General features: G+C 59.4%; 46 protein-coding genes (1 of these 46 running past the window's edge). 31 read left to right on the plus strand and 15 right to left on the minus strand.

Annotation, left to right across the window (positions count from 1 at the left end):
• The 3 genes from BM131_RS12700 to BM131_RS12710 all read right to left on the minus strand — a co-directional run.
• On the minus strand, window positions 1-147 hold the 5' portion of the coding sequence (locus BM131_RS12700; protein WP_090190027.1) for a carbohydrate ABC transporter permease. It extends 693 nt beyond the left edge of the window; only the first 147 of its 840 coding nucleotides appear in the window; its start codon is at window positions 145-147; the stop codon falls past the left edge of the window.
• Window positions 144-989 carry a carbohydrate ABC transporter permease gene (locus BM131_RS12705; protein ID WP_090190028.1) on the minus strand — a complete coding sequence of 282 codons (846 nt, stop codon included), beginning with the start codon at window positions 987-989 and terminating at the stop codon, window positions 144-146. Before BM131_RS12705 ends, BM131_RS12700 begins: the two co-directional genes overlap by 4 nt.
• Window positions 990-1,081: 92 nt before the next feature.
• Window positions 1,082-2,350, minus strand: a complete 1,269-nt coding sequence (locus BM131_RS12710; RefSeq protein ID WP_090190029.1) for an ABC transporter substrate-binding protein — start codon at window positions 2,348-2,350, stop codon at window positions 1,082-1,084.
• Window positions 2,351-2,600: 250 nt separating this feature from the next.
• Between BM131_RS12710 and BM131_RS12715 the strand changes: the two genes are divergently transcribed.
• Window positions 2,601-3,632, plus strand: coding sequence for a LacI family DNA-binding transcriptional regulator (locus BM131_RS12715; protein ID WP_090190030.1), 1,032 nt, complete (start codon window positions 2,601-2,603; stop codon window positions 3,630-3,632).
• A 58-nt stretch (window positions 3,633-3,690) separates the two neighbouring features.
• Here the strand turns inward: BM131_RS12715 and BM131_RS12720 are convergent, their stop codons facing one another.
• A complete protein-coding gene (locus BM131_RS12720; RefSeq protein WP_090190031.1) occupies window positions 3,691-4,020 on the minus strand; it encodes an arsenate reductase family protein in 330 nt (109 codons plus the stop codon).
• Window positions 4,021-4,188: 168 nt separating this feature from the next.
• On the opposite strand from BM131_RS12720, the gene BM131_RS20275 reads away from it, so the two are divergent.
• On the plus strand, window positions 4,189-4,365 hold the full coding sequence (locus BM131_RS20275; protein WP_175499327.1) for a hypothetical protein: 177 nt from the start codon (window positions 4,189-4,191) through the stop codon (window positions 4,363-4,365).
• A 108-nt stretch (window positions 4,366-4,473) separates the two neighbouring features.
• Here the strand turns inward: BM131_RS20275 and BM131_RS12725 are convergent, their stop codons facing one another.
• Complete coding sequence (locus tag BM131_RS12725; RefSeq protein WP_090190032.1) at window positions 4,474-5,325, minus strand: amidohydrolase family protein; 852 nt, start codon at window positions 5,323-5,325, stop codon at window positions 4,474-4,476.
• A gap of 317 nt (window positions 5,326-5,642) precedes the next feature.
• On the minus strand, window positions 5,643-6,548 hold the full coding sequence (locus BM131_RS12730) for a GntR family transcriptional regulator (RefSeq protein WP_090190033.1): 906 nt from the start codon (window positions 6,546-6,548) through the stop codon (window positions 5,643-5,645).
• A gap of 145 nt (window positions 6,549-6,693) precedes the next feature.
• Here BM131_RS12730 and BM131_RS12735 point away from each other — a divergent pair, with 145 nt between their 5' ends.
• Genes BM131_RS12735 through BM131_RS12750 form a run of 4 tightly spaced genes read left to right on the plus strand, consistent with a single transcriptional unit; the run spans window position 6,694 to window position 10,536 of the window.
• Entirely contained in the window at window positions 6,694-7,707 is a 1,014-nt protein-coding gene (locus tag BM131_RS12735; RefSeq protein ID WP_090190034.1) for an ABC transporter permease, read from the plus strand.
• 33 nt (window positions 7,708-7,740) lie between these two features.
• A complete protein-coding gene (locus BM131_RS12740) occupies window positions 7,741-8,682 on the plus strand; it encodes an ABC transporter substrate-binding protein (RefSeq protein WP_090190035.1) in 942 nt (313 codons plus the stop codon).
• A gap of 58 nt (window positions 8,683-8,740) precedes the next feature.
• Window positions 8,741-9,523, plus strand: a complete 783-nt coding sequence (locus BM131_RS12745) for an ATP-binding cassette domain-containing protein (protein WP_217646861.1) — start codon at window positions 8,741-8,743, stop codon at window positions 9,521-9,523.
• The gene (locus BM131_RS12750; RefSeq protein ID WP_090190037.1) at window positions 9,520-10,536 is read left to right on the plus strand and encodes a zinc-binding alcohol dehydrogenase family protein; all 1,017 of its coding nucleotides are present in this window, start codon (window positions 9,520-9,522) and stop codon (window positions 10,534-10,536) included. Before BM131_RS12745 ends, BM131_RS12750 begins: the two co-directional genes overlap by 4 nt.
• 6 nt (window positions 10,537-10,542) lie before the next feature.
• On the opposite strand, the gene BM131_RS12755 is transcribed toward BM131_RS12750, so the two are convergent.
• On the minus strand, window positions 10,543-10,995 hold the full coding sequence (locus BM131_RS12755; protein WP_217646862.1) for an Lrp/AsnC family transcriptional regulator: 453 nt from the start codon (window positions 10,993-10,995) through the stop codon (window positions 10,543-10,545).
• Between the two features lie 142 nt (window positions 10,996-11,137).
• Between BM131_RS12755 and BM131_RS12760 the strand changes: the two genes are divergently transcribed.
• The 3 genes from BM131_RS12760 (at window position 11,138) to BM131_RS12770 (ending at window position 16,804) form a co-directional block, all read left to right on the plus strand.
• Window positions 11,138-13,492 (plus strand): transketolase, encoded by a 2,355-nt coding sequence (locus BM131_RS12760; protein WP_090190040.1) that lies wholly within the window; start codon window positions 11,138-11,140, stop codon window positions 13,490-13,492.
• Window positions 13,493-13,689: 197 nt separating this feature from the next.
• Entirely contained in the window at window positions 13,690-14,691 is a 1,002-nt protein-coding gene (locus BM131_RS12765; protein ID WP_090190042.1) for a TAXI family TRAP transporter solute-binding subunit, read from the plus strand.
• Between the two features lie 82 nt (window positions 14,692-14,773).
• Window positions 14,774-16,804 carry a TRAP transporter permease gene (locus tag BM131_RS12770; protein ID WP_090190043.1) on the plus strand — a complete coding sequence of 677 codons (2,031 nt, stop codon included), beginning with the start codon at window positions 14,774-14,776 and terminating at the stop codon, window positions 16,802-16,804.
• Here BM131_RS12770 and maiA read toward each other — a convergent pair.
• Both maiA and BM131_RS12780 read right to left on the minus strand, forming a co-directional pair.
• Window positions 16,801-17,430 carry a maleylacetoacetate isomerase gene (gene maiA / locus BM131_RS12775; RefSeq protein WP_090190046.1) on the minus strand — a complete coding sequence of 210 codons (630 nt, stop codon included), beginning with the start codon at window positions 17,428-17,430 and terminating at the stop codon, window positions 16,801-16,803. The genes BM131_RS12770 and maiA overlap by 4 nt on opposite strands.
• The gene (locus BM131_RS12780) at window positions 17,430-17,867 is read right to left on the minus strand and encodes a MarR family winged helix-turn-helix transcriptional regulator (protein WP_090190048.1); all 438 of its coding nucleotides are present in this window, start codon (window positions 17,865-17,867) and stop codon (window positions 17,430-17,432) included. The genes maiA and BM131_RS12780 overlap by 1 nt, the downstream gene beginning before the upstream one ends.
• 217 nt (window positions 17,868-18,084) lie before the next feature.
• Here BM131_RS12780 and hmgA point away from each other — a divergent pair, with 217 nt between their 5' ends.
• The 12 genes from hmgA (at window position 18,085) to BM131_RS12835 (ending at window position 29,929) form a co-directional block, all read left to right on the plus strand.
• A complete protein-coding gene (gene hmgA, locus BM131_RS12785) occupies window positions 18,085-19,386 on the plus strand; it encodes a homogentisate 1,2-dioxygenase (protein ID WP_090190105.1) in 1,302 nt (433 codons plus the stop codon).
• A 57-nt stretch (window positions 19,387-19,443) separates the two neighbouring features.
• Window positions 19,444-20,706, plus strand: a complete 1,263-nt coding sequence (fahA, locus tag BM131_RS12790) for a fumarylacetoacetase (protein WP_090190050.1) — start codon at window positions 19,444-19,446, stop codon at window positions 20,704-20,706.
• A 39-nt stretch (window positions 20,707-20,745) separates the two neighbouring features.
• Entirely contained in the window at window positions 20,746-21,696 is a 951-nt protein-coding gene (locus BM131_RS12795; RefSeq protein WP_090190052.1) for an MBL fold metallo-hydrolase, read from the plus strand.
• A gap of 74 nt (window positions 21,697-21,770) precedes the next feature.
• The gene (locus tag BM131_RS12800) at window positions 21,771-23,408 is read left to right on the plus strand and encodes an FAD-dependent oxidoreductase (RefSeq protein ID WP_090190054.1); all 1,638 of its coding nucleotides are present in this window, start codon (window positions 21,771-21,773) and stop codon (window positions 23,406-23,408) included.
• On the plus strand, window positions 23,401-23,625 hold the full coding sequence (locus tag BM131_RS12805; RefSeq protein ID WP_090190056.1) for a DUF2783 domain-containing protein: 225 nt from the start codon (window positions 23,401-23,403) through the stop codon (window positions 23,623-23,625). Before BM131_RS12800 ends, BM131_RS12805 begins: the two co-directional genes overlap by 8 nt.
• On the plus strand, window positions 23,622-24,656 hold the full coding sequence (locus tag BM131_RS12810) for a TRAP transporter substrate-binding protein (protein ID WP_090190058.1): 1,035 nt from the start codon (window positions 23,622-23,624) through the stop codon (window positions 24,654-24,656). The genes BM131_RS12805 and BM131_RS12810 overlap by 4 nt, the downstream gene beginning before the upstream one ends.
• A gap of 3 nt (window positions 24,657-24,659) precedes the next feature.
• The gene (locus BM131_RS12815; protein WP_090190060.1) at window positions 24,660-25,199 is read left to right on the plus strand and encodes a TRAP transporter small permease; all 540 of its coding nucleotides are present in this window, start codon (window positions 24,660-24,662) and stop codon (window positions 25,197-25,199) included.
• 3 nt (window positions 25,200-25,202) lie between these two features.
• Window positions 25,203-25,346, plus strand: coding sequence for a hypothetical protein (locus BM131_RS20735; protein ID WP_342713974.1), 144 nt, complete (start codon window positions 25,203-25,205; stop codon window positions 25,344-25,346).
• Window positions 25,347-25,364: 18 nt separating this feature from the next.
• The gene (locus BM131_RS12820) at window positions 25,365-26,519 is read left to right on the plus strand and encodes a TRAP transporter large permease (RefSeq protein ID WP_342713975.1); all 1,155 of its coding nucleotides are present in this window, start codon (window positions 25,365-25,367) and stop codon (window positions 26,517-26,519) included.
• 55 nt (window positions 26,520-26,574) lie between these two features.
• On the plus strand, window positions 26,575-28,212 hold the full coding sequence (locus BM131_RS12825; RefSeq protein ID WP_090190062.1) for a thiamine pyrophosphate-binding protein: 1,638 nt from the start codon (window positions 26,575-26,577) through the stop codon (window positions 28,210-28,212).
• 112 nt (window positions 28,213-28,324) lie between these two features.
• Entirely contained in the window at window positions 28,325-28,774 is a 450-nt protein-coding gene (locus tag BM131_RS12830) for a MarR family winged helix-turn-helix transcriptional regulator (RefSeq protein ID WP_175499329.1), read from the plus strand.
• Between the two features lie 102 nt (window positions 28,775-28,876).
• Window positions 28,877-29,929, plus strand: coding sequence for a DUF475 domain-containing protein (locus BM131_RS12835; RefSeq protein ID WP_090190066.1), 1,053 nt, complete (start codon window positions 28,877-28,879; stop codon window positions 29,927-29,929).
• Here BM131_RS12835 and BM131_RS12840 read toward each other — a convergent pair.
• From BM131_RS12840 to BM131_RS12850, 3 genes are all read right to left on the minus strand, one after another.
• Window positions 29,926-30,309, minus strand: coding sequence for a response regulator (locus BM131_RS12840; RefSeq protein ID WP_245754239.1), 384 nt, complete (start codon window positions 30,307-30,309; stop codon window positions 29,926-29,928). The two genes, BM131_RS12835 and BM131_RS12840, sit on opposite strands and share 4 nt — an antisense overlap.
• Window positions 30,310-31,920: a sensor histidine kinase gene (locus tag BM131_RS12845; RefSeq protein WP_090190068.1), complete on the minus strand. Its 1,611-nt coding sequence runs from the start codon at window positions 31,918-31,920 to the stop codon at window positions 30,310-30,312. It abuts the gene before it with no gap.
• A gap of 209 nt (window positions 31,921-32,129) precedes the next feature.
• Window positions 32,130-34,997, minus strand: a complete 2,868-nt coding sequence (locus BM131_RS12850) for a CHASE domain-containing protein (protein WP_090190070.1) — start codon at window positions 34,995-34,997, stop codon at window positions 32,130-32,132.
• Window positions 34,998-35,286: 289 nt separating this feature from the next.
• Here BM131_RS12850 and BM131_RS12855 point away from each other — a divergent pair, with 289 nt between their 5' ends.
• Window positions 35,287-36,261 carry a response regulator gene (locus BM131_RS12855; protein WP_090190072.1) on the plus strand — a complete coding sequence of 325 codons (975 nt, stop codon included), beginning with the start codon at window positions 35,287-35,289 and terminating at the stop codon, window positions 36,259-36,261.
• Entirely contained in the window at window positions 36,261-36,644 is a 384-nt protein-coding gene (locus BM131_RS12860) for an Hpt domain-containing protein (protein ID WP_090190074.1), read from the plus strand. The genes BM131_RS12855 and BM131_RS12860 overlap by 1 nt, the downstream gene beginning before the upstream one ends.
• A 42-nt stretch (window positions 36,645-36,686) precedes the next feature.
• Here BM131_RS12860 and BM131_RS12865 read toward each other — a convergent pair whose 3' ends face one another.
• A complete protein-coding gene (locus tag BM131_RS12865; RefSeq protein WP_175499331.1) occupies window positions 36,687-37,382 on the minus strand; it encodes a DnaA N-terminal domain-containing protein in 696 nt (231 codons plus the stop codon).
• A 473-nt stretch (window positions 37,383-37,855) separates the two neighbouring features.
• Here BM131_RS12865 and BM131_RS12870 point away from each other — a divergent pair, with 473 nt between their 5' ends.
• The 6 genes from BM131_RS12870 to BM131_RS12895 all read left to right on the plus strand — a co-directional run bounded on the left by BM131_RS12870 (window position 37,856) and on the right by BM131_RS12895 (window position 44,184).
• Window positions 37,856-39,154 (plus strand): AAA family ATPase, encoded by a 1,299-nt coding sequence (locus BM131_RS12870; protein ID WP_090190078.1) that lies wholly within the window; start codon window positions 37,856-37,858, stop codon window positions 39,152-39,154.
• 50 nt (window positions 39,155-39,204) lie between these two features.
• The gene (locus BM131_RS12875; protein ID WP_090190080.1) at window positions 39,205-40,317 is read left to right on the plus strand and encodes a ParB/RepB/Spo0J family partition protein; all 1,113 of its coding nucleotides are present in this window, start codon (window positions 39,205-39,207) and stop codon (window positions 40,315-40,317) included.
• A 433-nt stretch (window positions 40,318-40,750) separates the two neighbouring features.
• The gene (locus tag BM131_RS12880; RefSeq protein WP_175499333.1) at window positions 40,751-42,181 is read left to right on the plus strand and encodes a sensor histidine kinase; all 1,431 of its coding nucleotides are present in this window, start codon (window positions 40,751-40,753) and stop codon (window positions 42,179-42,181) included.
• Between the two features lie 277 nt (window positions 42,182-42,458).
• The gene (locus BM131_RS12885; RefSeq protein ID WP_090190084.1) at window positions 42,459-43,010 is read left to right on the plus strand and encodes a methyltransferase family protein; all 552 of its coding nucleotides are present in this window, start codon (window positions 42,459-42,461) and stop codon (window positions 43,008-43,010) included.
• A complete protein-coding gene (locus tag BM131_RS12890) occupies window positions 43,007-43,546 on the plus strand; it encodes an N-acyl amino acid synthase FeeM domain-containing protein (protein WP_090190086.1) in 540 nt (179 codons plus the stop codon). The genes BM131_RS12885 and BM131_RS12890 overlap by 4 nt, the downstream gene beginning before the upstream one ends.
• 38 nt (window positions 43,547-43,584) lie before the next feature.
• Window positions 43,585-44,184, plus strand: a complete 600-nt coding sequence (locus BM131_RS12895; RefSeq protein WP_090190088.1) for a class I SAM-dependent methyltransferase — start codon at window positions 43,585-43,587, stop codon at window positions 44,182-44,184.
• On the opposite strand, the gene BM131_RS12900 is transcribed toward BM131_RS12895, so the two are convergent.
• Complete coding sequence (locus BM131_RS12900) at window positions 44,171-44,836, minus strand: TetR/AcrR family transcriptional regulator (RefSeq protein WP_090190108.1); 666 nt, start codon at window positions 44,834-44,836, stop codon at window positions 44,171-44,173. The genes BM131_RS12895 and BM131_RS12900 overlap by 14 nt on opposite strands.
• Before the next feature lie 145 nt (window positions 44,837-44,981).
• Here BM131_RS12900 and BM131_RS12905 point away from each other — a divergent pair, with 145 nt between their 5' ends.
• Window positions 44,982-46,136, plus strand: coding sequence for an HlyD family secretion protein (locus tag BM131_RS12905; RefSeq protein ID WP_090190091.1), 1,155 nt, complete (start codon window positions 44,982-44,984; stop codon window positions 46,134-46,136).
• Window positions 46,137-46,141: 5 nt separating this feature from the next.
• A complete protein-coding gene (locus tag BM131_RS12910) occupies window positions 46,142-47,734 on the plus strand; it encodes a DHA2 family efflux MFS transporter permease subunit (protein ID WP_217646863.1) in 1,593 nt (530 codons plus the stop codon).
• Between the two features lie 59 nt (window positions 47,735-47,793).
• On the opposite strand, the gene BM131_RS12915 is transcribed toward BM131_RS12910, so the two are convergent.
• Window positions 47,794-48,900: an NADH:flavin oxidoreductase gene (locus BM131_RS12915; RefSeq protein ID WP_090190093.1), complete on the minus strand. Its 1,107-nt coding sequence runs from the start codon at window positions 48,898-48,900 to the stop codon at window positions 47,794-47,796.
• Window positions 48,901-49,435: the final 535 nt, after the last annotated feature.

A 49,435-nucleotide genomic window follows, 5' to 3' on the forward strand; every position in this document is an offset into this window, starting at 1 on the left:
GGTTTCCGGCGACGACAGGGTGTTGATCAGCAAAAAGTAGATCGGCACCAGCACCCAGGCGCACAGGAACACAATGGCGGCGCGGAACAAAAAGCGGCCAGATTTACGGACGTCCGCATGGGCGACGTCAGGGGTGACAGCGGTCATATCGTTGCTCCTTTCGGGACGCGCAGCAGACGCAGGATGATCAAGGTGAACCCGATGGAAATCGCGAGGATGATCAGGGCGATCGCCGCGGCCGCACCGCTGTTCAGCAGGTCAAACTGATAGGCATAGGTTTCGGCCATCAGCACGGGGAACAGTGATCCGCCAAGGGCGATGACGACGGCGAAAACCTCGAAGGCAAGGATGACGCGCAGAACAAGGGCGGTTTGCAGTGACGGGCGCAGCATCGGCAGCGTGATCTTCAGGAACCGCTTCCATGGGGATGCGCCGAACACCTCTGCCGCCTCGTAATACTCCTTTGGGATCAGGCCCATACCCGCAACAAGGATCACCAACATGATCGCTGTCGCACGCCAGATTTCGGCCAGCGCGATGGCGATAAAGATGACCCAAGGATGCTCGTAGGTCAGCAGACTGATCGGTTTGTCGATCAGGCCCATGCCTGACATCATGGAATTCAGGAAACCGGACTGCTCAAAGATCGCAAGCCAGATGATACCGGCGGCTAGGTCGGAAATCCCCAGCGGGATTGTCCAGACATACAGAACCAGATCGCGGCCCTTTTCCATCTTGCTGACCATCGTGGCCATGGCCAGCGACAGGGCAAGCTGGATCGGCACGACGATGGCGGCCAGCAGCAGCGTGTTTTTGAGCGAGATCGGGAATTTCCAATATCCCACCACCTCGCGGAAGTTCGCCAGCGTGAAACCATCGCCCTGCGTGAACGCAAGCTGCGCGACCAGCACAAAGGGATAGATAAAGAACACGCACAAAAACAGCGTGACGGGCAGGATTAGCAAATAAGGAAGGGTGCGGGCGTTCATGGGATCGCTCCTTGCCGGATGGGTCATCCGTCATTCCGGGGGTGTCCGGGCCATTGCTGGCCCGGACGGTGGATCGTCAGGGAGGAGGACGATTATTCGACGGGGCACGCGCCTTCGGACGGCGCATCAGGGGCCCAGCAGACAGCGCCAGTTTCCTGCATGATCGCGTCCAGCACTTTGGCCTGGTCGTCCAGCACAGCGCGGATGTCTTGGCCGCCCAGAATGATCCGCTCGAAGCTGTCGACATAGACGCGGTTAAAATCGCCGCCCTTGTCGCCCAGACCTGCGGGCAGCAGACCGGGGTTTGCGTCGGCAGCGCCGCTCATCTTGGCAATCGCGTCGCCAGCCGCGCGCACGGATGGTGGTAGATCGTCAGGCAAAGCCACGTCGACCACCGGGAAGAAGTTCGTCGCCCGCAGCGTTGCGATTTGGGTTTCCGGCTTCATCATATAGGCAACCAGCGCTTCGGCTTCGGCCATGTCAGGTGCGGTCACGGGGATCGCCAGACCTGCGACAACAGGCATGAAACCACGCCCGGTTGGGCCTGCAGGTGCCGGGAAGGCGACGAAGTCATCAGGGCGCTCGTTAAACGCACCGGCTAGACGCGATGTGTGGTCGAAAGCGATCCAGACGTCCTCGGACAGCAATTGTTCCTGCATGAACGAAAAGTTCGTCGAACCGGTGTTCGTGTGGGACCAAAGGGCGCGGAACGCTTCCCATGCGCCGACGGCGGCGTCGGATTTAAACGTGCGCACCACGCCGTCGGTGTAGGACGGATAAAGGTAGCCTTGGAAGAAACGGTGCTTTAGACCATCTGGGCCAGCAGGAAAGCCGAACTTCTTGTCGCCTGTCGCCTCTTCCACAGCGGCCGACCATGCGATCAGTTGATCATAGGTCAGCGCGTCGATGTCAGCGCCTTCGGGCAGAAATTCCAGTGCCTTTTTGTTAGCGGCCATGATGTAGGACGCCTGCATCCACGGCAGATAATGCTGCTGATCCGTGCCCAGCTTGCCCAGTTCCAGGAACGTCGGGTTCACAGTCACGCCGCCCAGATCAAGGCCGGACAGATCCGCCAGATTGGCCGCATCCATCGCAGCAAAGCCGCCGTGCAGATCGCCCAGCACACCAATCGTGCCGTCGCCGGCCTGCAATTCAGCGTTCAGACGCGTTAGGAACGGACCGCTATCGTTGGCCTGATAGTCGGCACCTGCGTCAAAGCCGGACAGGACCTGATCGCGCATCGCCTGCGTTTCCTCGATCGGTTTGGCCTGCGTGGACCAGAACAGCACTTCGGCCTGCGCGGCACCGGTGGTCAGCGCGACGGCAGCAGTTGCACCCAATAATACGTTTTGCAGATTCATTTTTCTCTCTCCCTGTTGGTCTTTGGCACCTGCCCAACGGACATGACGCCACCTTTTGATCCCGAAGGGTCTTTGCCGCAGCTGGTTTCCCGATGGATCCATGGCCCCCTCCTGCCAGAATCACGCCGCTGGAGGCATTAATGGTATAACGATATACCAGTCGTCAAGTATCATTTCACCGAACTGGACTGTGCAAACTGCCCTCTTTGGCGTATCCCTATGCTTGGAATTGCCAAAATCAGGTTTAACGATGCACCCCAGCGACGCCGCATCCACACGGAAAAAGCCGAACCTTCAAACGGTTGCAGAAGCGGCAGGCGTCTCTCTGGCGACGGTCAGTCAGGTGATGCGCAACGCCGGGCGCATTTCGGAAAAGACCCGCGAAAAGGTGTTGAAAGCAGCCGAGGCGCTGAACTACGTCCCAGACGGGCGTGCCGCCGCCATGCGATCGGGCCAAAATCACGAGATCGGATTGGTCATCCACCAGATCGCCAACCCCTTTAACGCAGAGGTCATCAGCGGCGTCAGCGACCTGCTGGAAACCGAAGGCTATCTTGTCTCCGTCCTCGATTCCCGCGATGACCCGGCGAAAGAGGCGCGCAATCTTGAAGCCTTCATTCGCAGTGGCCGCGGCGGTCTGCTGTGGGTCCCTGCCGTGGGCGCGCGCAATCGGTCGTTTGAATTGCTCAAAACCCACCAGATGCCCACAGTCACCTTTCTGCGCCGCGCGCAGCAGATCACCTGCGATCATGTGGGCATTGAAAACGCCGCCGCGACGGCGACGGCGACCCGCTATCTGGCCGACCTTGGCCACCGTCATATCGCGTTTTTCGGCGGCACCGGCGCGGGACAGGTCCACCTGCAACGGATTGAAGGCTACGAAGCCGTCATGGCCGAACGCGGCCTTGGCACCCCGCTTATCTGGCCCTGCGCCGATAACAAATTAGCCGGGCTCGAGGCGAACTTGGCCCTGCGCAAGGCCCATCCAGAGGTTACAGCGCTGGTCTGCAACGGCGATATGGTCGCCATCGGGGCCTGCCTTGCGCTGCACCGCCTTGGCCTGACGCCGGGGCGCGACATGTCGATCATAGGCTTCGATGACATTGCCGACGCAGCCGTCGCTACGCCGCCGCTGTCCACGATGGCGGTGTCGCCGCATCAACTGGGGCGGCGGTTGGCGCAGGTGCTACTGGACCGGATCAAAACACCCGACATGCCCCACGTTACCGTCACCGTGCCCGCCACGCTGATCACGCGCGGCACGACGGGGGCACCGATTTAGCAGGTCTGTTTCAACGGCCGCGCACATCATTCACAGACCCGGCGCTTGGTTGAAAATATCACCCCGGCAGCAAAGCACTTTGAACTGCCGCATCCCAGCCAAGATAATACGTATCCTGATCGCGGATCACCGGCCGCGCCATCACCTTGGGCTGGGCCTCGATCTGCGCCTCTGCCTCTGAATTCTTGAGCCAATCATTCAATCCGCGATAGTCGTTCGATTTGCGATCCACCAGCCGATCGCCGAACTCTGAAATCAGTTCAGCCAGCTCAGCTTCGCTTAGGGGGTCGGACCGGACATCCCGGAAATCAACGTTCTTGCCCGCGGCCTCTAAATCTTTTCGCGCCCTTTGGCACACAGCGCAGGTGCTTAACCCATAGATAATCATATTATTTCCTTTGTCGGCAGTCCTGCGCCCCAGCATTTGCGCCTTTGGCGCGACACATGTGATGGCGACTGGTGTGTGATCGCTACTTTGGCCAAATCATAAGCAACTTGGGATTTTTTACCAGTTGGGGCGTGACTCGCCTGCGACCCATCGGCTAGTCGTGTGATTATGAAACACATCCCCAAAGAATCCACCGATGACGCGCTTATTCAGGAATTTCTGAAAAACGGCGGCAAAGTCAGCGTCGGGAAAACCAAACCTTTGCCAAGCGAGTTGGGCCTGAGCAACAATGCCTGGAACAACAAGCTGACCAAAGAAGAAAAGGCCGCGCGCGATAAGAAGTAATGCGTCTCAAGCGTTACCAATTTTCGCAGCAAAGCGTGATGCCTTTAGGACCGCCGCCGGGCGGTTTTTAAAGCGTCCCTAAGGGTGCCAACGTTAACAACACATAGCTCACCCCGCATCCAACCCATAAAACCGCTGCGCCGTGCCCCCATAAATCGCAGCGCGGTCAGCATCGCTCAAGGGCGCAAAAAGCTCTTCGGACACCGACCGCCAGCGGTCGTAATTCCCGGCAAGGTTCAGAACCGGCCAATCACTGCCCCACATCACCCGCTCTGCGCCAAAACGCGCCAGAACGTGATCAACGACGGGGCGCAATACGTCCGCCGTCCAGCCGGGACCAGCCTCGTTTGCAAGGCCGGACACCTTGCACATAATCTGCGGCAACTTCGCCAGCTGCGCCATGCCCCGCCGCCAATCGTCACCCGCATCAGCGCCCCCGGCGATGACGGGCTTGGCGCAATGATTAATCACGATCTTCAAGGACGGCACCTGCGCCGCGACCTCTGCCAGCACATCCAGATGGCGCGGCGTGACAAGCGCATCCAGCCGCAGGCCCCGCTCTGCCAGCTTGTGCAGATTGGCGATCACCGCAGGCTGGGCGATCCATCGGGTGTCGCTGATGTCTTGCAACATAGGCCGAACCCCCTTGAACGCAGGGTGCGCAGCAAGGCGATCAAAGGTCTGCGCGGCCGCGGGATCCGCCAGATCGACCCACCCCACAACGCCCTTAATCCAGCCATGATCCTGCGCCAGCGACAGCAAATAATCCGTCTCTGCCACCGTAGCTGCGGCCTGCACGACGACAGTTCCGGCGATGCCATGGCGCTGCAATACGGGTGCCAAATCGGCAGGCAGTATATCGCGGCGGATCGCGGCAACGTCGTCCGTCATCCAGTCATAATCGCCTCGCGCAATCTGCCAAAAATGCTGATGTGCGTCGATCGGGTCGGGCTGTGCCATGACGTATCCTTTCGCATGGTCGCTTGATTAAATATGTTTTGTATAATTAAAAACAGCACAATAAAACAGTCGTCTCGCCAATATTTCGCGACAGGACTATGATGCAGCTTACCCCATTTCCTTATATTTGGCACCATTCGGTTTCTGCAGGCCCACGTTGACCTGTTCGTGTCCGATGCCATCGCGCAGGCGCAATTCACGGCAAAAGACGGGACCGCAATCACGCGCCTTTCGCGGCAGATGCGCAGTTCATCCTGTCGCATACGGGCGACGCAGGCTATGCCCCTCTCCGCTGCAGCGCAGGATTTCGTGACCAGTTAAAGCGTGTGACTATTGGCCTGCAACGCGTTCAGCAACGTCTGCTTAGATGTCGCCAAATGCCGCAATGCCGCCGCCTGCGCCCGCCCGACATCCCGGCTACGCAGGGCGTCGATATAGGCCAGATGTTCTTGGATCGCATCCGCATTGCGGGTGCGTTCATCCGCCTTATTCCACTGAAAATGATAGTGAAACACCAGAGAGATGACCTTTTGGAACTCTTTGACAAAGCGGTTCGTCACCACACTGTTGATCGCCTCGTGAAAGGTTTCGTCCAAGACGGAAAAGTCGTGATAGTCCCGATCGATCCGCTCTAGCAGGGCCAGATGCGCCTGTTCCAACACGTCAAGCCGGGCCCAAATCGGATGATCTGGCGCAAGGGCCACTAGATGCTGGACCGAGTTTAGTTCCAGCACGGTGCGAAAGTCCGACAGCTCTAGCGCGTATTCCTTGGTAAAGCCGTGCAGCACCCAGCCACCACGCGGCCGCCGCACGACGATCCCGAACCGCGACAAGGACGACAGGAATTCCTGCAAGGTATGCGGCGCAACGCCAAACTCCTTGGCCAGTTGCGCCACGTTCAGCGCCGTGCCCGGCGGCACGTCCATGCGCAGCACCCAATCAAGGAATCGCCCCTCCAGCTCTTCTATCGTCAGCAAGGTCGCTGGTTTTTCCAGACGATCCCCCGCACGCGTGCGCCGCTGGATCGCCTTTTCGCGGCCATCAAGCGCGATCAGCCCGATGTCGTCAAAGCGCGCAAGCACGCTGCGGATCACAGTGCGACTAACGCCAAGATCGGCCGCAAGCACGTTTTCAGACTGCAGCGTGCCGCCAATTTCCGTTTTATCGCATATCGTTAGCAGCTTGTTATGCGCTTCGATGAAACGTGTGTTGTTGCGTGCCATAGGTCAGTGGCCTTTCCGATCTGCGCCATCACCACTTGTTCTATAGCCTGTTCAAAAATAATTAAAAACATTTGACGCGTCACTTCGTGCCTGCATATGTTTATTATTATAAAAAGCAATTATCGCCGCGGGAGGAGACGACAAAATGTCAGATGTGCAGGCCTCGCGGTCACGCCGCCTTCGCCTTGGCGGCGCGTCGCTGCACAAGCTGTCAGCCGTGGCGACGCTGGTTTTGTTGATCGTGGCGTTTTCGTTCACCAGCCCCGCATTCTTTTCAGTCAACAACGGCCTGACCGTCTTGCTGCAAACCGCCGTGATCGGATTGCTGGCAATTGGCATGACGATGGTCATCATCACGGGCGGCATCGACCTTAGCGTGGGGTCCGTGCTGGCCCTGTCTGGGGTTGTGACCGGGCTGGCGATCAAGGCGGGGATGCCCGTGATACCCGGCATGGGGCTGGGCATTGTGACGGGTGCGGCCTGCGGCGCGATCAATGGGCTGATCATCACTAAGATGCGGATCACGCCCTTTGTGGCGACCCTTGGCATGATGATGATCGCCCGCGGCCTTGCGCTGCAACTGACAGGCGCCGCCCCGATCAGCCGTCTGGGCGACAGCTTTGGGCAGTTGGGGAACGGCTCGTTCTTTCGCGTTGTTGAAATGCAGGCCAACGGCTTTCCCAAGGTGATCTTTCCCGGCATCCCCTACCCTGCCGTGCTGCTGTTGGTCGTCGCACTCTTGGGGGCCTACATCCTGTCGCGCCGCCAAATCGGGCGGCATATTCTGTCGGTCGGATCGCACGAAGAGGCCGCCCGCCTGTCCGGCGTCAACGTCACCCGCACAAAGGTCTGGGCCTACACCGCATCAGGTGCGCTGGCCGGTCTGGCAGGCATGGTTTTGATGTCCCGCCTTGTCACCGTCCAGCCGAACGAGGGCGTCATGTACGAACTTGACGCCATCGCAGCCGCCGTCATTGGCGGCGCGTCATTGATGGGCGGCGTCGGCAGCATTTCTGGCAGCATGATTGGCGCATTCATCATCGGTGTGCTGCGCAACGGGCTGAACATGGCCGGCACCAGCGCCTTCATCCAACAAATTATCATCGGGATCGTGGTGATCGGGGCGGTCTATATCGACCAGATCCGCAACCGCAACTGAACGCCCGACATCAGCTTCATCAGGGAGGAAACCATGAAGAACATCGTCACCGCAGCACTCACCACCGGGATCATCGGGCTTACCGCATCAGCCGCGACCGCAGGTGAAATCGCCGTTATCGTAAAGACGACAAATTCCAACTTTTGGCAAAATGTCAGCAAAGGTGCCGACGCGGCCATCGCAGGGCAAAGCGCGCATACCGTCAGCTTTAACGGCCCGGCGTCTGAATCCGCCGTCGCCGATCAAGTCTCGCTGGTGGAAAACGCCATCAATCGCGGCGTGTCCGCCATCGTCTTGGCCCCCTCCGACCCAGAGGCATTGGCCCCCGTCGTCAAACGCGCCTTCGAGGCTGGCATCCCCGTCGCAATCATCGACAGCATGTTGGCTGCGGGCAACGAGGCCTATTACCAAACCTTCCTGTCCACGGATAACTGCGCCGCAGGCGAGCTGGCCGCGCAAACCATGATCGACGCCGCAGGCAGCACCGGCAAGGTCGCCGTGATGTCCTATGTCGCGGGTGTCGGGTCCGAAATCGGCCGCGTCGGCTGTTTCAGCGACTACCTCGCCAAAAACTCTGACCTTGAAATCGTCGGACCGTTCTATTCGCAGTCGCAAATGGCGACGGCGCTGAACCAGACCACGGACATTCTGGCCGCAAACACCGATCTGGTCGGCATCTTTGGCGCGAACGAGCCCACAGCGATCGGCATGGGCCGCGCCATCGAACAGGCTGGCAAAGCGGGCCAGCTGACGGCGATTGGTTTTGACGGCAATGCCGACCTGCAAGACATGGTCAAAAGCGGCACCTTGCTGGCGACCGCTGTGCAAGGCTCATTCCAGATGGGCGAACTTGGCGTGCAGGCCGTCATGGGCGTTCTGGCCGGCGAGACGATCGAGACGTTCATCGACACCGGCGTCGTGATGGTCACCAAGGACAACATCGACAGCCCAGTGGCGCAAAACGTCCTTTACTAAACCCCTCCCGGCCAGCGCGCCCCTCGCGCTGGCCACTCTTTGCGCCAGTAGGTCCCCCATGTTCGACACCCCCGCACCGCCGACCCCATTGGTTGAAATGTCCCGCATTTCCAAACGCTTCGGCGGGCTGCACGCCGTGACCGACGTCAGCCTTGACCTGTACCCGGGCGAGGTGGTCGGCGTTCTGGGCCATAACGGCGCGGGCAAATCCTGCCTGATGCGCATTCTGTCGGGCGCCATGACGGCCAGCGATGGGCAAATCACCGTCGGCGGCAAACCTGTGACGTTGAACTCTCCGCAGGATGCCCGCAACTGCGGGATCGAAACGATCTATCAAACGCTCGCCTTGGCCAATCACCTCGATGCCGCCGCAAATCTGTTTCTGGGCCGAGAGCTGAAAACGCGCTTTGGCAATCTGGACGACGCCCGCATGTTCGCCCATGCGCAAGAGGCTTTGCGCCAATTGAACCCGCATTTCACGAACCTGAAGGACCCCGTATCGCGCCTGTCCGGCGGCCAACGGCAGGTCATCGCGATTGCACGGGCGATCTATTTTCAGGCGAAGGTGCTGATCATGGACGAGCCGACTGCAGCGCTTGGCCCATCCGAAACCGCTATGGTCGCTGATCTGACCCTGCGGCTTAAGGCCGAAGGGATCGGGATATTTCTGATCAGCCACGACATGCATGATGTCTTTGACCTGTGTGACCGCGTGATGGTGATGAACAAAGGCCGCAACGTCGGATCCTTTCGGATCGAGGACGTGAACAAAGACGACATCCTAAGCTTAATCATCAAAGGCACATTGCCCGATGACTGGACCCCGCGAGGCGGCAAATGACGGGACCCACTATGAAAGTCGGCGTCATCAACGCCCCCGGCACGTTCGACGTGCAAACGCGCCCATTGCCCCAGACCGCGCCGGACGGTTGGGTTCTGATCGACATTTGCGCCGCCGGGATCTGCGGCACGGACTATCACATCTTTGAAGGCAAACACCCTTTCCTGAATTACCCGCGTGTCATCGGGCACGAACTTAGCGGCCGCGTTGTGCAAGACGGCAACGGCTGGACCAAAGGCGATCTTGTCGTTGTGAACCCCTATCTGTCCTGCGGCACCTGCCGCGCATGCAAGCGGGGCAAGCCGAACTGCTGCTACAATATTCAAGTGCTTGGCGTGCACCGCGACGGCGGTCTGGCCACACGCTTGGCCGTGCCATCCGCGAACCTTTACGCCGCCGACGGGCTATCGCCGCAGCAGGCCGCTATGGTCGAATTTCTGGCCATCGGCGCCCATGCTGTCCGGCGGTCGGACACCCGCGCCGGCGACCGTGTGCTTGTCACCGGCGCAGGCCCTATCGGCATTGGCGCTGCACTTTTTGCGCGGCTCGCGGGGGCGGACGTCGCCTTGCTAGACCTTAGCCCGGACCGGCTGCGCATGGCGCAGGATCGGTTCGGGTTTGATACCGCCTACGCCTCGCTTGATGCGGCAATCGCCGCGACCCAAGGCGAAGGTTATGACGTGGTTTTCGACGCCACCGGCCACGGCGGCGCGATTGAATCCGGCTTTGCCGCTGTGGCCCATGGCGGGTCTTACACGCTTGTAAGCGTTGTGAAAAATGACATCACATTCCACGATCCCGACTTCCATAAAAAGGAAATGCGCCTGATCGGCAGTCGCAACGCGCTGCGGGATGATTTCGACTGGGTAATGGCCGCGTTCCGGCGCGGCGATATCGACGCAGACGCCCTGTGTTCGGATCAACTGAGCCTTGATGCATTCGCCGCAAAGTTCAGCAATCTGGCCGCAGATCGGTCGACCCTGATCAAGGTCATCGTCCAGATGGAAGGGTAAAATCCCCTACGGCGTCCGGTAGGGCTTCCCCTTGACCCGCCGCAGGGGGATTGACGATTCAATCGACGACACTCCCGTCACGCGGGTCAGGCGTTCAGTCAGGAAACGTTCGAAATCCTTCAGGTCTGACGTCACGATCCGCATCAGATAATCGCGGTTTCCGGTCATCAGCCAGCAATCTACCACCTCTTCAAAGGCAGAGATTTCAGCCTCGAACGACGCAAGCGCCTTGTCGATTTGCCGGTCAAGCTGCACCGACACGAACACGGTCACATCAAACCCCAGCGCCGCCTCGTCAAAGCGGGCATTGTAGCCGGTGATCACGCCTGACGCTTCTAGCGCCTTGACCCGGCGCGCGGTCGGCGTGGGGCTAAGCCCGACAGCATCGCCAAGGTCATTCATGCTGATGCGCCCATCCGCAGCAAGCCGGCGAACGATTCGTTTATCAATTTCATCCATAGCAGCGAAATACGCTAACATTTGCGAAAAGAGCGAGTTTTTTCGGCGCAAATATGTCCCCGCGTAGTGAATTTGCAGGAACCTACGCGCAAAATGCGATTAGACTCACCTAGTATAGCGCAACACCGCTCAAGAGGCTTTTATGATCGACCTGAAAACCGTGGAACAACGGCTGCTGTGGCTGTCGCATTGGATGATCCACAACGCCAACCACATCCGCCCCAAGGTGGACGGGATTAAGGTGGGCGGGCATCAGGCCTCGTCCGCGTCGATGGTGTCGATGATGACGGCGCTCTATTTTTCGGTCTTGCGGCCACAAGACCGCGTGGCCGTCAAACCCCATGCCTCTCCGATTTTTCATGCGATGCAGTATCTCATGGGCAACCTCAGCCGCGAAAAGATGGAAAACTTCCGCGGCCTAGGCGGTGTGCAAAGCTATCCGTCCCGCACCAAAGACGTGGACGACGTGGATTTTTCCACCGGTTCTGTCGGTCTGGGCGTCGCGATCACATCCTTTGCGTCGATGGTTCAGGACTACGTGCAGGCGAAAACATGGGGCAAGGATCTGCCGCTCGGCCGTATGGTCGCGCTGATGGGCGACGCGGAACTGGACGAAGGCAACATCTACGAATGCCTGCAAGAAGGCTGGAAAAACGACCTGCGCAACACCTGGTGGGTGATCGACTACAACCGCCAGTCCCTAGACGGGATCGTCCAAGAAGGCCTGTTCGAGCGGGCCGAAAAAGTATTCGACGCCTTTGGCTGGGACGTCGTGCGCATCAAATACGGCCAGCTGCAACGCGCCGCCTTTGCCGAACCCGGCGGGCAAAAGCTGCAAGACTGGATCGATAACTGTCCCAACCAGCTTTACGCCGCGCTGACCTATATGGGTGGACGCGTATGGCGCAAACACCTGATGGATGACTTGGGCGACCAAGGCGACGTCACCGCCCTGCTGAACGCGCGCAGCGATACGGAACTGGCGGCCTTGATGGAAAACCTTGGCGGCAATTGCGTCGACACCATGGCCCAGACCTTTGCCGCCATCGACCACGACCGCCCGGTTTGCTTTCTGGCCTATACGATCAAAGGCTGGGGCACGCCGATTGCGGGGCACAAAGACAACCACGGCGGCCTGATGACCAAGGCGCAAATGGCCGATTGGCAGGTGCATATGGGCGTGCCCGAAGGGGCCGAATGGGACCGCTTCGCCACCATTGGCGATACATCCGCATTCCAAGCAGACCTGAACGCCGTGCCGTTTTTTGCCAAAGGCCCGCGCCGGTTTTCCGATGATGTGCTCAGCGTGCCCAAGGTCGAAATCGCAAGCGAGCGTGAAATCTCGACCCAGATGGGCTTTGGCAAAATTCTGGACGATCTATCCAAAGGCGACAGCGATCTGGCCAGCCGGATCGTCACAACATCGCCGGACGTCACCGGCACAACAAGCCTTGGGGCTTGGGTCAACCGGCGCAAACTGTTTGCACGCACCGCCCGACCTGACACCTTTAAGGATCACAAAATCGCCTCGACCGCCAAATGGGAATTCGCACCAGACGGCCAGCACATCGAACTGGGCATCGCAGAGATGAACTTGATGCTGCTGCTCGGCGCCGCAGGCCTGTCGCATTCCCTGTTCGGCAAACGCCTGATCCCCATTGGCACGGTCTATGACCCGTTCGTGTCACGCGGCCTCGATGCACTGAATTACGCCTGCTACCAGGACGCCCGTTTTATGCTGGTCGGCACCCCGTCCGGCGTCACGCTGGCCCCCGAAGGCGGGGCGCATCAGTCGATTGCATCGCCCCTGATCGGCATGTCCCAAGACGGGCTTGCCGCGTTCGAGCCTGCCTTCGTGGACGAACTTGCGGTCATTATGGAATGGGCGTTCGATTACATGCAGCGTGACGGCGGCGGCGACCCGGACGAGCGGACATGGCTGCGCGATGAAACCGGTGGCTCTGTCTATCTGCGGCTGACGACAAACCCGATTGAACAGCCCGGCAAACGGGTCGACGACGCCTTTCGCCAAGGCGCGATTGATGGCGCATATTGGCTGCGCAAACCCGGTCCCAATTGCGACGTCGTGATCGCGTATCAAGGGGCCGTCGCGCCCGAAGCCATCGCAGCAGCCGGCATGATTGGCGGAACCCGGCGCGATGTCGGCGTCTTGGCCGTCACATCCGCAGACCGCCTGAACGCAGGCTGGACCGCCGCGCAACGCGAACGCGCGCGCGGGCACGCCGGGGCGCGCAGCCATGTTGAAACGCTACTTGATACGCTGCCAAGCACCTGTACGATCGTCACCGTGATCGACGGCCACCCCGCAACATTGTCGTGGCTGGGATCGGTTTGCGGGCACAAGACCATCCCGCTGGGCGTCGAACATTTCGGCCAAACCGGCACCATTGACGACCTGTACCGCCACTTCCGCATTGATCGCACCGCGATAGCGGACACGGTGCGCGCGCTGACGGTTGGCAACCGCTCTGCCTAACGCCGCAAGCGCTGCGGCAAGGCACTCATCACCCGCCTTGCCGCAGCCCACTTTGGTTTTCCGCCCCACTTTGTACGACTGGCGCTTTACGCCTTCGCAAAATAACGCCACTCTTGCCGCAGCATCCATCGGTGCACTCAACACGCAGGCGGCACCCCGCGCGGGTGCGCAAGGCCGCGACCAACGGGGAACATTCAATGCAGATTTTCAAAACCGCAGCGCTGACGGCCGCGATTGCCTTTGGGCTGACGACGACTGCCCACGCGCAAGAACTGACCTTTTTCACAATCGGGACCGGCGGCACAGCAGCGACCTATTACCCAGTCGGCGGCGTCATCGCGAACGCCATTTCCAGCCCTCCGGGCTCTCGTGCGTGCGATGAAGGCGGCAGCTGCGGCGTGCCCGGCTTGATCGCCTCTGCCGTGTCATCGCGCGGATCGGTCGACAACGTGAACGCCATCAACTCTGGCCTGCGCAACTCTGGCTTTGCCCAGTCGGACGTCGCCTATTGGGCCTATACCGGCACCGGCACGATGGACGGTCAAGCGCCTGCGGAAAAGCTGCGCGCCATCGCCGCCCTGTTTCCAGAGCACATCCATCTGGTTGTCATGGCCGATAGCGGCATCAACTCTGTCGCCGATCTTGCAGGCAAGCGCGTATCTTTGGACGAGCCGGGTTCCGGCACTTACGTCGACGCCAACCTGATCCTGTCCGCTTACGGCCTGTCCAGCGACACCGTCACCGCCGAGGCGCTGAAGCCTGACGCCGCAAGCGATGCGCTGCGCAACGGCCAGATCGACGCTTTCTTCTTTGTGGGCGGCTACCCCACCGGCGCAATTGTCGAACTGGCCTCGGCTGTTGACATCAAACTGGTGCCAATCGACGGCGACGGCGCGGCAAAGCTGACCGAAGAATTCGGCTTCTTCTCGTCCTCTGACATCCCCGACACCGCCTATGAAGGCGTGGCAAACACCACGACTGTGGCCGTCGGCGCCCAGTGGATCACCTCTTCTGACGAAGACGAAGAGCTGGTTTATCAGATCACAAAAGCCCTGTGGAACGACAACACCCGCACCCTGCTGGACGTCGGTCATGCTAAGGGCGCGTCGATCAACAAAGAAACAGCACTTGATGGCATCGGCATCCCGCTGCATGCGGGCGCAGAGCGGTTCTACCGCGAAGCCGGCCTGCTGCAGTAAGGCTCGTTTTTAACTTTGGTGGTGCGCGTCCTCGCGCATCACCCGCCGCTTGACCAAAGCAGGCATGACCCAAGGATAGCGGATGCAAACCAGCGAACTAAGCGCGGCCGAACTTGCCGAGATCGAGCGTAAATACGACCCGGAAACGGCCTTTCGCAGCACCGGCCCGCAGCTGGCCTTTGCCGTATCTTTCCTGCTGGTCGCGATGTCGGTCTATCATTTCTACGCCGCTGGCTTCGCCCTGATCCCCGAACTGATGCACCGCGGCATCCATATCTCATTCGTGCTGTCGCTGGTGTTTATCCTATTTGGCTGGCGCAAGGCCCCGGCAACCGACATGGCCCCGCCCGCGTGGTGGCGGTTCCAAGGCGTACCCTACCTTGACCTGCTCTGGTCCCTGCTCGCCGTTGCTGCGGCCATGTATCTGCCGCTGCTGCCGCCTGAAATCGTGGCCCAGCGGGTCGGCAACCCCAGCCAGCTTGATATCTTCATGGGCACCGCCCTGCTGCTGCTCACGCTAGAGGCCGCGCGCCGGTCCATCGGACCCACCCTGCCCATCATCGGCATCGTGTTCATTCTGTTCGCGATCTTCGGCCCCTACGCGCCCGGCGCGTTAAAACACGGCGGCACCAGCTGGCTTGGGCTGATCAACCACCTGTATATGACGAACCAAGGCATCTACGGCATCGCCATCGGTGTGATGGCGAAGTACGTCTTTTTGTTCATCCTGTTCGGCGTCCTCGCCACCCGCATCGGTTTGGGGCAATTGTTTATCGACCTCGCCATGGTTATCGCTGGCCGCTATGCGGGCGGCCCGGCCAAGGTCGCGATCTTTTCCTCGGCCTTCATGGGCACGATTTCTGGCTCTTCTATCGCCAACACGGTCACGACCGGCGCACTGACGATTCCCGCCATGAAAAAGGTCGGCTATCCCAGCCACTTCGCCGCCGCGGTAGAGGCGACATCGTCGACCGGCGGCCAGATCACGCCGCCCATCTTGGGTGCCGCGGCCTTTATCATGGTTGAATACCTTGAAATCCCGCTGCGCGACGTGCTCGCCGCAGCCCTCTTTCCCGCGTTGCTGCACTATTTCGGCATCTTCATCATGGTCCACCTCGAGGCAAAGCGCCTTGGCCTGCGCGGCCTCAGCGCGGCAGAAATGCCAAAGCTGGGTTTGGTGCTGAAACAGCATTGGCTGTCGGTGATCCCGCTGATCATCCTTGTTTACATGATCCTGTCCGGCCGCACCCCCGACTACGCCGCCGTCTATGGCATCATCGCTTGCGTAGTCGTTGGCCTGCTGAACCCTGTGAACCGGTTGACGCTGATTGATTTGTGGAACGCGCTGGCCTCCGGCGCAAAGAACACGCTGGCGGTCGGCGCGGCCGCCGCCGTTGTCGGCATCGTCGTCGGCGTGGTCACACTGACCGGGGTCGGCTTTCGTCTGGGCTATGTCGTCGTGCAAACCGCCACCGACATGGGCGCCGTGATCGGGTCGATCTGGCCGTTCTCCTTCGCCTCGGTCGCGCAGTGGTCGCTGTTCTTGTCGCTGGTCCTGATCGCCATGTCGTGCATCATCATGGGTGCCGGCATTCCCACAACGGCGACCTATATCATTCTTGTCGCCGTCGCCGCGCCCGCGCTGGCCGCCCAGCAGGTCCAGCCCATCGTGGCACACTTCTTTGTCTTCTATTATGGCGTGCTTGCGGACATCACGCCCCCTGTCGCGCTCGCGGCTTATGCGGCGGCGGGCATCGCCGGATCGAACCCGTTCCAAACCGGCAATACCGCATTCCGGCTGGGCATCGCCAAGGCGCTGGTCCCCTTCGTCTTTGTCTACTCGCCCTCCCTTTTGCTGGTCGCTGACGGCTTCACCTGGCCCGCGTTTTTCGTGACCCTGGCCGGGGCAATGATGGGGATCGCCAGCCTTGGCGTCGCCTTTTCCGGCTATCTGCTGACCCCATTGCATCGCTGGGAACGGTGGTGGATCGCGGCCGTGTCTATGCTGTTTATCGCGCCAGGGCTTAAGACGATGGCGGTCGCCGTCGTTCTGATGGCACCTGTTCTGTACCTTCAGTTCGCCCGCAGGCGCAGCGAAACGGCAGTAGTCTAAGCGGTCATGGGCCTGACGTTTTCCGGTGCCGTCTGCGTAAACTGCGGCATCTGCGACAGGTGGGCGATTACGCGTTGGATCTTGGGCAGCCCGCCCAAATCCACGTCCCACCTTTGCGCGTTGTAAATCTGCGGAAACAGGCACAGATCCGCAAGCGACACGCGCCCGCCCAGACAGGTTGGCCCGCCATCGATCATGCGTTCCACAGCGACCAGACCGGGCGCAATAAATTCGCGCATCCAACCCTGCATGGTCAGGGTGCCCGCTGATTTTTCAACCGCAAATCGCGCCACGCGCAGGTTGCAGACCGGGTGGATTTCCATCGCAATCGCATAGGCGACGGCCCGCACCCGCGCCCGGTCCAGCGGATCGCTGGGCATCAGGCCAAGCGCCCGCGTCTCGTCCAGATATTCCACAATGGCCAGCGACTGCGTCAGATGCGCGCCGTCAATCTCTAGCACCGGCACCAACCCCTGCGGGTTCAGATCAAGGTGGCCACCGCCGCGCTGATCACCCCGCAGCAAATCAACCCCCTGCCCCCGCCAATCAATCCCCGCAAACGCCAAAGCAATCCGCACCCGGTAACTCGCAGTCGAGCGCCAGTAATCGTGAAGCGTGACGGTCATCAAAGCGCCTGCAAAAGTTGTTTCAGGATACGTTGCAGCACCGCATGATCCCCCATCAGGGTCTGCTCTAGCGCGGCGCTGTGGTCTTTTGCGATTGGCACGATCTGCCGCAGCAGGTCTGCGCCCTTGTCGGTCAGCGCTAGTTTGATCAACCGCCGGTCCGCTAGATCGACGGTTTTGCTGACATAGCCCTTTTCGACCAGCCGGCTTGCCGCACGGCTTGCCTTGGACTTTTCCAGACCGACACGCTGCTCGATATCCCTGACCGACGCATCGCTGACATAGCCCACATTCACCAAAATCCGCCATTCCGCGATCGAGATTCCGAACCGCGATTGATAGCCCGCCGCCAGTTGCGCCGACAGCTTTTGTGCTGTGGCTGCAAGCAGATAGGGCACGAACCCATCCAGATCAAAGGGGGGTAAGTCATGCGTCATCCGCGCGCTCCTGCCTTGGACCTGCGGCTTGGGATTGGTAAGTGGCTCGCCGGGATTAATCGTTGCATATGCAATAAATAGTTTGACTTCATTGCGATTGCAACAAATATTGCCCCCAAACCGGGCCAGACCAATCGGGAGTGAAAACGTGCAGACACCTTCGACAGACAAAACCTTGACCACGGATGCGGGGACCAAGGGGATCACCCCCGGCTACATGCCCGGCTTTGGCAACGATTTCGAAACCGAAGCCCTGCCCGGCGCTTTACCGCGCGGCATGAACAGCCCTCAGAAATGCGCCTATGGCCTGTACGGCGAACAGCTCACCGGCACCGCCTTTACCGCGCCGAGCCACCAGAACGAGCGGACATGGTGCTACCGGATCCGCCCATCGGTGAAACACGTGTCCCGCTTTTCGCGCATCGACGTGCCCTACTGGAAATCCGCCCCCCATGTGCTGGACGACATCACGTCCCTTGGCCAATATCGCTGGGACCCCGTGCCGCACAGCGACGCCGATCTGACGTGGATCGACGGTATGCACACCATGACCACGGCGGGGGACGTTTACACGCAGGTCGGCATGGCGATGCATGTCTACCTTGTCACCGCCTCGATGACGGATGAATATTTCTTCTCTGCCGACAGCGAACTGCTGGTCGTGCCCCAAGAGGGCCGCCTGCGGTTCTGCACCGAACTTGGCGTGATCGAGGTCGCGCCAAAGGAAATCGCCATCCTTCCGCGCGGCCTTGTCTATCGCGTCGAACTACTTGACGGGCCCGCGCGCGGCTTCGTGTGCGAAAACTATGGGCAAAAGCTGGAATTGCCGGGGCGCGGCCCAATCGGTGCCAACTGCATGGCGAACCGCCGCGATTTCAAAACGCCCGTGGCCGCATTTGAAGACCGCGACGCCCATTCGCGCGTGGTGATCAAATGGCAGGGCCAATTCCACGAAACCTTTATCGACCACTCCCCCCTTGATGTGGTCGCGTGGCACGGAAATTACGCGCCCTGCAAATATGACCTGCGCGATTATTGCCCCATTGGCGCGATCCTCTTTGACCATCCCGACCCGTCGATCTTTACAGTTCTGACCGCGCCCTCTGGCGTGCCCGGAACCGCCAACATCGACTTTGTCCTGTTCAAAGAGCGCTGGATGACAGCGGAAAACACCTTCCGCCCGCCATGGTATCATAAGAACGTCATGTCGGAACTGATGGGCAATATTTACGGCCAATACGACGCCAAGCCCAACGGCTTTGCGCCCGGCGGCATCAGCCTGCACAACATGATGCTGCCACATGGCCCCGACAACGTTGCCTTTGAAAAGGCCAGCAATGCGGACCTTGGGCCAGAAAAGCTCGATAACACCATGTCCTTCATGTTCGAAACCCGCTTCCCCCAGCACCTGACCGAATACGCCGCAAGACAAGCGCCTTTGCAGGACGATTACATCCATTGCTGGGACGGGATCGAAAAGCATTTTGACGGCACGCCCGAAGGCAATTGGGGAAAATAGGGCGATACCGCCCGCCCCAATCACACCCGCCCCAAACGCTCGCGAACGGAAGAATACATGACCCTGAAACGCTCTTGGATCGACAGCGCAAATAGCGCCGAAACCGATTTCCCCCTGAACAACCTGCCCTACGGCGTCTTTTCCGTGCCGGGCAAGGTGCCGTGCTGCGGTGTCGCCATCGGGGACGCGATCTTTGACGTCGCAACTGCCGAAGCGTCCGGCCTAATCACCCTGCAAGGCGGCCCCTATCTGCAACACGGCACATGGAACCCGTTGATGGCGGCAGGGCCCGTCGTCTGGGCCGACCTGCGCGCGCAGCTGACCACCCTGCTGGCCGCGGACAATGCTGACACCGACACCCTGCAAAATCTGCTGGTCCAACAAGCGGACGCACAGCTGCACATCCCCTTTACCGTCGCGGAATATACCGATTTCTACGCGTCCAAGGATCATGCGACCAACGTCGGCACCATGTTCCGGGGCGCAGAAAACGCGCTGCCGCCGAACTGGCTGTCGATCCCGATTGGCTATAACGGGCGCGCGTCATCGGTCGTCGTATCAGGCACCGACGTTACCCGCCCCTACGGCCAGCTTAAGGCGCCGGACGCCGACCTGCCGCACTTTGGTCCCTGCGCCCGCTTCGATATCGAACTGGAACTGGGCGCAATCGTCGGCACGCCGTCGCAGGGCATGCAATCCGTCGATGCCGCGGACGCGATGATCTTTGGCTATGTCCTGCTGAACGACTGGTCCGCGCGCGATATTCAGGCCTGGGAATACCAGCCGCTTGGCCCATTTCAGGCCAAAGCGACCGCGACCACGATCAGCCCTTGGATCGTCACCGCCGAGGCCCTGCAAGATTTCCGCGCCCCCGCGCCGCAACGATCCCGCCCACTTTTGCCCTATCTGCGCGAAAGCGGCCCGATGCTTTACGACATCGATCTTAGCGTCGGGATGACACCCAAGGGCGGCGCAGAGACGATCATCGCCCGCACCAACGCCAACCAGATGTACTACTCTGCCGCGCAGCAGCTGTGCCACCACACCACAAGCGGCTGCGCGATGCGCACTGGCGATCTGCTGGGCTCTGGCACGATCTCTGGGCCGGAAAAAGACATGCGCGGCTCGTTGCTGGAACTCAGCTGGGGCGGCAAAGACCCTTTGACCCTAAGCGGCGCAGAGCAGCGCAGCTTTATCGAAGATGGCGATACCATGACCCTTTACGGCGCAGCCTTGGGCGCAGGTTTTCGCGTCGGCTTTGGCGCGTGCACAGGCACGTTGCTGCCCGCAAAGCCCCTGCCCGACTGGGCCACCACCTAATCCGCACATAGCAAACGACACTTACCAAGGATATTGACCATGGCTAAAGCATTCGCCTCGCAAGGGGATATGGCAGACAAGAAAATCAGCTTCACGAAAGTGGGCGATGGCCTTTACGCTTTCACCGCCGAAGGTGATCCAAACACCGGCGTCATCATCGGCGACGACAGCGTCATGATCGTCGAGGCGCAAGCAACCCCGCGCCTTGCGCGCAAGGTGATCGACTGCGTGCGCACAGTCACCGACAAGCCGATCAGCCACGTCGTTTTGACCCACTATCACGCCGTCCGCGTGCTGGGTGCCTCGGCCTACGGTGCCAAAGAAATCATCATGTCGGACACCGCCGCCGCCATGGTCGAAGAGCGCGGCCAAGAAGACTGGGACAGCGAATTTGACCGCTTTCCCCGCCTGTTTCAGGGGCACGAGGAAATCCCCGGCCTGACCCGCCCCACCACCACCTTTTCCGACAAAATGACGGTTTATCTTGGCAAACGCCGGGTCGACATCATGAAACTTGGCCGCGCCCATACCGCTGGCGACGCCGTGATCTGGGTCCCCGATCAAGAGGTAATGTTCACCGGCGATATCGTTGAATACCACTCGGCCTGCTACTGCGGGGACGGTCACTTTGGCGATTGGGGCGCGACCCTTGATGCCATCGCAAGCTATGCGCCGAAATCCATTGCGCCCGGACGCGGCGACGCGCTGATCGGCGAAGACATGGTCGCAAAGGCGCTGGCCGCGACCGCTGATTTCGTCAACAGCACCTACGCCCCGGTCGCCCGCATCGTCGCCCGCGGCGGCACGCTCAAAGAAGCGTGGGCCGCCGTGCGCGAAGCCTGTGATCCAAAGTTTTCCGACTATGCGATCTACGAACACTGCCTGCCCTTCAACGTCGCCCGCGCCTTTGACGAAGCCAAAGGCATCGACACCCCGCGGATCTGGACCGCCGCACGCGACAAGGAAATGTGGACCGCCCTGCAAAGCTGATTTGCGGCGGCCCACATCCAATTCGCCTGCGTGTGAGGGGCACGCAGGCACAAGACCATTCGGGAGGAGAACCGATGTTGCAAGATCGCTATTCACTGGCGTTCAAGCTGTATCCTTACGCGCGCAGCGCCGATCAGGATGCAGCCACGCCCACGCGCCACAAGGTCGCTGTGATCGGTGCCGGACCTGTTGGCTTGGCCACCGCCCTTGATCTGGGCCGCCAGGGCATCGATGTCGTCCTTCTGGACGATCACGAAGGCGTCGGCAAAGGCAGCCGCGCGATTTGCTTTGCCAAGCGGACGCTAGAAATCACCGACCGCTACGGTGCAAGCGCGCCAATTTTAGACAAGGGCGTGATCTGGAACCTTGGCAAAGTGTTCTACGACGACCGGCAGCTCTTTGAATTCAACCTGCTACCCGAAGCCGGGCACAAGCACCCCGCCTTTATCAATCTCCAGCAGCCCTACTTTGAAAAGTTCCTGTTCGACCAGATCACGGCAGAAATCGCATCCGGTGCCCCCATCGACGTGCGCGGCAAGAACCGCGTTGATACGGTGCGCCCAGCTGATGACCATGTCGCGCTCGATGTAATGGCGCCGGACGGCAGCTATACGATCACCGCCGATTATGTGGTGGCCTGCGATGGCGCGAACTCTCCGGTCCGCGCGATGCTGGAACTGGATTTCGACGGCCGCGTGTTTCAGGACAGCTTCTTGATTGCCGACATTCGGATGACATCGAAATCCTTCCCGACAGAGCGTTGGTTCTGGTTCGATCCGCACTTTAAATCCGGCGCATCAACCTTGCTGCACAAACAGCCCGACGACGTCTGGCGGGTCGATTTCCAAATCGGCTGGGACGTGGACCGCACAGAAGAGCTGAAAGAGCATAACGTCCGCCGCCGCCTTGACGCGATGCTGGGGGCGGATGTGGATTACGATATCGTCTGGTCATCCATCTACACCTTTCAATGTCGGCGCATGGACAGCTTTCGCCATGGCCGCGTTCTGTTTGCCGGCGACGCCGCGCATCAGGTATCGCCTTTCGGCGCACGCGGCGCGAATTCCGGCCTGCAAGACGTGGACAATCTGGGCTGGAAACTCGGATTAGTTTTGCAAGGCAAGGCACCGGATGCCTTGCTGGATAGCTATGATGTCGAACGGGCCTACGGCGCCGACGAAAATATCCTCAACTCCACCCGCGCGACCGATTTCATCACGCCAAAATCAGCCACCAGCCGCCTGTTCCGCAACGCAGTTCTGGATTTGGCCGAACATCACACCTTTGCCCGCCCGATCGTCAATTCGGGCCGCTTGTCGATGCCCTGCACCTACGACGACCTGCCCTTGAACGGCACCGACGCGCTGAACGGCGGACCAGATCGCAGCCGCGTCGGCAGCCCCTGCCCCGATGCGCCCTTGGACTGCGGGTATCTGCTGGACCAACTGGGCGGCGACTTTGTGCTGCTGGCCATCAACTGCGCGGTGCCCGCCGACATCACGGTGGACGGCATCACCCTGCGCACCGTGTCGCTCTCAACCACTGCGGGCACGCCGGATGCGCTGACAGAACGCTATTTGGGCGCGGCACCAAGGGCCGTCTATCTGATCCGGCCCGACCAACATGTCGCCGCACGGTGGGATGCCTTTGACGCCGCCGCTGTCACCAACGCGCTACGCACCGCTTGCGCAAAGGAGCCCACAGATGCCTGAGGCAAAACCCACCCTGATCCTGACACCCAACATCGCCGCCCCCGATGACACATATGCCGCGCTGATCGATGCGCACGACGGCCTGACCGATGACCAAAGCGCCGCCCTAAATGCGCGCCTAATCTTGATCCTTTTCAATCACATCGGGGATCCCGCCGTGCTGGCACAGGCGCTCCGCGTCGCATCGCAACCATCTCAACAGGAGGAGAGACCATGAAACTGACACATAAAGTCGCCCAGCTTTTGGGGGCCGCCGCATTCGGGATGACCATCCTCGCAGCGCCCGCCGCTATGGCTGATACGACGCTGGCCATGTCCAGCTGGCTGCCCGCACGCCACCCCATCGTGGTCAATGCGTTCAAACCATGGGCCCAGCAGGTTGAAGACGTCACCGAAGGCCGCGTGAAAATCCGCATTCTTGCAAAGCCGCTTGGCCCGCCCCCGGCGCATTTCGACATGGCCGCCGATGGCGTCGCTGACATCACTTATGGTCTGCATTCCTTTACTACCGACGACCGCTTTGTGCGCTCGCGCATCGGTCAGTTTTCCTTCACCGGCGACGACGCCGCCAGCGGATCAACCGCGCTTTGGAACGTCTACGGCGGCATGCTGGACGCGCAGGCCGAACATGAAGGCGTCAAACTGCTTGGCCTTTTTGTGCACGGCCCCGGCATCTTTCATAACAACGTGCGCAAAATCGAAAGCGACGCTGACTTTGCCGGCCTAAAAATCCGCGTCCCCGGCGGCTACATCGCCGACATGATCTCTGACCTCGGCGCTGAAACTCTCTTTATGTCCACAGGAGAGATTTATGAAAAGCTGTCGCGCGGCGTCATCGACGGCGTCACCATCACTTACGAGGCGCTGACCGCTTACAAGCTGACGGAACACCTGAAATACTCCATGCGCGCGCCTGGTGGCTTCTATAACTCCACCTGGTTCTTCGTCATGAACGACGACAAATGGGCCGAGATTTCGGCCGAAGATCAAGCCGCGATCGAGGCGATCTCGGGCGAAGCCTTTGCCGCCCTCGTGGGTAACGCATGGAATGCGGCCGACGATGCCGCGCTGATCGCCATCGCCGACGCCGGGATACAGGTCTACGACACCCCTGCGGATGTGCTTGAAAAGATCAAAACAATCGCCGCCGGCTACGAATCCGAATGGGCCGACACCATCGCGGCGGACGGTTTCGACGGTCAGGCCGCATTGGCCGAACTGCGCGCACAGACCGGCGTGGAATACTGATCCATGGCGCGCCCGAACATCCGTTTTTTCAGCGCAGGTGGCGGGACATCTGGCCAAGGCGTGTCCCTGCGCCGCGTGCTTGACGTCTCATTGGGGTTAGCCGCCAGCCTTGCTTTGGGCTGTCTGATCCTGATCACCTGCGTCGACGTTGTCGGGCGCTACATTTTCGATCGTCCCCTATCGGGGGCGTTCGAATTGACTGAAATGATTTTGGCAGCGCTGGTCTTTCTGGCGCTGCCACTCACAACCGAACGGCGCGAACATATCGAGGTTGATATCCTTGGCGCCCTGCTACCCGCGCGCGCCAACCGGTGGCTTGTGGCGTTTGCGGGCCTCTTCTCGGCGGCGTTGCTGGCGACGCTGGCGTGGCGTCTTGGGGCCCATGCGCTTGGCGCGGCGCAAGACGGGGCCGTCACCAACGCCCTTTCCATCCCCTACGCACCCTTTGGTTTCCTCGCGAGCTTTTCTTGCCTCGTCAGCGCCGTCATCGCCCTTTTGCGCGGCGTCGTGCCACCGGACCACTGCGACGGTAAGGAGCCGTAAGATATGCTGATTTCTCTGCTCGGCTTTGCCGTCCTTTTGATTTTGATGTTCATGCGCGTCCCCATCGCCTTTGCCATGGCGGCGGTCGGCGGCATTGGTTTCGCGCTGATGCGCGGCTGGGGCCCTGCGTGGTCTATGACAGGCTAAGTCGCCTTTGACACCGCCCTGTCCTATAGCCTTTCGGTCATCCCGCTGTTCATCTTTATGGGCAATATCCTTGCCGTATCCGGCGTCGCCCACGGGCTTTACGCCGGGGCCGACCGCCTGTTCGGCCGCACCCGCGGCGGGTTGGCGATGGCGTCGGTCCTGTCCTGCGGCGGCTTTTCGGCGGTCTGCGGGTCGTCACTCGCCACAGCCGCGACCATGTCCAAAGTCGCCATGCCGTCTATGCGCAAATTCGGCTACGATGACCGCCTTGCGACCGGATCCATCGCCGCAGGCGGCACCCTTGGCATCCTCATCCCGCCCTCGGTCATCTTAATCATTTATGGCCTGCTGACCGAAACCAATATCTCCAAACTGTTCATCGCGGGGATCATTCCCGGCATCCTTGGCGTGATCCTCTATCTTGCGGCCGTCAAACTCGCGGTCTGGCACAATCCCGCCTTGGCGCCAGAGGTGACGCAAAGCCCGCCGATGTCCCGCACCGACGTCATCGGCGTCTTTGCCGTGCTTGGGCTGTTCGTCTTTATCATGGTCGGCATCTACGGCGGCATTTTCACCCCGACAGAGGCCGCAGGCATGGGCGCAGGCGCCTCAATCGTCATTGCGCTGGCGCTGCGGTCGATGGCGCTGGCGGATTTCTTTGACGCCGCCTTTGACAGCATCCGTGCCACGGCCATGATCTTTGCCGTCATCATCGGCGCCGAGATTTTCACGAACTTCATCAACTTCGCAGGCCTGCCCGATGGGCTTTCGTCCTTCGTCATGAACAACGATCTGCCCGTCTGGGCCGTCATGATGGGTATCATGGTGATCTATCTGATCCTTGGCTGCGTGCTGGAAAGCCTGTCGATGATCCTGCTGACCGTGCCCGTCTTCTATCCGCTGATGTACGAGCTGCCCTTTACAAATCCGGCCCTTTTGGACCCGGAAAATGCGCTGATCTGGTTCGCAATCGTTGTCGTTGTCGCAACAGAAATCAGCCTGATCACACCGCCGGTGGGCATGAATGTCTTCGTCCTCAAGGCCGTCCTGCGCGACGTCGAACTCTCGACGATCTTCAAAGGCGTTTTCCCGTTCTGGCTGGCCGACATCGTCCGCCTTGGTCTGCTGCTCAGCGTGCCTGCGCTGTCACTCTGGCTTATTGGTCAGATGTAGCCAGCCCGCTGACATCCGGCCAATCCCCCCCTTCCCCACGCAAAGAGCCCGCAAAATGACCGCGAAATCCTACATGTTCCACTCTGTCGCCCAAGCGATCGCCGATCATAAAGCCGCGACGATGTTCGGCCTGATGGGGGACGCCAATCTGTTCATGGTCGATCATTACGTGCGCCACTGCGCCGGCGATTTCGTCCCCGTCGCGTATGAGGGCAGCGCCGTTCTGATGGCGATGGCCTATGCCCACGTCACCGGCACCGTCGGCGTGGCCACCGTCACCCACGGCCCGGCCCTAACCAACTGCATCACCGCCCTGACCGAAGGCGTGCGCGGGCATATCCCTATCGTCTTGCTGGCAGGCGACACGCCACAGATTGACCCGCACAACCTGCAAAACATCGACCAACGCGCTTTGGTCAATGTCACAGGCGCAGGCTTTGAACAAATCCGCGCGCCGCATACGGCGTCCTATGACATCGCACACGCCTTCTACCGCGCCCGCGTCGAACGGCGCCCTATCGTGCTCAACATGCCTGCCGATATGATGTGGCAGGAAATTGCGCATAAAACAGTGGTTTTCGCCCCTTATGACGCCCCCGCTTACGTCCCCGAAGGTGACGCCGTGGATCAGGCCATCGGCATGATCGCCTCGGCCAAGCGGCCGATCATCCTTGCGGGCGGCGGTGCCATTGATGCCCGCGATAGCCTGATCGCGCTATCCGAACGGCTCGAAGCACCCCTCGCCACCACGCTCAAGGCCAAGGGACTGTTCAACGGCCATCCACATAACATGGACATTTTCGGCACGCTTAGCACACCTGCCGCCTATGATCTGATCGCCAAAAGCGACTGCATCGTCAGTTTCGGGGCCAGCCTGCACCGGTTCACCACCGACAAAGGCGCGCTGATGAAAGACAAACGCATCATCCAGATCAACAACACCCCGCAAGAGGTCGCAAAGAACTTTCACCCCGATGCAGCCTTGATCGCTGATGCGCGGCTCACGGCGGACAATATCCTGTTCTGGCTGAACGAGGCGGAAATCCCCTCCAGCGGCTTTACCCGCGAACTCGACCTGAATGCCCTGACCGCGCACCCCCCTGCCCGCGGCAAAGACAAAAGCCTTGGCTATGTCGATTTCGTCTCTGCCTTGGAAAAGCTAGAGTCCGCCCTGCCAAAGGACCGCATTCTGACCACCGACGGCGGCCGTTTCATGACCGAAGTCTGGTGCCGTATTTCCGCCCCCGACCCGCGCAGCTTTATCGTCACTGCCAATTTCGGCTCTATCGGTCTTGGCCTGCAAGAGGCGATCGGCGCAGGCATCGCCGCGCCGGACCGCCCTGTGGTCGTGTTCACAGGCGACGGCGGCTTTATGATGGGCGGCATGAACGAATTTAATACCGCGGTGCGCCTGAAACAGAACCTGATCGTCATTCTGTGCAACGACTCTGCCTATGGCGCAGAGCATATTCAGTTCATTGACCGCGACATGGACCCCGGCCTTGCGATGTTCGAATGGCCCGATTTCGCCCAGATCGCGACTGCCCTTGGCGGTACAGGCATTGCCGTAACAAATGACGCCCAGCTTGCCCAATGCATTGACGCGATCCAATCGCGCGATGCGCAAAACTGCGGACCATTGCTGATCGAATTGCGCATTGATCCCAACGATGTCCCGCGCATGCGGATTTGACCCGGATGCTAGCCACCGCAGATGCGCCGCGCTATGACATTGACACACCAGCGCAATTCGGGATTGCTTGTCATGCCCTAACTGGCCTGCGACTTTGATGGATATTCGCTCGATGCAAGACGACACCCCCGACCTAGAAGCCTTCTTCCCTTATCGTCTTGCTATCGCAGCGGAAAATTTCTCTCGTAATCTGCTTGATGTCTATGGCCGCGAATTCGGCCTTAGCCGCGAAGAATGGCGACTGATCTATCTGCTCGCCCGCGAGGAACAGATCACATCGCTAGAACTTAGCAACCGCACCACGCTTGACCGCGTGCAAGTCTCGCGCGCCTCGCAAAGGCTAGAGGATAAAGGGCTCATCACCCGCAGCGTCGCACCAGAAGACCGCCGCCTGAAACTCTACGCCTGCACCGATCAAGGCCGCGCCTTGTTCCAAGCGATCTTTCCAAAGGTCCAAGCCCGCACCAAAGAGGTGCTTGACCGCATGACCCCGGAAGGGCGCACAGCCTTGAATGACGGGCTAAAGGCCCTGTCAGACGCCATGAACGAACACCCAGTTTGATGCAGGACGCCTCCGGCGGATTAGCGCTGAGGCATCCAAAACAACGCGCTGTTCTTAAACGTCGATTTTGACGTTCCCTGCGCGCGCGCATAGGGTGCGGCCATGATGATCAGCGCCCCCCGTACGACCTTATCCTACCTTCATTGGCCTCTCGCCATCACCGCCCTTGGCCTATGCGCCGGGGCCTTGCTGGGCTGGCAAGCCGAAGGCACGATGTCAGGCGTTGCCAGCTATTTCCTGATCTGCGCCGTGCTTGCGGTGCTGGAAATATCGCTGTCTTTCGACAATGCGATTGTGAACGCGAACAAGCTGAAAAACATGACCCCGGTCTGGCGCCAACGCTTTCTGACATGGGGCATTATCATCGCCGTCTTTGGCATGCGGATCATCTTTCCCCTGCTGATCGTCGTCATCGCCGCCAAAATCGGCCCCATCGCCGCGATCAAGCTCGCCGCCACCCAGCCCGATGACTACGCCCGCATCATGCAGGGCGCGCATTTGCCCATCGCAGCCTTCGGCGGCACGTTCTTGATGATGGTCGCCCTTGGCTTTTTCTGCGACCCGGACAAGGACGTGCATTGGTTCCATTGGGTCGAAAGCCGCCTTGCCGCCTCTGCGTCCATCAAGGGGCTAGAGGTCGCTTTTGTCCTGATCCTGCTGATCGGCTTTTCGCGCATGCTGACGCCCGCGCAGTCTGACCTGTTCCTGCGCTCTGGCATCTATGGCCTGCTGACATTCCTGCTGGTCGACACCCTTGGCGCAATCCTTGACCGGCCCAGCACGGTCGCCAAAACCGCCGCCCAAGGCGGCCTTGGCGCATTTCTCTACCTTGAAGTGCTCGACGCGTCGTTTTCCTTCGACGGCGTCATCGGCGCTTTCGCCCTCAGCCAGAACCTGTTTGTCATCGCCATCGGTCTAGGCATCGGCGCGATGTATGTGCGCGCCATGACGATCATGCTGGTGGAACGCGGCACCCTGTCGGAATACCGCTATCTGGAACACGGCGCCTTTTACGCGATCCTCGCGCTATCAGTCATCATGTTCATGCAAACCTTGGTCCACATCCCCGAAACCATCACCGGCCTTGGCGGCGCAGTGCTGATCGGTGTGGCCTTGCTGGCATCAATTCGGTGGAACCGGGCGAACCCGAACTAGGCGGCGGCCAAGATCGCCTTGATCTGATCCCCAAGAGAGATCGGATCGAACGGCTTCACGATCACATCCAGCGCACCCTTTTCAATCAACTCGCGCCGCTCGTGCGGCTGCGCGCGGGCGGTCATAAAGATGATCGGTGTCGTCGCAAAGCCGGGCACTTCGCGGATCGCGGCCATCAATTGCACGCCGCTCATCTTAGGCAGCATCATATCGAACAGCATCGCATCGGGCTTAAACTCTGGTGCCATACGCAGCGCATCAGTGGCGTTTTCACACTGCAACAGTTCGAACCCGCCCGCCATTTCAATCGACATGGACGCAATTTCCAGAATATCGAGGTCGTCCTCGACATGCAGCAAGCGGATGATATCAGGCGTCATTTAGGTTTTGCCCCCGGCGGATCGGATCAGGTTGGCCGGTGTGGCCGTGTTGGTGGCCCTTGGGAACACCACAGTCACCGTCGTCCCCTGCCCTTCAACACTTGTTAATTCAACTGTGCCGTTATGACTCTCGATGATGCTCTTCACAATGCTCAATCCAAGGCCAGTGCCACCGGACCGCGCGCGCGCAGATTTGCCCACCTGCGTAAAGCGATCAAAGATCCGCTCGACCGCGCCAGACGGAATGCCCACGCCCCGATCCACAACACAAACCGCAAAGCTTTTCGGCCGGCGTTCGACGTTCACGTCAATCTGCGCCCCGGTCGATGAAAACTTACACGCGTTGGAAATCAAGTTCGACAGAACTTGATGAATCCGGTCCGCGTCGAAATCCGCCCATGCAGGCTCATCGTCAGTATTTAGATTGATCGACACATCAAACCGGCTGGCAAAGCCTTCATTCGCGGTCACCGCCTCTTTGACGGTCTGGACCAGATCGCGGCGGGCGATGTCATAATCCATCTGCCCGGCGGCCATCTTTTCCAGATCCAGAATATCGTTCACAATCAAAACCAACCGGTCCGCATTGCGATACGCGATATCCAGCAGATCGCTAGTCTTTTTCGTCACATCGCCCGCAGCCCCCGACCGGATCAGGCCAAGCGCGCCTTTGATCGACGTCAGCGGTGTGCGCAGCTCGTGACTGACTGTCGCAACCAACTCGTCCTTGGTACGGGCGATCGCCATCGATTCCGTTTGATCGCGCAGCACGACATACAAACGCGGCTCCATCCCGGCGGCTTCGATCAACTGAACTTCGGCCAGATAGGGTACGTCGTGATAGGTCGCAGGAAAGGAAAACTCTGTAATCTGTTTGGCCTTCAGCGCAGCAACCTGCCGCTGCACGGCCAAGCGGTCGTAGAGCATATCCACCGCAAAAATGCGGATCTCGGCCATTTGCAGGCGGTTCCAATTGAACAGCTTGGCCGCCGCGTCATTGGCGAAGACAAGGTTATATGTATCAAGGCAGACCATAAACAGCGGCTCTGACAACAGGTTCAAACTGGCCATCGCATCGCGCGCCGCAGTCGACACCTTTTGTGCGCTGATATCCGAATGCACGCGCAGACTGCCGCAATAGGCGCCAGACTTATCCATCTGCGGCACGCTGGTCATCCGGGTCCACAGCACCCGGCCATCCTTGCCAATTATGCGTGTCTCGCCTGTCCATTTCTCGCCGCGCGCCATGGCGGCATCAACGGCCGCGTATGTTTCAGCATCCGCAACGTGGTGCAGCACACGCATCGGCTGACCCAGCAACGTGCCGCGCTCATATCCGGTTAATTGCAGCAACCGTTCATTTGCAAAACTGATTTTCCCGTCCTGATCAGCGCGAAGCATAATGGCATGCGCTTCTAGCGCAGAGGCATCGACCGATGGCGCATCTGTCGCTTTATCAATGCGCCGCCAGATAAATGCGGCAACCAGTCCAGCGACAACAATGGCAAAGCTAAATCGGTCCAGCGGCCAAGCCCGCCAAACGATAACGGCCCCGCAGACTGCAATGAAACTCTGCAGTCCGAACCGTATATATTTTGTCAAATCTCGCATTGAAAAATTCCGGCGATAGAGGAGGTATCAAGTCAGCAAAAGTGAAGTCGTAGTTAATAATATATAAGTGCTCTACCTATGGTTTAAGGCAAGTTTATGGCTAGGCCGTGTGAAAGACGTGTCCGTTTTCAGAACCTTAACCCCGCAAAACCAATATATTTTTACACCAAGCGTATGCGTAACGATGGTTAACGTAAGGGTCAACCACGTCAGGCGACCCCAGCGAAACTCGGCTGCTTACGCCCTCTTTCCAGCAGTATTGCGCCGTCGCTGGTCAATTCCTCTGGCAAAGCAATGGGACACGTAAAGTAGAAAGTCGTGCGCACATCAGGCTCGCTGTCGAACCCAATGGTGCCCCCCATCCGTTCCACAATCTGACGAGAGATATTAAGCCCCAGTCCCGTGCCGCCCTTCTGCCGGGTGTCCGAACTGTCCGCTTGCGAAAACGCGCCAAAGATTCGGTCTCGAAACGCGTCAGGCACGCCGGGTCCGCGATCGGTGACATCGAACCGCACCATATCGTCCACCACCGAAATCTGCACCGCGATCGCCGTCTTTGGCGGTGCGAACTTACAGGCGTTAGACAGCAGGTTGCTCAGCACCTGCGCAATGCGGTTTTCATCCGCCAAGACGTGTGCCCCGCCGGACATGTCGATCAACCTGAACGTCAGCGCACTTTTCAGCAGCAAGGGCCGGTTGCTTTCCAATGCGACGGACACCAGATCGGTCGCCCCAATGCTATCGAGGTTAAAGTCCATCTTCCCGGCCGAGATTTTCTCGAGGTCCAGAATGTCGTTCACCAGGTTAATCAGCCGGTCCGTATTCACCGTGGCGATTTCCAGCAGCCGCGTGATCGGGCCGCTTGTCGCCTCGATCTTCTTCGTCCCCATCAACCCCAGCGCACCTTTGATCGACGTCAGCGGCGTGCGCAGCTCGTGGCTGATCGTGGCGATAAATTCGCTCTTGATCCGCGCGGCACGTTTTTCGGTGGAGATGTCGTTGATCTGAACGATGTAAATTTCCATGGCCTGCGCCGGGTCAAACGCCCAAGACACCTTCACCAGCCCCCAACGCTCTTCGCCGTCGGCGCAGCAAATCAGATGCTCGCCCCGATAGGTTTCATGGGTGTCCCCCCGCAAAGCGGTGATCTCCTCCATGAAACTGTCACGCTCGGTGGCCGCCAACATCAGGCTTAGATGCCCGCCAGTCAGTTTGTCTTCGGGATAGCCCGTGATCGCGCTTAGCGCACCATTTGCCCGCAACATCGTGCCGTGACCATTCGTGATCGCCGTCCCGACCGGGGCGCGTTCAATCACAAGGTCCAGTAGCTCTTCGCCGTGCTTGATCGCCGTCTCTGCCGCGCGCAGCGCCGTGATATCCGTCTGCGCCCCGACAAGCCGCAAGGCGGTGCCGTCAGCGTCCCGTTCCACCACAACCGCGTCAGACCGCAGCCAGCGGTACGACCCATCCGCCATCCGCACCCGGAATTCCGACACAGACCGCGGCGTATTCCCCAGAATTGCATCGCGGTCCGCAGCCTGAAGCACGGGCAGATCGTCAGGGTGCACCCGCGAAAAGAAATGCGCCTGCGTGTCGATATCGCTATCCAGCGGGATATCCATCAACCGCCGCCATGTCTCGGACACGACCGACTTGTTCTTGCGCAAATCGACGTCAAACACGCCGATCTCTGCACCTTGCAGCGCCAGGTTCCAACGCTCTTCGGTATCGGTCAGCGCTTGCAGCGACGTCGCCTCTTTGGTGATATCGCGCAGCAGGACGGACTGCACCCGCATCCCGTTACTGCGCCGCCACACCTTTGTCTGCATTTCCAGCTTGCAGACTTTCCCGTCGCGCATCGCATGTGCCGCGCAGGGCATGCCAGTTCCGTCGCAAGGCTCGTCCTCTATCACCAGCTCTGACAAAAGGCGGCCCATCAGCTTTGCCTTCTCGATCCCTAAAATTGCACAACTCGCCGCATTGGCAGACCGCACGATGCCGTCGCTGTCCAACTGCATGACCCCAAAGACAGAGTTTTCGATCACAGCCCGGTTCTGCTGGGCCCGGTCCGACAGCGCCCGCGTTTTGCGTTCCACCAGCGCATTGATGTCGTTTTCCCGGTTCGTCAGCATGCGCAAATAACGCCAGACCAAAAAGCTCATGCTAAGCCCGGACAGCAGCACGATCAGCGGCAAATAGCTGGCATGTGCCTCTTTGAACGCGGCTGCCCCGCTCCAGCTGACTGTCCACGTCCGCCCGTAAACATCAATCGTCTGGGTGCGGGTGAAGGGCGAATTGACCGCAGGTTGACCGGCGCTAAAGATCGCGTTGCCCGCATCCTCCACCGTCACGGCGAAGGACCCGTTGCCGCTTGCGAACAGATCGTTCAATCCTTGATCCATCGTGAAGGGCGCATAGACCCAGCCGACATGGGACGCGATCCGCTCGGCCTTGGTGGCCGGGATCGGGCTATGGTCATAGATCGGCCGCAGCAGCAAAGCGCCAACCTTGCTATCTCTGCCTTGCACCAGATTGATAGGTGCCGTCACCTGCGGCAAGCCGCTATCACGCGACGTGATCGCCGCGATGCGGCGGTTGGCTTCGAAACTGATATCTAGCCCGCGCGCGGCGGCGTTGAGGGGCAGCGGTTCAATAAACCGAATAATCATCTTGTTCGTGCGTCCGGTGTTCGGATGCACAACCAGCTCTGGCTCTCCTCCTGCGCGAACATCGCTCATCAGGTCCAGCAGCTCTGGCCCGTCCGTGGGTTGCACAAAGCCGAGCCCCAAGACGCCGGGCAGAGTCTTTTCAATATCCAGCGCTTCGACATAGACCGCCCAGTCCTGCGCCGAGACAAAATCAGACGCCTCATAAAAGGCGGCCAGCGAGTTTAAACTCAGCAGATAGCTGTCCATGCGCATGGTCAGCGCATCCCGGCTGTCGTTCACGATGGCTGAAAAGGTCTGCTCGCCACGCCGCTGCGCGATCTGCTTTGCATAAAAGGCCAACATAAGTGTCATAACGACACAAATCAGCGCGATCAGCACATGAATGCGAAAAGTGGATTTACCCGACATGTCTCAAACTACTCAAATTTTGCCCTTCTGTGGGGCTTAGGCGGACCTTAGCGCACGGGCGACAAAACGCGACTGCGCAAGGTCGGTTTCGTCTATAGTTGTGACATTTCTCGTGAGGGTTGTATCTTTAGTGCATCTTTGCGCGATCTGCTGTACACTCATAAATTGTAAAATGCCCTTATTAATTTCTTAACGTCGCCCCAATCGAGCCACAATGTCCCGGGCATATGGGAGGAATAGAAAATCTTGCGCGACCAGATGTAACGCGCTTGGCAGAAAGGCCGGACCCATGAGAATCCTAGCAGTAGATGACGATCCTTTCATCCTAGAACTGTTGAAAGAGATCATCGGTCATATCGGTGACCATACACTCGAAACAGCCGAATCCGGACCAGAGGCGTTGGCCATGATGCGCGAAGCGAACCGCTTTGACTGCGTCTTGCTCGACTTCCAGATGCCTGTGATGAACGGTGTCGAGGTGTGCCGCGCGTTGCGCACCCTTGATGGCTATGACCAAACACCTGTCGTGATGCTGACGGCTATGTCGGAAAAGCGGTATATCGACGCCGCCTTCCTTGCGGGCGCGACCGACTACATCAACAAGCCGTTCGAAATCTCTGACTTGCGCGTGCGCCTTGGCGTCATCGGCTCCCTTGTGGATGCCCGCCGCGACAACGGTATGACCTTTTCGGCAACGCCGTCCGGCCACCGGACCAGCACCGACAACGCGCCATTGGCGCTTCACAAGCCGTTCGAGATCCGCGACATTGATGGCGTGGTCGATGTTGTCGCGCTTGAAAACTATGTCTCGAAATTGTCCCGCTCGCGCCTGTTTGGTTCCAGCGTCTTTGCCATCTCGATCCGCCGGATCGAGCAATTGTTCATGCAAGTCACGCCTTTCGACTTTCAGTGCATGATCGTTGATGTCGCCGAGGCGCTGTCCGATACGCTGGGCGAACGCAACTTTATCGCCGCCTACGCCGGCAGCGGGTCCTTCGTCTGCGTCGTTGAGGGTGCGAAAATCTATAACTATCCCGAATTCACCGACAGCCTGAACCTAGCCATCCAGCGTTTGGAAATGCACAGCAGCGACGGTACGCGGTTGCGGTTGCGTGTCAGCACGGGTCAGGCGAGCCGTATCATGTGGCAATCGGGTACAACCGCGCTTGATTTGCTGTCTCATGCGGTCAACAGCGCAGAGCAGGAAGCTGTTCGCGCCGAGAAGCAGTTGGACGATTTTTGGTATGCAGGGGCGACTGCCTGATGGAAGCCAACGCCTTTGACGCGGGCATGTCCCGCCTGAAAAAGCGTTTCGTGCAAACGCATTACGAAAGGCATGACCGCCTTGAAGACCTTGCCGTGACGCTGCAACAGCCCAACCCGCCCGCCAGCGCCGCGCAAGAGGTAGAGAGTATTCTGCACAAGATCGCAGGCACCGCGGGCTCTGTCGGGTTCAAGGAACTTGGCGAGGCCGCCCAGCAGGTCGAAGTGTTTATCCGCGACCATGCCGCGTCCAATCAAGCTGCGATCGTGAAGGTGCTGGATGCGTTCCTTGATGTCTCGCTCGAGTTTTGTGATCCGATAGAGAAGTTGATGCCGCAAAGCGCGGGTGACGGCTTTTCCGCGATGGCTGGCACGACCCACTGATCTGATCTGCGTCAAAAGCGGCCTTTGGCAAAGGGGCCGCTATCACGCCGGAACAGCCCTGACCTGCACCAGCTTAACGCTGGGATCACGGGAAATAGCGGCCGCTGTCAGGCGATGCACCAGATGTTGCTGCACATAATCGGCGACAAAACCCGACTTTGCCCCCAGAACCAAAATCCCATCCTGTAGATCGACCTGCACCAATTGCGCAAACCAAGCGGTATAGGTCGCGGGATGATCCATCAAAAGCTGCTCTGCCACCGCAGACCACAGGCTGCCATCACGCAGCGGCGCGGGTGCAGGGCGAAGTTGGACCACATTGCTTTGCGGCGTCTCTCCAGCCGCCTGTGCCGGGGCATCCATGCGCGCGACAAAATCTGGACCGATGTCAGCCCAGAACGATTTGGTCGCGATCAGCACCTGCGCCAGATCGATCCGGTGTTCGGCCACCCTGCCCCGCGCGGCTGGCCGGGACACCGTCACCCAGCCCAGCGTGCGCATCGCGGACATTTCCCGTTTCGCGGTTCGTTCGGTCACGCCCCACATCCGCGCAATTTCACGCTGCCCCACGCAGAACGTGCCGCTGCGCCAATTGTAGCGGGTCGTGATCAGCAAGCTTAGACGCAAAGCCAAACGCGCTTCTACGCTGCCCCCTTGAGCTGCGAGAACAAGAAGCGCAGATAGCACATCATATTTGACGGCACCCGCGTGCTGCCCTGCTGGTTTCCTGATCTGCATGTGCGTCCCCTGCCTTTGCACTGCGGCCTGCTTGATGGGATGCGATGGTGTTCCTGCGTTTGCCGCAAGAATCATTTTTGAACGCTATTCCCGACCTCTCGGCAATTAGCGTTGGAAAGTGGGTGGCTGTCAACGATTCATCTGCCAGCCTGCTGTCTTCCCATCTTCAAAATTTAAAAGAAGGGTTTGAATTGGTATAGGGGGGCGCCCTGTATGTCACCCCAATGCGAGGATATGTCCCCTCAAGCGGCAGTAGGACCCGGCGTCATGTCCCCCCATATGCAGTGGAAAGGCCTGCAAATGGGCCAACGGGCAACCAGGGCGTGATTCGGGGCTTGGGCCCCTGCCCGCTTGGCTGCGCGCTGCAAAACCTTATCCGCGGATAAGGTGCGTAATTCATCATCTATGATATCGACAAAGAACGCAAATTCAGCGTAAATCACAAACAATGGAATTTTAGCGTCCGAGGGATTATGCTGACTCACACCGATCTAAAAGAGATCCACACCCGATCGCTTAAGATGCAAAGCTGGATTCGCCAGCAGACCTTCTCTCCGGAGAGCACGAAGACGCTGCGGCGGTTTTCGTCATGGGAGGTGTCAGAGCTGATCTTGGGCATGAACCAGTCGACGTTTCGCGGCCGGATGGCGGCGGACCCGACGCTGCCAGATGGCTTGGTCGAACCTGATGGGCGCCAGCGTTGGTTCACCTTGGACGAGGTGAACACGATGCGCCGCAAGCTGAAGGTGAAGGGCAAGTCGCTGATGCCGCCGCGCCCCGCTGGCCGCGCGTTCCGCACCGCGATTGCGAACTTCAAAGGCGGCGCAGGCAAGTCGACAGTCGCGTTGCACTTTGCCCATGCCGCCGCGTTGGATGGTTACCGCGTGCTGTGCGTCGACTTTGACCCGCAGGCGACGCTGTCCCATTCCATGGGCCTGACCGATGTGAGTGAAGAGCAAACTGTTTGGGGCATCATGGCGCGCGATCTGGTGCGCCAGACAGAAGCCGCGAACGCAGCGCCCAAAGCTGCGGCAAGCGGCACCGCCCTGCCCCGCCGCGCAATCCCGTCAAGCATCACCGACATGGGTTTGCAGGATTTGCGGATCGCAGACTTTATCCAGCCGACGAACTGGCCGACGATCGACATCATCCCCAGCTGCGCCAACGCAGCCTTTGTCGAATTTGCATCGGCCCAGTATCGCCACCTGAATCCGGAGTGGTCGTTCTTTGCTGCCGTGTCGCGGTATCTGGATCAACTGCCGGACGATCAGTGGGACCTTATCATTTTCGACTGCCCGCCAGCGATTGGCTATCAGTCGATGAATGCGGTCTTTGCTGCTGACATGCTCTATATTCCGTCCGGTCCCGGATATTGGGAATATGACAGCACGACGTCTTTCATCGGTCAGCTGTCGGAAGCGCTAGAGGATCTGGCGCATGGTTTCGGGCAAACCTTATCCGCGGATAAGGTTTCGCTGCCAAAGGAATTTGTCGACGTTCGGTTTCTATTGACCCGTTTCGAGCCTGGTAATGACCTGCACCGTGCGATGTATGATGCGTTTGGTAAGGTGTTTGGCGAAAGGTTGGCTGTGCATCCGGTCGAGATGACGCGCGCCGTTGAACAGTCTGGCCGCTTCCTCGCCTCGGTATACGAGATGGATTACCGCGACATGACCCGCGAAACTTGGCGCCGTGCGCGTGGCAGTTTCGATCAGGCTTATACGGAATTCCGGACAACGATGCTGGCCGCTTGGCCGCAGATCAATGACTGAAACCTTATCCGCGGATAAGGTTTGCCCCGCCATCCGAAAGGAGACACGACATGAGCCGTAAGAAACGCATCTTTGATATAGAGCTGCCAGACGATCCTGCGCCGCGCGTGGATGCTCCGATAGAGACGCCTTTGCCGAACGTGCAGCGCCGCGGTCCCATGGCCAGCGCGATTGCCGAAAACGCAGAAGCGCTGCAAGCCCGCGCATCCGCCGTCGCGGCGATCCGCGATGAGAACGACGCGCTGGCGCATGAATTTGTTGCGCTGCGCGAGGCGGGGCATGTGGTGGTCTTGGTGCCATTGGAAGATGTGCACACGCATCTGCTGGTCCGCGACCGTATGCCCGGGGAAGATATCGAGCTGGCGGATTTGATCACTTCGATCAAAGAGCTGGGATTGTCCAACCCGATCCGTGTGGCCGAGCGCGGTGACGGGACCGGGTATGAACTGGTGCAGGGCTTCCGGCGTTGGTCGGCGTACCGTGCATTGCAGGACGAAGGCGAGGGCGATTGGAGCAAAATCCCGGCGCTGGTGCTGCCCGCAAGTTCGGACGTATCGGGTCTATATCGGCGCATGGTGGACGAAAACGTGATCCGCAAGGATCTGTCTTTTGCCGAGATGGCGCAGGCGGCGATGAACTATGCGGGCGATCCGGGGACGGACGCGAACGATCTAAAGACGGCCGTGGGCCGGTTGTTTCAGTCCTCGCCATATTCCAAACGCAGCTACATCCGGTCCTTTGCGCGGGTGCTAGAGGCCTTGGGATCTGTGTTGCATTACCCGACTGAAATCCCGCGCGTGCTGGGGGTGAAGCTGGCGCAGGAAATCGATTCTGAGCCGGGGATTATTGGTCGTATCAAGGATGAGCTTCACGACTGGGATAACCGGTCGATCGTGGACGAGTTGGGTGTGCTGCGCCGGTATGTCGGCCTTGATCAATACGAATTGCCGGACCCAGAGGCTGCGCCGGTCAAGAAGGCGCGCAGCGTGGCGGCGGACGCGGCGAAGACCAAGACGACCTTTGATCTGCGCACGCGGCAGGGGCGGGTGAAATGCACGGCTGCAGTCGGCCGGTTAGAGATCAAAGTTGACCGCGATTTTTCGACGATGGACCGGGCGCGGCTAGAGCGGGCGATTGCGGCGCTGATCGACGGGTTGGACTGAAAACCTTATCCGCGGATAAGGTTTGTGCGGCGTAGGGTGTAGCAATCGGTTCCCAATGGCGGCCTATAGGTTGCGCGCCATGGACAAATTCGGTGATGGGCGGCGCAGTGAATCACTGCGCCGCCCTTTGCTTTTTGCAATTATAACAATGCGTTAGGTATATTTTTGCAAATACAGCTTAAAAGTGTAAAGTTTTCGTTAATTTGCTGACGTCCATACTTTCGCCTGATTTGGCGTATATCTTTATCGGGAGTGGCACCCCTTTGTGCCGTGCCCCGTGGCCCATTTTTGCGAATGCCGTCCGAACCTGAACCGGAGCTATGATGCTTACCCTTGCACAGACCGTCGCCCTTGAAAGGGCAAATCGACCAGCACGCCAAAGCGCGTGGCGGGGATTGGTGTGCGGCAAGGATGTCGGACACGGAGGATGGTTATGATCAACCTTTTGATCCGGCTGAACCGCGTCAATCGAGAACGGTTCTTGCTGCGCAATCTGCAGGACTATTCCCGCGCCGTTAAAACGCTGACCTGGCAGCGGCAGTCCATCTTTTTAGGCGTCTCGATCCTGACCGGATCGTTCTTTTCCCCGTCACTGGCGATGGTGTTCTTTGTCATCAGCATGCTGTGCGAACTGGTCGATTTGTCGCTGGCGCGCCGCGTCGAGCGGTTGCAGGCCGGGGACGAGGCGGGAACTTCGAAGGCCTACGTCGGATATTTGATAAATACGATCGTCAGCACGCTGACCATCTGCACCTATACGGTTTGGGTTGCGGGACAATCGAGCGGTGAGGGGCTGTTTACCTCTTTGTTCTTTTTGTTCTCTGGCGCGCTTTATGCCGCGATGAACAACCACCAGATCGCAAGCATTTTGGCGACCAGGCTGGCGCTGTATGGCGTGGCGTTTTTTGTCATGACGCTGCGGGATATCATCCTGTATCGGCCGGATATGACCTCGGCGTCTTGGTTGCAGTTCTTTACGGTCATCTTCGTGATGTACTTTGTCGTCGACTGCTCGCGCATCTTTCTGCGGATGTACCGCCAAGATTTGAAGCGGCTGCAAGATCTGAAAGTCGAACATGAGCGGGCGAAAGAGGCATTAGTGCTGAAAACGCAGTTTGTCGCCGTGGTCAGCCACGAGTTACGCACGCCGCTGACGTCGATCAAAGGATCGCTTGATCTGGTCAACTCTGGCAAGTTCGGTGAACTGCCGCCGCGCGTGGCGCATCTGCTTGGTATGGCGAGTAAAAATAGCGAACGGTTGGCAGAGCTGGTGAATGATTTGCTGGACCTGCAAAAGCTGGAAGAGGGCGAGCTGAAGTTCGATCGCGAAGTGATCGATGTCGGTGCGTTTCTAGTTGATGCGATCAACTGGCACCAAGGTTTGGCCGAGCGGTATGACGTCAGTCTGCAGCTGGATGAGCAGGGGTTAATGCCGGCTTTTGTGAATAGCGATCAGTCGCGGTTGATGCAGGTGCTGGGCAATATCATTTCGAACGCAGCCAAGTTTTCGCCCGCCTTGGGCGAGGTCGATGTCGGCATGAGCGTGAAGGACGGGCGCGTGCGGATCACGGTGCGCGACCACGGTGTCGGTATTCCGGACGGGGCGAAAGAGCAGGTCTTTGCGCGGTTCATTCAGCTTGATTCATCCGACCAGCGCCAGTTTGGCGGCACTGGACTGGGCTTGAACATTTCGCGTGAAATCATCGAAGCGCTTGGCGGGATCATTGATTACGATTCAACGCTAGGGGCGGGGACAACGTTTTACGTCGAACTGCCGACCGTGCCGGGGGCCGATCCAAAAGGGCTGGCGGCGCAGGTTGGGCAGGACAAGGACGCGACTGTGCTGCGGAACGTGGCCATCTAAAGCTGCTTTGATGCTCCGGGCGATGCCCGGAGCGGAGTTGCATAAAATTTCGCCGGAATGCTCCGTTAGGTTGTTTTGCAACTTAACGGTGCTATTCGTGCTTTAAGTAGTGGTTTTTCAACTTCAAATCTGGAATCCTCGTGGTTAACGCGATTCGGCACTGTGTTTTGTTTCACCCATTTCTATCTTGTTTCCCTGACGCCGATCCGTCATCGCGTTGTTTCGTTCAGCATTCTTCGGCTTAAGTCGTTAGAATATTACAACAAAGGTGAAATTTTTGATTGACTTCGTTACAGGTGTTTCGGCGCTAGCCTATTTCATGATGATTGCAGCGGCGACGAAGCAGCATTTCAATTCGGAAAAATACCCATGGGGTATGCACCTTATTTCTATTCTGTCGCTGATTGGTGTGTCGTTCTTTATGTACACGGCCTTTGTGTTGACCCTAAGTCATCCACTGGTTGTGTTGTTGCTGATCGCCGCGGCCTTTGTGCTGTTTCTTTGGGCGGCGCGGCATAGCAGCCAAAGGCAGTTGGGGCTGGCGTTCGCTGAGGATTTCAAGACCAACGGCATCATCACAACCGGACCTTGGCGTTTTGTGCGGCACCCGTTCTATGTGTCTTATGTGACGTTCTGGTTCGCCTGCGCCCTTGGCACGCTGCATGTTGTGTCGATCATCGTGTTTGGGGCTTTGCTGTTCATCTACGTCTATTCTGCCCTACGCGAAGAGGCGTGGCTGAGCGGCGGTGATCATGGGACGACCTATTTAACCTATCAGCGCAGCACGGGGTTCTTTTTGCCAACGCGCGTGCTGAGGAAGGTATCTTGAGCGCCAAGACCTTCGATATCGGGCGAGCGGAAAATCAGGATGATCTGAACGCAATCGGGGCGTTCAGATACCGTTGTTACCTGTCGGAGGGGATGATTGCGCCGCATGACGGGGCGTGTTTTCTAGATGAATACGACGATTTGGCGACCAGCCAAGTGTTCCGGGTGCGGTCGCAGGATTCGATTGTCGGGACCATCCGGCTGCATGTTTTGACGAAGGAACACCCCAAGTCGGCGACGATGTCGGCGTTTTCGGACATCTTGATGCCGAAAATTGATGCCGGCATGACAATGATCGACGGTGCGCGCTTTGCGGTAGAGCCGGGGCTGGGCGCATTGCGACTGTCGATCGCGCGCCAGACGCTGCGGCTTTATGCGACGGTGGGCAAAGAGCACGCGGTGAATTACGGCGTGGCGGCTGTGGCGGACGACCGGGTGGAATTTTACCGGCGGCTGTATGGCTTTGACCAGTTGAGCGATCCGCGCCGCTATGGTGGGTTGAACAAGAAGCTGGTTCTGATGGGCGTCGATCTGTAAGCCGCAGCCAATTGTGTCGCGGTAGGGAAGGGGGCCTGATGAAAGAGAACCAAGAGCTTCGGATTGATTTTGTCGAAGGGTCCGTTGCGCATCGTTTGCGATTTGGCGGCGGGCGCGGGCAACCGCTGGCCAAGGCGATGGGCCTGACGGATGGGCGCACGCCGACGATGGTTGATGCGACGGCTGGGCTGGGGCGCGATGCGTTTTTGCTGGCGTCGCTGGGCGCGCAGGTCACGCTGATCGAGCGGTCGGAAAAGATGCATGCGTTGTTGGCGGACGGATTGGCGCGGGCTGCGGCGGAAGGCGGCGAGTTGGCCGAGATTATCGGGCGGATGACGCTGCGACTGGGCGATGCCAAGGATTTGCTACCGCAGCTAGAGGCGGATTCGGTGCTGGTTGATCCGATGCATCCGGAGCGTAAGAAGTCGGCGCTGGTCAAGTTAGAGCTACGGCAAGTGCGCGACATCGTTGGCGAGGACGATAACGCATTGGAGTTGATGCAGGTTGCACTGGAGCATGCGCGCAAGCGGGTGGTTTTGAAGTGGCCGGTGAAAGCGGATTCGATCCCCGGTTTAAAGCCGTTTTCGCATCAGATTTTGGGCAAAACCACGCGGTATGACGTGTTTATGAACGGCTAGCCGCGTAGGTCGCCAAAAACATGGCGACCGCGCTTTGGGCTGTTGCGGCGATCACCTCTGCCGTCGGGGGCGTGGCCGCTTTGGCGAACAGGCGGCGGCGCCAGTGGCCGGCGGCGGAAAGCTCTACGAATTGGTAGGCGGCGAGCGGCAGGTCTGGGATGACCAGCGTGCCGCGCGCGACCTCTTGTTCAAGCACGGCCAGCAAGACGGCGTGGCCTTTGGCTGCGCCGGATTCGTAAAAGCGGGTGCCGATGTCGGGGCGACGTTCGGCGATGGCAATTACGATGCGTTGCGCCGCGATGACGTCGTCTGAACAGATCGCGGCCCCGAGCGTGCGCGCAAAAGCGGCAAGGCGATCGGCCAGCGGGGCAGGGCCCTGCAGGCTGGATTGCAAGTTTTCAAACATGGCTTCGCGGCGCTCTTCGACCAGCGCTTCGAATAGGTCTTCTTTGCTGGCGAAGTAGACGTAAAGCGTGCTTTTTGACACGCCTGCGGCGGTGCAGATGTCAGAGACGCTGGCCGCATCGAACCCCATTTGCATGAAAACCTGCGCCGCACCGAGGATGATGGCGGCGCGTTTATCGGGGTCTGCCCCTGCGGCGTGGCGCGGGGTGCGGGGGCGTCTGGGCTTTGGTGCGGGTTTATCTGTCATGCTGTGCATATAATCGAACCGAACGGTTTCATAAAGCCTTGAAGATCGGATTTCGCTACGCTATTTGCCAAATCGAACCCAGCAGTTCGATCTGATTCTGTATCCCTCTGCTTTTTCCCATTGCACGTCATACAGGAGTGTCCCCATGGCGCGTCACGACCGAACGATTTCCCCGTTGAGCGAAGCACAGACCGATATGGCCGAGGTTGCGCCGCCTAAATCTAAGCGCAAGCGGGTGATTTTCGGGCTGGTGGCGCTGGCGATCATCGCGGCGATTGTTGATTTCGGGCACGGGTATTGGACGACGGGCCGGTTTATGGTCGAGACGGACGACGCCTATGTCACCGCCGACGTGACGCTGATTTCCAGCCGTCTGCAGGGTTATGTGGCGGAAGTGCCGTTTGGCGAAAATGCGATCGTGCAAGCGGGCGATGTTTTGGTGCGGCTGGATGATGGCGATTATACCATCGCGCTGGAAGTGGCTGAGGGGCGCGTTGCCTCTGCCGGTGAGACGTTGAACCGGATTGATGCGCAGATTTTGGCGGCGCAGGCGGGTGTTGCGGCGGCGCAGGCACAGCATGATATGGCGATCGCGCAGCAACGCGCGGCGCAAAGCAATGCAACGCGAGTGCAGAGCCTTGCCAGCAATAATGTCGCGGCGCAGGCGCAGTTGGATACGGCGACCGAAACGCTGGCGACCGCGACGGCGACTGTGGCCAGCGCGGATGCGGCGATTGCCAGCGCGAATGCGCAGGTTGGCGTGCTGAAAGCGCAACGCGCCGAGGCGGTTGGCACCCAGCACGAACTGGAGTTGGCGGTTGATCAGGCGCAGCGCAATCTGGACCTGACGGTTTTGCGCGCGCCAGCGACGGGCACGCTGGGCAATATGACGCTAGAGGCCGGCGATCTGGTGACGGCTGGGGCGCGTCTGGCCGCGCTGGTGCCGCTGGAAAGCCTGTATATCAAGGCGAATTTCAAAGAAACGCAGATGGCGGGGATCGCGGTTGGTGCAACCGTGGGCATCACGATTGATGCGCTGCCGGATGCGACGTTCGAGGGTACGGTTGATTCCATCGCGCCTGCAACGGGATCGGTGTTTTCGCTGCTGCCTGCAGATAACGCGACGGGTAACTTTACCAAGGTTGTGCAGCGGGTGCCGGTGCGGATCGCTATTCCGCAAGAGGCACTGGACGCGGGCGGCTTGCGTGCGGGTTTGTCGGTGAAGGTCGAAGTCGATAGCCGCACCGGCGGCGTGCCCGAGGCGCATGAAGCGCCGGTTGTCGCGGCTGCGGGCGAGTAAGGATCATGTCTGCAACATCGCCTGCCATGCAAGGCACGGCGCCGGCGGCCGCGGCTGCCGACGATAATGCCCTGACACCCCGGCGCGTTCTGGCCTTTATGGTCATGGTGTTCGGGATGTTCATGGCGATTTTGGATATCCAGATCGTCTCTGCGTCGCTGCCTGACATTCAGGCGGGCCTTGGGGCCAGCGCGGACGAGATTTCTTGGGTGCAGACGTCGTACCTGATCGCGGAGGTCATCATGATTCCGCTGTCGGGCTTTCTGGCGCGGATGATGTCGACGCGGGTTTTGTTTACCATCGCGGCGGCGGGGTTCACGGCCAGCAGTCTGATGTGTGCTACATCCAGCAGCATTGGCGAAATGATCCTGTGGCGCGGTCTGCAAGGGTTCCTGGGCGGCGGCATGATTCCGGCGGTTTTTGCCGCGGCGTTCACGATCTTTCCGCCATCAAAGCGGTCGACGGTGTCGCCGATCATTGGTTTGATCGCAACGCTGGCACCGACGGTTGGCCCGACGGTTGGTGGATTCCTGTCGGCGACGTTTTCGTGGCACTGGCTGTTTTTGGTCAACGTCATCCCCGGCATCGGTGTTGCCATTGGCGCGTGGATGCTGATCGACTTTGATAAGCCCAACTGGAAGCTGCTGAACAAGTTCGATTGGTGGGGCTTGCTCGCGCTGGCCGGGTTCCTTGGCGGGATGGAGTTTGTGCTGGAAGAGGGGCCTGCGAATGATTGGTTCGACGATCACGCGGTTGCGGCGCTGGCGATCATCATGGTCGTGGGCGGGATCGTCACGTTTTGGCGCGCGTTCACGCGGGACGAGCCGCTAGTCGATTTTTCGGCCTTTGCGAATACCAACTTTGCCGTGGGGTCGGTGTTCAGCTTTACCATGGGTATCGGGCTTTATGGTCTGACCTATCTTTACCCGCTCTATCTGGGGTCGGTCCGGGGCTATGATGCGCTGATGATCGGACAGACGGTGTTTGTGTCGGGCCTTGCGATGTTTTGCACTGCGCCGCTGGCGGGGATCTTGTCGGCCAAGATGGATTTGCGGCTGATGCTGCTGATCGGGTTCATTGGCTTTGCAGGCTCGACCTGGATGCTGACCGGGCTGACGGCGGATTGGGATTTCAAAGAGCTGATGTGGCCGCAAATCTTTCGCGGGATGTCATTGATGCTGTGCATGGTGCCGATCAACAACCTCGCGCTTGGCACATTGCCTGCGGATAAGATGAAGGGCGCGTCGGGTCTGTATAACCTGATGCGGAACCTTGGCGGGGCTGTCGGGCTGGCGCTGATCAACACGATCCTAAGCGATCGGCGTGTGTTGCACTATGAACGGCTGTCGGAAGCCGTGACCTGGGCCAATGCAGAGGCCGTATCCCAGATGCAGCAAACAGCGGCGCTGTTGAATGCACGCGGACTGGATGGAGAGACCGGCGCATTGGCGCAGATGGTTGCGCGGCTGCGGGGGCAGGCGGCGGTGATGTCGTTTATCGATATCTTCTTGATCATTACCGTTCTGTTTGCCGGGCTGGCATTGGGGGCGCTGCTGATGAAGCCGCCGCCCAAGAACGTGAAAGTTGATGCCCACTAAGTAGGGCCCACTTAGTAGGGCAGGGGGGGCGGGCCAGTCAGACTGGCCCGCCCTTTTATCTATTTCAGGGTCGCAAGGTCTGCGGCTTGGAAGCCTGTCAGTTCATCCATGCGGCCATCGCGGACCTTTTCGACCCAATGGGCGTCGGACAGCAGGGCCCGGCCAACGGCGATCAGGTCGAATTCGTCCCGTTCCATCCGGGTGATCAGCTTGTCCAGCGATGTGGTCTGAGACCCTTCGCCCACGAAAGCGCCGCCGAAGTCAGAGTTCAGACCGACAGAGCCGACGCTGATGGTGGCCGCGCCTGTGAGCTTTTTGGCCCAGCCGGCGAAGTTCAGACCATCATCGCCGTCGATCTCTGGAAACTCAGGCTCCCAGAAGCGGCGCTGAGAGCAGTGCAGCATATCGACGCCAGCCTCGACGAAGGGCAGCAGCCAATCGGTCATCTCGTCCGTGGTGGTGGCAAGGCGGGCTTTGTAGTCCTGCTGCTTCCACTGGCTGACGCGCAGGATCAGTGGAAAGTCGGTGCCGACGGCAGCGCGGATGGCTTTCACGATTTCAGCGGCAAAGCGGGACCGGTCCTTAATCGTGGGGCCGCCCCAAGCGTCGTCGCGCAGGTTTGTGCCGGACCAGAAGAACTGGTCGATCAGATAACCATGGGCACCGTGCACCTCGACCGCGTCGAAACCGGCGTCGCGGGCCAGCTTGGCGGATTCGGCGAATGCGGCGATGGTGTCAGCGATATCCTCATCTGTCATCGTATTGCCGCGCGGCTCGCCGGGGGCAACAAGGCCAGAGGGGCTCTCGACCGGGACGTCTGGTTCCCAGTCGCCACCGCGAGTCGATCCGGTGTGCCAGATCTGCGGGGCGATCTTGCCGCCTTTGGCGTGGACCGCATTTGCGACATCAGTCCAGCCGGACATGGCCTGATCGCCATGAAAGAACGGAATGCCGGGCAGGTTGCGGGACGCGGGGCGGTTAATCACGGTGCCTTCGGTCAGAATCAAACCAACGTCAGCGGCGGCGCGGCGTTCGTAATAGTCGACTTGCGGCTGGCCGGGGATTCCCTGCGGGGCCATGCTGCGGGTCATGGGGGCCATGACGATGCGGTTATTGAGGTTCATTCCCTTAAGAGAGAAAGGGCGGAACAAAGTGTCGGTCTTCATGACGTGTCCTGATTGGGTCATTGATAGAGGGTGGGTAAGTAAGCCTTAAGCGTATGGATTCCAGCGAAAAGACGGCCGATTTGGTGCGTTTGGGGCAAGCCCCATGTGCGCACCTGAACTGCACGTTTCGCAGGCGTTTTACAAAAGAGTCACGAAAGTTGGGTATTGGGCGTTTTTTCTGCTTGCGCCCCTCGTTCGCTAACCTTAGAAGCCCCTTTACCGGAGACGCAGTGATGCAGACTTGGTGCAGCGGACGGGACGGACGGTTGAGAGACTGGAAGTTTTGGAAGTTGGAAAAATTCTTTGAGGTTTGAGCGGGACGCGCTTTTAGCGCATCTTGTATCTTTTTGCCTCTACGCTGTTTGAAAATTTAGTATCTGAAGAGATATGTGGGCGGTTTGGTTCAGTTCGATGGATCAGACGTCTGTATATCGCGCCTCTAGGATTTAGGTCCGATGATGAGGTGTCAGCTTCACTGTTTGATGTGGTTTCTTGTTATCTTTGGATAACCTGAAGCACAGAAGACAGAGAAACG

It is taken from the genome of Loktanella salsilacus (assembly GCF_900114485.1).
GTDB lineage: Bacteria > Pseudomonadota > Alphaproteobacteria > Rhodobacterales > Rhodobacteraceae > Loktanella > Loktanella salsilacus.

Excerpts from the sequence above, each read along its gene's own strand:
- BM131_RS12705 (WP_090190028.1), bottom strand. The coding sequence starts at position 989 with ATGAACGCCCGCACCCTTCCTTATTTGCTAATCCTGCCCGTCACGCTG.
- BM131_RS12710 (WP_090190029.1), bottom strand. The coding sequence starts at position 2,350 with ATGAATCTGCAAAACGTATTATTGGGTGCAACTGCTGCCGTCGCGCTG.
- BM131_RS12715 (WP_090190030.1), top strand. The coding sequence starts at position 2,601 with ATGCACCCCAGCGACGCCGCATCCACACGGAAAAAGCCGAACCTTCAA.
- BM131_RS12720 (WP_090190031.1), bottom strand. The coding sequence starts at position 4,020 with ATGATTATCTATGGGTTAAGCACCTGCGCTGTGTGCCAAAGGGCGCGA.
- BM131_RS20275 (WP_175499327.1), top strand. The coding sequence starts at position 4,189 with ATGAAACACATCCCCAAAGAATCCACCGATGACGCGCTTATTCAGGAA.
- BM131_RS12725 (WP_090190032.1), bottom strand. The coding sequence starts at position 5,325 with ATGGCACAGCCCGACCCGATCGACGCACATCAGCATTTTTGGCAGATT.
- BM131_RS12730 (WP_090190033.1), bottom strand. The coding sequence starts at position 6,548 with ATGGCACGCAACAACACACGTTTCATCGAAGCGCATAACAAGCTGCTA.
- BM131_RS12735 (WP_090190034.1), top strand. The coding sequence starts at position 6,694 with ATGTCAGATGTGCAGGCCTCGCGGTCACGCCGCCTTCGCCTTGGCGGC.
- BM131_RS12740 (WP_090190035.1), top strand. The coding sequence starts at position 7,741 with ATGAAGAACATCGTCACCGCAGCACTCACCACCGGGATCATCGGGCTT.
- BM131_RS12745 (WP_217646861.1), top strand. The coding sequence starts at position 8,741 with ATGTTCGACACCCCCGCACCGCCGACCCCATTGGTTGAAATGTCCCGC.
- BM131_RS12750 (WP_090190037.1), top strand. The coding sequence starts at position 9,520 with ATGACGGGACCCACTATGAAAGTCGGCGTCATCAACGCCCCCGGCACG.
- BM131_RS12755 (WP_217646862.1), bottom strand. The coding sequence starts at position 10,995 with ATGGATGAAATTGATAAACGAATCGTTCGCCGGCTTGCTGCGGATGGG.
- BM131_RS12760 (WP_090190040.1), top strand. The coding sequence starts at position 11,138 with ATGATCGACCTGAAAACCGTGGAACAACGGCTGCTGTGGCTGTCGCAT.
- BM131_RS12765 (WP_090190042.1), top strand. The coding sequence starts at position 13,690 with ATGCAGATTTTCAAAACCGCAGCGCTGACGGCCGCGATTGCCTTTGGG.
- BM131_RS12770 (WP_090190043.1), top strand. The coding sequence starts at position 14,774 with ATGCAAACCAGCGAACTAAGCGCGGCCGAACTTGCCGAGATCGAGCGT.
- maiA (WP_090190046.1), bottom strand. The coding sequence starts at position 17,430 with ATGACCGTCACGCTTCACGATTACTGGCGCTCGACTGCGAGTTACCGG.
- BM131_RS12780 (WP_090190048.1), bottom strand. The coding sequence starts at position 17,867 with ATGACGCATGACTTACCCCCCTTTGATCTGGATGGGTTCGTGCCCTAT.
- hmgA (WP_090190105.1), top strand. The coding sequence starts at position 18,085 with ATGCCCGGCTTTGGCAACGATTTCGAAACCGAAGCCCTGCCCGGCGCT.
- fahA (WP_090190050.1), top strand. The coding sequence starts at position 19,444 with ATGACCCTGAAACGCTCTTGGATCGACAGCGCAAATAGCGCCGAAACC.
- BM131_RS12795 (WP_090190052.1), top strand. The coding sequence starts at position 20,746 with ATGGCTAAAGCATTCGCCTCGCAAGGGGATATGGCAGACAAGAAAATC.
- BM131_RS12800 (WP_090190054.1), top strand. The coding sequence starts at position 21,771 with ATGTTGCAAGATCGCTATTCACTGGCGTTCAAGCTGTATCCTTACGCG.
- BM131_RS12805 (WP_090190056.1), top strand. The coding sequence starts at position 23,401 with ATGCCTGAGGCAAAACCCACCCTGATCCTGACACCCAACATCGCCGCC.
- BM131_RS12810 (WP_090190058.1), top strand. The coding sequence starts at position 23,622 with ATGAAACTGACACATAAAGTCGCCCAGCTTTTGGGGGCCGCCGCATTC.
- BM131_RS12815 (WP_090190060.1), top strand. The coding sequence starts at position 24,660 with ATGGCGCGCCCGAACATCCGTTTTTTCAGCGCAGGTGGCGGGACATCT.
- BM131_RS20735 (WP_342713974.1), top strand. The coding sequence starts at position 25,203 with ATGCTGATTTCTCTGCTCGGCTTTGCCGTCCTTTTGATTTTGATGTTC.
- BM131_RS12825 (WP_090190062.1), top strand. The coding sequence starts at position 26,575 with ATGACCGCGAAATCCTACATGTTCCACTCTGTCGCCCAAGCGATCGCC.
- BM131_RS12830 (WP_175499329.1), top strand. The coding sequence starts at position 28,325 with ATGCAAGACGACACCCCCGACCTAGAAGCCTTCTTCCCTTATCGTCTT.
- BM131_RS12835 (WP_090190066.1), top strand. The coding sequence starts at position 28,877 with ATGATGATCAGCGCCCCCCGTACGACCTTATCCTACCTTCATTGGCCT.
- BM131_RS12840 (WP_245754239.1), bottom strand. The coding sequence starts at position 30,309 with ATGACGCCTGATATCATCCGCTTGCTGCATGTCGAGGACGACCTCGAT.
- BM131_RS12845 (WP_090190068.1), bottom strand. The coding sequence starts at position 31,920 with ATGCGAGATTTGACAAAATATATACGGTTCGGACTGCAGAGTTTCATT.
- BM131_RS12850 (WP_090190070.1), bottom strand. The coding sequence starts at position 34,997 with ATGTCGGGTAAATCCACTTTTCGCATTCATGTGCTGATCGCGCTGATT.
- BM131_RS12855 (WP_090190072.1), top strand. The coding sequence starts at position 35,287 with ATGAGAATCCTAGCAGTAGATGACGATCCTTTCATCCTAGAACTGTTG.
- BM131_RS12860 (WP_090190074.1), top strand. The coding sequence starts at position 36,261 with ATGGAAGCCAACGCCTTTGACGCGGGCATGTCCCGCCTGAAAAAGCGT.
- BM131_RS12865 (WP_175499331.1), bottom strand. The coding sequence starts at position 37,382 with ATGCAGATCAGGAAACCAGCAGGGCAGCACGCGGGTGCCGTCAAATAT.
- BM131_RS12870 (WP_090190078.1), top strand. The coding sequence starts at position 37,856 with ATGCTGACTCACACCGATCTAAAAGAGATCCACACCCGATCGCTTAAG.
- BM131_RS12875 (WP_090190080.1), top strand. The coding sequence starts at position 39,205 with ATGAGCCGTAAGAAACGCATCTTTGATATAGAGCTGCCAGACGATCCT.
- BM131_RS12880 (WP_175499333.1), top strand. The coding sequence starts at position 40,751 with ATGATCAACCTTTTGATCCGGCTGAACCGCGTCAATCGAGAACGGTTC.
- BM131_RS12895 (WP_090190088.1), top strand. The coding sequence starts at position 43,585 with ATGAAAGAGAACCAAGAGCTTCGGATTGATTTTGTCGAAGGGTCCGTT.
- BM131_RS12900 (WP_090190108.1), bottom strand. The coding sequence starts at position 44,836 with ATGACAGATAAACCCGCACCAAAGCCCAGACGCCCCCGCACCCCGCGC.
- BM131_RS12905 (WP_090190091.1), top strand. The coding sequence starts at position 44,982 with ATGGCGCGTCACGACCGAACGATTTCCCCGTTGAGCGAAGCACAGACC.
- BM131_RS12910 (WP_217646863.1), top strand. The coding sequence starts at position 46,142 with ATGTCTGCAACATCGCCTGCCATGCAAGGCACGGCGCCGGCGGCCGCG.
- BM131_RS12915 (WP_090190093.1), bottom strand. The coding sequence starts at position 48,900 with ATGAAGACCGACACTTTGTTCCGCCCTTTCTCTCTTAAGGGAATGAAC.